Consider the following 57,671-nt stretch of genomic DNA (forward strand, 5'->3'; position numbering starts at 1 on the left):
TTTATCACTGTCTTTAGGAGAAAAAGAAACCATGGCTGCAGCATGGTAAACATAGGTAATATCTTTAAAAGCAATTTCTAAAGCAGGAATATCAATAATATCAGCTTTTCTCCAAATGATTTTATCAAAGTTGTTAGAATCACCATATAAATTAAAAATTTCTTTGGTGGTCTCTTGTGTTTTTGCATTTCTGTACAATGCAACTACTTGCGTGTTTACCTTACACAATTTATATAGTAAGTGAGCCCCTACTAAGCCTGTTCCTCCTGTTACTAAAATCATAGTTCGAAATTAATCAATTTTAGGAAATATTAATTGTTAATTTTACTTTTCAAAGTTTAGGATATGAATAAAATGGAATTAAGGAAAAAGTATAAATCCTTAAGGAATGAATTGAGTAAAGAAGAGGTTGAATTAAAAAGTATTGGAATAGCCAATCAATTATTAAAAACAGAGGTTTGGGAAAAAACTTATTATCATCTTTTTTTATCAATTGAGGAACATAAAGAAATTGATACCGAACATATTTTACATATTTTATTTGCAAGAAATAAGGAAGTTGTAGTGTCAAAATCAAATTTTGAAAACAACACGTTATCACATTTTTTATTAACAGAAAACACAAAACTACAAGTCAATAAATATGGAATTCCTGAACCGATGAATGGATTGCCAGTTCCAGAAAATATGATTGATGTAGTATTTATTCCTTTATTGGCTTTTGATAAAAAAGGAAATAGAGTAGGTTATGGAAAAGGATTTTATGATGATTTTTTAGCAAAGTGTAATTCCGAAACAATCAAAATAGGATTGTCTTTTTTTGAGGCTGAAGCAATAATAGAAGATGTTTATGAACGCGATTTTCCTTTGGACTATTGCGTAACGCCAAATAAAATATATTGTTTTAATGAATAGTTTAATAGAGAATACCATTGTGTTTGTAAAAGAACAGTTACAAAATGCTGAAGGAGGTCATGATTGGTTTCATATAGAAAGAGTATATAAAAATTCATTATTAATTGCCAAAACTGAAGATTGTGATCTCCAAGTTGTTTCTTTAGGAGCTTTGTTACATGATATTTCGGATGCTAAATTTCACCAAGGAGATGAAACTATTGGACCTAAAAAAGCAAGTGACTTTTTAAGATCACAAAAAGTAGAGGAGTCGGTAATTAAACATGTAATTAAAATTATAGAGAATATTTCTTTCAAAGGAGGGAAAGAAAAACAAAAGTTCAGGTCTAAAGAGTTAGAGGTGGTTCAAGATGCCGATAGGTTAGATGCTATTGGAGCTATAGGAATTGCAAGAGCTTTTAATTACGGAGGTTTTAAGAAAAGAGGTATGTATGACCCAGAAATAAAACCGAATTTAAACATGACCAAAGAAGAGTACAGGAATAGCACTGCTCCAACCATCAATCATTTTTATGAAAAATTATTATTGTTAAAAGATAGAATGAATACTACTACGGGAAAAGCTATTGCTATAGAAAGACATCGTTTTATGGAAATGTTTTTAGAACAATTTTATAATGAATTTAATGGTCTTTTGTAAAGTCTTTATTATTGGTGCGACAAATAGAAAGGATTAAGCTCGCTTAATTCTTTTTCATAGCAATTTTCCCCGTTATATATTTTATATGGCGGGGTTTTATTTTTCGGATAATAATAACTGAATATCCTTAGTTAATTGTTCTATTTCTTTAAGGTTGGTCCCATCATAAAAGCCTCTGATTCTTTTTTTTGTATCAACCAAAACAAATTGTTCGGTGTGTATAAAATCTTGATCTCCTCCATCTCCTTCATCTAATACAGCAAAGTAACTTTTTCTAGCCAAGTTGTATATCATCTTTTTGCTTCCTGTAGTAATATGCCATTTCCCCGAGATTGCTCCGTGAGCATCAGCATAGGTTTTTAAGACAGGAACACTATCCATAACAGGAGTTACAGAATGCGATAAAAATTTAATTTTAGAATTGTTTTTAAAAGTTTCTTGTAATGTTGACATGTTGTCAGTCATAATTGGACAAATAGTTCCACAACGAGTAAAGAAAAAATCAGCTACATAAATTTTATCTTTAAAATTAGCTTCTGTTACTGTTTTCCCGTCTTGGTCCACCAATGTGAACGAAGCAATAGTGTGATTTTTGGAAATGTTTAACATACTATCGTCAACCAATTTGGGATTTACATCTGTAGGGTTGTATATTGGCAAAGATTTTGACTTGTTGTTGAGGTGATAAAGTGATGCAATAATAATAATCGACAATACACTCATAGCAATAATGGTGTATTTAGATTTAGCAAAAAAATGTTGGTTCATGATGAAATTTTTATCAAAGTTACAAAGCATTTAAGAAACTTTACACAAAAAATATGAACACATAATTAAAGTTGTACATTTGTTCGACTTAAAAAAGAATTACAATTAATACATGGAGAATTTAATTATTGCAGGACAGTTTATTTTAAGCCTATCACTTTTAATAGTGTTACACGAATTGGGGCATTTTATTCCTGCAAAACTGTTTAAAACCAAAGTAGAAAAGTTTTATTTATTTTTTGATTACAAGTTTTCTCTGTTTAAGAAAAAGATAGGAGATACAGTTTATGGAATTGGTTGGATTCCTTTAGGAGGTTACGTAAAAATCTCAGGTATGATTGACGAAAGTATGGATACCGAACAAATGCAACAACCAGCACAACCATGGGAGTTTCGTTCTAAACCAGCATGGCAACGTTTAATTATTATGTTAGGTGGAGTTATTGTAAACTTTATATTAGGTTTACTTATATATATTATGATTTTTTCTGTTTGGGGACAAGAAATAATTGGGCCAAAAGATGTTAAGAATGGTTTTTCGGTAAGTCAAACCATGAAAAAATATGGATTTAAAGATGGAGATACTTTTTTAAAAGTTGACGGTAAACCTGTAGAAAATGTATTAGATGTAAACAAACAATTGTTTTTAAGAGATGTTAAAGATATTGAAGTTTTGCATATTGATGGAACTGTAGAAAACTTAAGTATACCAGAAAATATAGGGAAAGAAATGTGGCAGTTAAATGATTTAAAGCCTTTTACTCCACGCTTTGCTGCTGTAATAGATTCAGTTATTGAAGGAGAACCTGCCTCACAATCTGGATTTATGAAACACGATAGAATTGTATCTGTAAATGGTGAGAAATCTGTTTATTGGGGAGATTTTACATCTAAAATTCAAGAATCAAATGGAGAAGCGATAGTGGTTGAAGTAGATAGAGATGGAGCTTTAGTTACATTAACAGTAACCCCTGATGAAAATAAAAAAATTGGAGTTACTCCAGCATTTAATCCCGATGAAAACTTTACTGTAAAACATCAAACCTATGGTTTAAGTGAAAGTATCAATAAAGGAGCTGCAGCTGCATATTGGACTTTAAAAGATTATATGGCTCAGTTTAAATATGTATTTACCAAAAAAGGAGCAAGTAGCATGGGAGGATTTATTTCTATTGCTAAAATCTTTAAACCTGTTTGGGACTGGCAAGTGTTTTGGGCAAATACTGCATTTTTATCTATCATGTTAGGGTTTATGAACTTGTTACCAATTCCTGCGTTGGATGGTGGACATGTAGTATTTACTTTATATGAAATGATTACAGGTAGAAAACCAGGTGATAAATTTTTAGAATATGCTCAAATTACTGGTTTTGTGTTGTTACTTTCTTTATTGGCTTTTGCCAATGGAAATGACATCTATAAATTAGTGGTTGGGTTTCTATCATAACAACATAAAAATTTTATAAATAAAGGTGTTCTTATTCAGTGAGAACACCTTTATTTATTATACAAAAAAGCGTATTTTACCACAGATTAAAATAAATTGGATATGATTGAATTAGCAGGAATTATTATTTTAGGAATTTTAGCACAATGGTTGGCTTGGAAGCTTAAATTACCCGCTATTTTACCTTTAATATTAGTTGGTTTGGTTGTAGGGCCAATTTCTACATTAATAACACCAGATGGTTCTAAATGGATAGAGCCTGTTTGGAATGGTACTAAAGGACTATTTGCAGGAGAAAGTTTATTTTATTTTGTATCCTTAGCCATCAGTATTATTCTTTTTGAAGGTGGTTTAACACTAAAAAAGAAAGAGGTTTTTAATGTTGGACCTGCTATTGTTAAGTTAATTACCATTGGTACAACCATTACTTTTTTTGGAGCAGGGGTAGCGGTGCATTATTTGTTTGATTTAAGTTGGGCGATTTCCTTCTTATTTTCATCATTAATTATTGTAACAGGACCTACCGTAATTACACCTATTTTAAGAAACATCAGGTTAAAAAGAGATGTAGCAGCTATTTTAAAATGGGAAGGAATATTAATTGATCCCGTAGGGGCTTTGGTAGCCGTTTTGGTGTTTGAGTTTATTAGCATTGAACAAACGCATGAGTTTACCAAAACTGCCATTATGGAGTTTGGAAAAATCATATTATTTGGGACTACTTTTGGATTCACCTTTGCTCACGGATTTAATTTTACTTTAAAAAGAAATTGGGTGCCTAAATACTTATTAAATGTATTTACACTGGCTTATGTTTTAGGCGTTTTTGTCTTGTCAGATTCTTTTGCACATGAATCAGGATTGTTGTCAGTGGTGGTCATGGGAATGGTTTTAGGAAATATTGATTTGCCAAACTTGAAAGAGATTCTTCACTTTAAAGAATCATTAAGTGTTTTACTGATTTCTATTCTTTTTATTCTGTTGTCAGCCAATATGAATATTAGCGATATTTATTTGGTGAATAACTGGAAAACATTGGCTCTTTTTGGAGTTATTATTTTAGTAGTTCGTCCTTTAGGCGTGTTTTTAAGTACTCGTAATTCGGGATTAAAATTTAGAGAAAAAGTATTTGTTAGTTGGGTAGGGCCAAGGGGAATTGTAGCAGCAGGTATTGCTTCTTTATTTGGATTGAAGTTAGTTGCGCAAGGAGAACCAGGAGCAGAATATATTACACCATTGGTTTTTGTAATTGTATTAGGAACAGTTTTGTTAAATGCCACTACAGCTAGAATGGTAGCAAGAATTTTGGGTGTATTTTTACGCTCATCAAAAGGAATTTTAATTGTGGGAGCCTCAGAAGTTTCTAGGGTGATAGCTAAATACTTAGAAGAAAAAAACAGATATGTTGTGTTGATTGATAACAATGCTGAAAACATAGGTATTGCCCAAAAAATGGGATTAAATGCAGAGGTATTTGATGTTTTTAATGATGAGGTGACTGATAATATTGAGTTTTCGGATATAGGTTATTTATTGGCTTTAACGGCTAGTAAAAAAGTAAATAAACATGCAATTAGCAGTTTTAAGAAAACTATAGATAAGGCATCATCATTTAGGTTTGTGTCTGAAATGGAATTAAATTCTGATAAAATAGATAGTGGAAGCAACTTTTTATCCACCAAGGATGACTTTTTAAAGTTTAGTGAATTGATAAGAGAATATCCTCAAATAAATGAAATTGAGATTAAATCTCAAGATGATTTTATACAGAAAAATAAAGAGTTAACGGAAAAGAATAATACGATTCCATTGTTTGTAGCAGATGAAAAAGGAGAGTTATATGTGATTGCATCAGCTAATAAATCATTTAAAATAGGTAAGGATTTTAAATTGGTATATGTTGGAGAGCCATTGTCTGAAGCACAGGAAGTTATAAAAGAATAGATTTTTTTAATAAGTTTATTTTTGAGAAAATAATAATTGTATATTTGCACTCTCAAAAATTAATAACGTGGGTCGTGAACCTGCACAATTTTAAATTATGTCAGTAAAAATTAGATTACAAAGACACGGTAAAAAAGGAAAACCTTTTTACTACGTAGTAGCAGCAGATGCTCGTGCAAAAAGAGATGGTAAATTCTTAGAAAAATTAGGAACTTACAATCCAAATGCTAATCCAGCAATCATTGAATTAGATGTTGATGCATCTGTAAAATGGTTAAACAATGGAGCGCAACCAACTGATACTGCAAAAACAATTTTATCTACTAAAGGAGTTTTGTTAAAGAAACACTTACAAGGTGGAGTAATTAAAGGAGCTTTAACAGAAGAGCAAGCTGAAGCTAAATTTCAAGCGTGGGTAGAGGCTAAAGAAGCTGCTATTCAAGCTAAAAAAGATGGTTTAACTCAAGCGCAAGCTGAAGAAAGAGCTAAAGCGTTAGAAGCTGAGAAAGCTGTAAACGCTGCTCGTATTGCTGCTGCTCAAGAAGCTGAAGCTGCATTATTAGCAGAGGCACAAGCTGCTGAAGCTACTGCAACTGAGGGTGAGGCTGCAACTGAAGAAGCTACAGAAGAAACTGCTGAGTAATTTCTATTAAACGATTGATATGCGTAAAGAAGATTGTTTTTATTTAGGCAAGATCGTTAGAAAACATAGCTTTAAAGGGGAGGTGGTTATTAAGTTAGACACCGATGAACCCGAACTGTATGAAAACATGGAATCTGTCTTTGTCGAACACGGCAAAGACTTGATTCCATTTTTTATTGAAGAAAGATTACTGCAAAAAGGAAATCAATTACGTGTGCGTTTTGAAACGGTAGATACGGAGCAAGATGCTGATGCTATTATGAATGCTGGAATTTATTTGCCTCTTTCTTTCTTACCTAAATTAACAGGAAACAAATTTTATTTTCACGAAATAATTGACTTCACAGCTGTGGATGTTGAGTATGGTGAATTTGGAATTATTAAAGGTGTAAACGATACTACTGCACAACCATTATTTGAAATTATGAATGATGGCGTAGAAATATTAATTCCCATGATTGATGAATTTATCAAAGAAATTGATCGTAAAGGAAAGCGTGTGGTATTACAAACTCCTCCTGGATTGATAGATATGTATTTGTCTTAATACTACTTATTTTATTAGAAACATTTGTATTTTTAAACTTTCTAAAGTTTTCAATGTTTCGATTCAAACAATTTTCTGTTTCTCAAGAAAAATCAGCCATGAAGGTGGGGACTGATGGTGTTTTGTTGGGAGCTTGGTCTCCAGTCAAAAAAGCAAATAATGTTTTAGATATTGGAACAGGAACAGGGTTAATTGCTTTGATGTTGGCTCAAAGAAACTTAGAAGTAAAGATTGATGCTATTGAGATTGAAGAAAATGCTTTTAAAGAGGCTCAATTAAATTTTATCAATACTCTTTGGTCAAGCAGATTAAATGTGTTTAATACTAGTTTACAGAGTTTTAAAAACGATGTTCAATACGATTTAATTGTTTCTAATCCTCCTTATTATACGGATACTTATCAAAATGAAGCTGCTGAAAGAACTTTAGCAAGACATGTTGATAATTTGTCTTTTCAGGATTTATTATATTACACTTCTTTTATGCTAAAGGATAATGGTATTTGTACTTTTATAATACCCTATGTTGAAGAGCAAAACTTTATCAATTTGGCAAAAGACCAAGGATTATTTATTTCTAAAATCACAAGAGTAAAAGGGAGAGTGGAATTGCCATTTAAAAGGAGTTTATTGTGTTTTACCAAAGAACTTACAGGGTGTTTAGAGGATGAACTTGTAATAGAAATAGATAGACATGTGTATACTCAAGAATATATACAGTTAACAGAATCTTTTTATTTAAAAATGTAACCATATGAAAAAATATATAGCCATAGCTAGTTTTAGTGGAGCTTTATCAGTAATGCTTGGTGCTTTTGGAGCACATGCATTAAAAAATGTGCTAACAGAAAGTCAATTGAATAGTTTTGAAACAGGTGTAAAGTATCAAATAACTCATAGTTTGTTATTGTTAATTTTGATGCTTATTCCAATAATAACGGAGCCTCAGAAGAAAAAAATTGGAAATGTTTTAATTGCAGGAATTATCTGTTTTTCGGGATCTATTTATTTGCTGACTTTAGGAGTGGTTCCTTCTAAATTTATATGGTTTGTTACGCCTTTAGGAGGTTTACTGTTATTAGCCTCTTGGTTAATGATTGGAGTATATGCCTTAAAACAAAAAACTACTTTATAGTTAAATAAAGTAGTTTTTTGTTTTTATAGATATTTCTTTAAATCTAATTCTCTTGTTTTTTGATCAATAAACTCTTTTTGTTTCTTTTTGATGTCTTCTATTTTTTTCTTGAGGATTTCCTCTTGTAAGCTTTTTATTTTTTCTATTCCTTTTGTAATAGAATCATTTTTAATTTTATTGGTGGCATCAATTTTTTGATTAATTGAGTCTAAAAACTTCTTTTTATCAATGGTTGATTTTATAGTAATACTATCTTTTAAACTTTTTTCAAGTTTTTTGATTTTAGAACTAAATACATCATTCTGAACTTTTTTAATGGAATCAATTTTTGTATTTAATTGTTTTTCCTGAGTTTCTTTAAAAAGCGCAATGTTTTTCTCAACAACCTTTTCTTGAGCTTTTTCTAAAGAGTCTACCTTTTGTTTAAAAATTTCATCTCTTACTTTTTTTAAAGCATCAAGTTTTTCATCAATAGTTTTTTTAACTAATCTTAAAATTTCTTCATTCTGACTAATATCGGCAGTGTAATATCTTAAACTTTCGTTAAAAGTAATAGAATCTGTTTCTTGGTCTTTGTAAACAAAACTAAGATAGTTAACATTTCTTTCGTTGTTAATGTTTTTTACGTTTTGGGCACTTCTTGCAATGTAACTTTCTACCAAAATATCAACCATTTTATCTTTGGGAATCAGATTGTCTGGTTTTTTAGGAATAGTATTACTTTCGCAGGCAATGAGCCCAATTACTAAAAATATGTATAGAATATGTTTAATCATTATCTATTAAATGTAATTCTTTTTCCTTTAATGTCGTCGTTAAACACTCCGTTGTCATAAATAAGGTTACCATTTACAAAAGTATGGGTAATGGTGTTGTTAAATGTTGTTCCTTCAAAAGGACTCCATCCACATTTGTAAAGAATATTGTCTTTGTTTACTGTCCATCTTTTTTCTGGATCAACCAAAACCAAATCAGCAAAATATCCTTCTTTTACAAAACCTCTTTTTTCAATTTCAAAAAGAATAGCAGGGTTGTGACACATTTTTTCTACCACTTTTTCTATGGTAATTTTTCCTTCATCAACATAATTTAACATAGCTGGCAATGCATGTTGTACCAATGGACCACCACTAGGTGCTTTGGTGTAAACTTGTTGTTTTTCTTCTAATGTATGTGGTGCGTGGTCTGTTGCAATTACATCAATTCTATCATCTAATAAAGCTTTCCATAAGGCTCCCTGATCATTTTTAGTTTTTACAGCAGGATTCCATTTGATAAAAGTTCCTTTTTTAGCATAATCATCGCTGTTAAAGTTTAAGTGATGTACACAAACTTCTGCCGTAATTTTTTTCTCTTTTAAAGGAATGTCATTTCTGAACAATTCTGTTTCAATTGCAGTTGATAAGTGAAAGATATGTAATCTAGCTCCTGTTTTTTCCGCTAATTTTATGGCTTTTGAAGAAGATAAATAACAAGCTTCTGCACTTCTAATAATAGGATGTTGAGCCATAGGAATGTCTTCTCCAAACTCTTCTAAAGCTTTTTGAAAATTATCTTTAATAGTTTGTTCATCTTCGCAGTGAACAGAAATTAACATATTGGTAGATGAAAATATTTTTTCTAAAACTTCAGGGTTATCTACCAACATATTTCCTGTAGAAGAACCTAGGAATAATTTAATTCCCGCTACTTTTTTAGGATCTGTTTTTAGCAATTCCTCTAAATTATCATTAGTTCCACCAAACATAAAAGAATAGTTGGCATATGATGTTTTCGAAGCTGTTTCGAATTTATCTTCCAATAATTCTTGAGTGGTTGCTTGAGGAACCGTGTTTGGCATTTCTATAAAAGTGGTGATTCCACCTGCTACAGCGGCTCTACTTTCGGTAGCGATATTTGCTTTATGAGTAAGTCCTGGCTCTCTAAAGTGAACTTGATCATCTATAGCACCTGGTAGTAAATATTTTCCTTTGGCTTTAATTACCAAGGCACTTTTAGGTACTTTAATATCTTTAGCGATGGTTTTAATGATGTCGTTTTCAATCAATACATCACGTTTAAATATTTTTCCTTCGTTAATAATTTTTGCACCCTTAATTACTGTACAACCCATAATTTATTTTTTTGTCAATCCTTTAAATTTCATTCTTATCACTCCAAAAATAGCTTCACTAATAATTGAGCTATCTAATTTTGAGGTTCCTTTAGTTCTATCGGTAAAAATAATAGAAACTTCCTTTATTTTAAATTTGTGTAACCATGCTTTAAATTTCATTTCTATTTGAAAAGCATATCCTGTAAATCTTATTTTACTAAAATCTATGGTTTCTAATACTTTTCTTCTGTAACAAATAAAACCAGCAGTGGTATCAAAAACAGGAATTCCTGTAACAAACTTTACATATTTAGAAGCAAAGTAAGACAACATCAATCTTTTAAAGTCCCAATTGATTACATTAATTTTGTTATTGATGTATCTTGAGCCAATAGCAACATCATTGTTTCCTTCTTTACAAGCATTAATCAATCTTGGCAAATCTTCTGGATTATGAGAAAAATCGGCATCCATTTCTAGCACATATTCATAGTCTCTTTGAATAGCCCATTTAAAACCGTGAATATATGCTTTACCCAAACCACGACTACTAATTCTGATTTCTAAATGTAGATTGGGATGTGATTTTTGCAAGTTTTTGATGATATTAATAGTTCCATCAGTAGAATTGTCATCTACCACCAAAATATCATAATTAGAATCAATATCAAATACTGCTTTAATAATATTGTTGATGTTTTCAACTTCATTAAGAGTAGGGATGATAATTAATACCTGATTCATGCTTAAAATTTGTTTTGCCAAATTTACGTTTTTTTATTCCTAATTTTGTAGCAACATTCATTCCATATTTTAAGTAAAATACATGCTACTAGAACTCGTAGATAATTCATATTATAACAAACTAAGTTTGGTATTGTTAAGTCCTTTATTTATTGTCTTTTTTATGTGCATGGTAGATTTAACTAGAACCAAACTCCTTTTCAGAAGTTTGTTCTCTAATCAATACTTTTATAAATATCCTCACGATGCTGTTAGTACGCTTTCGCTATATCAGATATTGGTTTTTTTATATGTTTCAGTAGTATTTGCGCTCTTTTTGATGTTTTTACTATATGATAGTGAATTTATTTATCAACATTTTTTTGAGGCATTTAGAGGTTGTGTATATATAAGTGCAGGATATTTTTTTATAAAGTATTTAGTGTCAGAGTTTTTGTATAATTTTTCAAGAAGAAAATCACATTTTAAACAGATGTTGGTTCTGGAAACCAGTTATTTAGCTGTGGTTTTGTTGATGGTTTTTTTGCTTTTATGTTATGTTTTTTTGCATTTAGATATTTATAATTCTTCTAGAATTTTTGTGTTAATAACTGCTTTAATTCTATACTTTATTAGATTTATAATCATTGTTTTGAACAATAAAAACCTGCTGTCAGGCAAGATTTTATATATTATTTTGTATCTTTGCACGCTAGAAATAGTGCCGTTTATTTATTTATTCAAAAGCTATACAGAGTAAGAAAAAGATGAAAGTAAAAACAATATTAGTATCTCAGCCAGAGCCTAAAACAGACCAACAATCACCCTTTTCAATTTTATCAGAAAAGCAAAAAGTGAAAATAGATTTTAGATCTTTTATTCACGTTGAAGGATTAACTGTAAGAGAGGTTCGTAATCAAAAAATTGACTTAGGAAAATATTCTGCTATTATACTAACTAGTAGAAATGCAGTAGATCATTTTTTCAGAATTGCTGAAGAAATGAGATTTAAAGTGCCTAACGAATTAAAATATTTCTGTCAATCAGAAGCAGTTGCTTACTACTTACAGAAATATGTTGTTTACAGAAAACGTAAAATTTATGTGGGAAAAAGAACTTTTCCTGAATTGTGTGAATTGATTAAAAAACACAAAACAGAAAAATTCTTACTACCATCATCAGATAAATTAAAAGATTTAATTCCTGAGTCTTTAAATGCAATGGGAGTAGATTGGACAAGAGCTGATTTGTATAGAACGGTTACTAGTGATTTGTCAGATTTAGAAAAAGTAACGTATGATGTTTTGGTGTTTTTTAGCCCATCTGGAATTCAATCTTTATTTAAGAATTTCCCAGAGTTTAAACAAAACGACACAAGAATTGCCGTTTATGGAAATTCAACGGTAAAAGCAGCAACTGAAGCTGGTTTAAAAGTTGATATTGCAGCACCATCACCAGAAACACCTTCTATGACGATGGCTTTAGAAAAGTATATTAAAGAAGTAAATAAAAAATAATTTTTTATTTTTGAAGAGAATATAAAGAGCCTATTTAATGGGCTCTTTTTTTATACCAAATAACGTATGTTTCAAATAGGAAAAACACTAGTATCTGAAGAAGTCATAGAAAATGATTTTGTATGTAATATTGCTGCTTGTAAAGGAGAGTGTTGTGTGGCTGGAGAAGCAGGAGCCCCTGTGTTAGATGAGGAAATTAAAAAATTAAATGAGGTATATCCAAAAATTAAGCATTTATTACGTCCAGAAGGAATAAAGGCTATTGAAGAACAAGGAGTTTATACAACCTCTAAGTTTGGAGAGCATGAGACTACTTTGGTAAATAACAAAGAATGTGCTTTTGTTACTTTTGATGAAAAAGGGGTTACTTCTTGTGGAATTGAACAAGCTTATAATCTAGGACTAGTAGATTGGAAAAAACCAATTTCATGTCATTTATATCCAGTTCGTGTTCAAGAGTACGAAGAATTTTCTGCTGTAAATTATCACCATTGGGAAATTTGCGATGATGCCTGTTCTTTAGGAAAAGAATTACAAGTTCCTGTATATAAATTTTTAAAAAATGCGCTGATTTTAAAGTTTGGAGAAAATTGGTATATGGAATTAGAAAAAGTTGCAGAAGAATGGAAAAAACAGAAGAATAGTTAACAAGTTTATTCTTAAAAAAGTTAAAAAAAGCCTTTACAAATTCTTTGTTTGTTGGGCTTTTTTTTATTATCTGATTTTGTTTATTTAAAACAGTTTTAAATATAAATACTTGTTTTGTAGTGTTTTGTAAAAAGTCAGTGTTTATACTGTATTTTGACCGATTGTTAAGAACTTTCAAGTTTTGTGGATAAGTAGTTCTTTCATTCAAGACTATTTTTTGCAATCTTTGTTAGCACGATAAAATAATAATCACACTAGAAATTAAATAAAAGATATGTCTCAAGTTGAACCAATTTTACAAGAAGACCCAAATAGATTCGTAATTTTTCCTATCCAACACCAAGATATTTGGGAATGGTACAAAAAACAAGAAGCAAGTATTTGGACAGCTGAAGAAATTGACTTGCACCAAGATGTTGTTGATTGGGAAAATAAATTAAATGATGATGAACGTTATTTCATCAAACACATTTTAGCTTTCTTTGCGGCATCTGATGGTATTGTAAACGAAAATTTAGCAGAAAACTTTGTAAGTGAAGTTCAATATGCCGAGGCAAAATTCTTCTATGGTTTCCAAATTATGATGGAAAACATTCACTCAGAAGTTTATTCTTTATTGATTGACACTTATGTGAAAAATGAAGATGAAAAAAATAAACTTTTTAAAGCTATTGAATATTTTCCTGCAATTAAATTAAAAGCAGATTGGGCTTTAAAATGGATAGAATCAGAATCTTTTGCAGAGCGTTTAATTGCTTTTGCAGCTGTTGAAGGAATTTTCTTTTCAGGTAGTTTCTGTGCTATTTTCTGGATGAAAAAACGTGGATTGTTACCTGGATTAACTTTCTCTAATGAGTTAATTTCTCGTGATGAAGGATTACACTGTGATTTTGCAGTACACTTGCACAACAATCATATCGTAAATAAAGTACCTAAAGACCGTATCAAAGAAATTATTATTGATGCCTTAGATATTGAGAAAGTATTTATTACAGAATCTTTACCAGTAAGTTTAATTGGAATGAATGCTAAATTGATGAGTCAATACTTAGAATTTGTAACAGATAGACTTTTAGTTGAATTTGGATGCGAAAGAGTGTACAATTCTAGCAATCCTTTCGACTTTATGGATATGATATCATTAGAAGGAAAGACAAACTTCTTTGAGAAAAGAGTTTCTGAATACCAAAAAGCAGGAGTAAAATCTGGTGGAACAGGAGAAATTAGCTTTGATGCTGATTTTTAAAAATAGATAAATTAATCACTTTTTTTAATATGCTACAATGCTATGTAAATAGTGTTGATAGGATGTTATTCTCTAAAAACTAACAAATTTAAAAGATAAAGCAACTATGTACGTAATTAAAAGAGATGGACACAAAGAGTCTGTGATGTTTGATAAAATCACGGCTAGAATTAGAAAAATTTGTTACGGATTAAACCCATTGGTAGATCCTGTAAAAGTAGCAATGCGCGTGATTGAAGGGTTGTATGATGGAGTAACAACTTCAGAACTAGACAACTTAGCAGCAGAAATTGCAGCAACTTTAACTACAGCACATCCTGACTATGCAAAATTAGCAGCAAGAATTTCGGTATCTAACTTACATAAGAATACAGAAAAATCTTTTTCAGCAACAATGAAAGAATTATATGAATATGTAAACCCACGTACAGGTTTGGCATCTCCATTGCTTTCTGATGAAGTATACAGAGTAATTGATGAAAATTCTGCTTTGTTAGATTCTTCAATTGTATATGATAGAGATTTTAATTATGATTACTTTGGTTTTAAAACTTTAGAGCGCTCTTATCTTTTAAAAATTAACGGACAAATTACAGAACGTCCACAACATATGTTGATGCGTGTAGCGATCGGTATTCATTTAGATGATATTGAAGAAGCTATTGAAACCTATAACTTAATGAGTAAAAAATTCTTTACTCATGCAACCCCAACCTTATTTAATTCAGGTACCCCAAAACCACAAATGTCTTCTTGTTTCTTATTACAAATGCAAGATGATAGTATTGATGGTATTTACGATACATTAAAACAAACAGCAAAAATATCTCAATCAGCAGGAGGTATCGGTTTATCTATTCATAATATTAGAGCTACAGGTTCTTACATTCGTGGAACAAACGGAACTTCTAACGGAATTATTCCAATGTTAAAAGTTTATAACGATACTGCTCGTTATGTAGATCAAGGAGGAGGTAAGCGTAAAGGTTCTTTTGCTATTTACATTGAACCTTGGCATGCTGATATTTTTGAATTCTTAGATTTAAGAAAAAATACAGGGGCAGAAGAAAAACGTGCAAGAGATTTATTCTTGGCTTTATGGATTTCTGATTTATTTATGAAGCGTGTTGAAGAAAACGCTGAATGGACATTAATGTGTCCTAATGAATGTCCAGGATTATATGATACATACGGAGAAGAATTTGAAGCATTGTATATCAAATACGAAGCAGAAGGGAAGGGTCGTAAAACCATTAAAGCTCGTGAATTATGGGAAAAGGTTTTAGAATCTCAAATTGAGACAGGAAACCCATATATGTTGTACAAAGATGCTGCTAACCGAAAATCTAACCAAAAGAACTTAGGAGTGATTCGTTCTTCTAACTTGTGTACCGAAATAATGGAGTACACAGCAAAAGATGAAGTAGCGGTGTGTAACTTGGCATCTATTGCGATTCCAATGTTTGTGGAAACAAATGATAAAGGAGAAAAATTCTTTAATCATCAAAATTTATATAAAGTAGTTAAAAAAGTAACTAGAAACTTAGATACTGTTATTGATAGAAATTACTATCCTGTAAAAGAAGCGGAAAATTCTAACATGAGACACCGTCCTGTAGGATTAGGAATTCAAGGATTGGCCGATGCTTTTATCATGTTAAGAATGCCTTTTACTTCAGATGAAGCTAAGCAATTAAATAAAGATATTTTTGAGACTTTATATTTTGCAGCCGTAGAATCATCTATGGAAATTGCAACTAAAAAAGGAGCATATTCTACATTTGAAGGTTCTCCAATGTCACAAGGAGAATTCCAATTTAACATGTGGGGTGTAAACGATGAAGATTTAAGTGGTCGTTGGGACTGGGGTACATTAAGAAAAGAAGTGATGAAAAATGGAGTACGTAACTCTTTATTGGTAGCACCAATGCCAACCGCTTCTACTTCTCAAATTTTAGGAAACAACGAAGCTTTTGAACCGTATACTTCTAATATTTATACTCGTAGAGTATTGTCAGGAGAGTTTATTGTTGTAAATAAACATTTATTAGAAGATTTAGTAGAATTAGGTTTATGGAATAATGCCTTAAAAGAAGAGTTGATGAGGGCTAATGGTTCTATTCAACATATTGTAGAAATTCCACAAGATTTAAAAGATCTATATAAAACAGTCTGGGAGCTAAGTATGAAAGATATTATTGATATGTCTCGTCAAAGAGGGTATTTTATCGATCAATCTCAATCTTTAAATTTGTTTATGGAAGATGCTAATTACTCTAAATTAACATCAATGCATTTCTACGCTTGGAAATCAGGATTAAAAACAGGAATGTATTATTTAAGAACTAAATCTGCAGTAAATGCAATTAAGTTTACTTTAAATAACGATAAAAAAACAGAAGATAAACCTTTAACTCCAGAAGAGTTTAAAGCCATGGTTTTACAATCTAGAGAAAATCCAGATGATTGTGAAATGTGTGGATCTTAAAAAACACATAAACTTATTATTTAAAAAAAGCAGCTTTGAAATTTTAAAGCTGCTTTTTTGTTTTATGAAATAGCTTCTGATTTCATGATAGATTAGCTTTTAGTTTATTTATATTTGTGCTTTCAAAAAAACAAGGCATTTGTATGGCACAAAAACCAAGTATTCCTAAAGGAACTAGAGATTTTTCTCCTGTTGAAGTTGCAAAAAGAGATTATATTTTTGCTACTATTAAGTCTGTTTTCCAAACTTTTGGGTTTCAGTCTATAGAAACACCTTCTTTTGAGAACCTACAAACCTTAATGGGTAAGTATGGTGAGGAAGGAGATAGATTGATTTTTAAAATTTTAAACTCTGGAGATTACTTAAGTAAAGCTGATGAAAGTTTATTGGCAAAAAAAGACAGTCAAAAATTAACAACTGCCATTAGTGAAAAAGCCTTGCGTTACGATTTAACAGTGCCTTTTGCACGTTACGTGGTGCAACATCAAAATGAAATTGAGTTTCCGTTTAAGAGATATCAAATTCAGCCAGTTTGGAGAGCCGATCGTCCTCAAAAAGGTCGTTTTAGAGAATTTTATCAATGTGATGCAGATGTAGTAGGGAGTGATTCTCTGTGGCAAGAAGTAGATTTTGTTCAATTATATGATACTGTTTTTACCAAGTTGGGATTAAATGGGGTTACCATTAAAATGAACAACAGAAAAATTTTATCTGGAATTGCAGAAATTATTGATGCAAGTGATAAGTTAATCGATTTTACAGTTGCTTTAGATAAGTTAGATAAAATAGGTAAAGAAGGGGTAACTAAAGAAATGCTAGAAAAAGGGATTTCTGAAAAAGCCATAGAAAAAGTAGCTCCACTTTTTGATTTTACAGGAACCAATCAAGAAAAGTTAAATCAGTTAGCTACTATGTTGGCTAGTTCAGCAGAAGGAACCAAAGGAGTAGAGGAATTAAGATTCATTATAGATACCATAGAAACGATTGGATTACAATCGGCAAACTTAACGTTAGATGTAACTTTGGCTCGTGGATTAAATTATTACACAGGAGCTATTTTTGAAGTAGCAGCTCCAGAAGGTGTAAAAATGGGATCTATTGGAGGTGGAGGTCGTTACGACGATTTAACAGGGATCTTTGGTTTAAAGGATATGAGTGGTGTTGGAATTTCGTTTGGATTGGATAGGATTTATTTGGTTTTAGAAGAGTTAGGATTGTTTGAGGAAGTAGCACAACCAAGACCAGATATTTTATTTATCAACTTTGGTAATGAAGAAGCGCTTTATGCGACCAAAGCAATTGCCAAGCTAAGGGCAGAAGGAATTAAATCAGAATTGTATCCTAGTGATGCAAAAATGAAAAAACAAATGATGTATGCCAATAAAAGAAACATTCCGTTTGTAGTGTTGGTAGGATCAAAAGAAATAGAAGAGGGTACTTATACGTTAAAAAATATGAGTACAGGTGAACAATTGGTGTATAAGTTAAATGAATTGCTACAAGTCGTAATTAATTCGTAAATTTGCACCCTATAATTTTATAAATATGTCCCAAGAAATTGACATAATGAACTACGAAGAGATTGATGATATAGGAGATAACCACATTGGTGATGTGACTAAAACTCCAATGCGAGCAGACGCTTTTGAATTATCTGATGCTGAAAAGATTGAGAAAATTCAGGAAAACGTTAAAGAAATCATGGAAACGTTAGGGTTAGACTTAACGGATGATAGTTTGCAAGGAACTCCAAGACGTGTGGCAAAAGCATACGTTAAGGAATTGTTTGGAGGTTTAAATCCAGAAAATAAACCTAAGTTGTCTACATTTAACAACAGTTACCAGTACGGTGAAATGTTGGTGGAAAAAAACATAGTAGTTTATTCTACTTGTGAACATCACTTATTGCCTATTATTGGTAGAGCACATGTGGCTTATATTTCTAAAGGTACTGTAGTAGGTTTGTCTAAAATGAATCGTATTGTAGATCATTTTGCAAAAAGACCTCAAGTGCAAGAACGTTTAACTCGTCAGGTTGTAAAAGCTTTACAAGAGGCTTTAGGAACAGAAGATGTGGCTTGTATTATAGATGCAAAACATTTGTGTGTAAACTCTAGAGGAGTAAAGGATATTGAAAGTTCAACGGTAACGGCTGAATTTGGAGGTGCTTTTAAAAATGTAGAGAAACAAAAAGAGTTTAGAGATTACATTAAATTAGAAACTAAGTTTTAATTTTTTTGATGTAACATAAAATAAAAAAGCCGAGCAATTTTAAATTGCTCGGCTTTTTTATTTTTTTTATGATTAATCTTCATCGTCGTCTGAATCTTCACCTTTCAGTAAATCTTCATCTACCTCTAAATCATCAGCAGGTTCGTTGTCCTCGTCTTCATTCTCCTCAACAAAGTTGTCAATGGCTTTATCTAGCTTGGTACCAACTTTTACCAAATAAATATCTTCACCTAGTTTAATTTCAAGAGCTTCAATAAGTTCTCCTTTGTGGTTCTTAAATTTTAAGACATCTCTATCAGTATATCCATCAGGATAATCTTCCATAATGATGTTTAAAATTTCATCTGTTACTTTTGAGTGGTCAATTATGATTCTTTTCATAAGAACTAATATTTGTCGTTATTTTGTCTATTTTAAAGACTATATATAGTTGTTTGTTTTGTTGTTTTAATCGTTTTTATTCTTCGTCATCAGAGAACTTTCCGATTTTATTTTTCTTAGCACTAAAATCATCTTCATCAATACCTAAGCTATCATCTTTTTCTAATTCAAATTTATAGCTTAACATTTTGTAGTATAATTTTGCTGCCAAAGCATCAGAAGTTTTATCATGCTCATTAGGACATAACTCAACCAAGTCAAATCCAACTACATTTTTCTCTTCAAAAACTTTTCTTAAGAAGTCTAAGGTTTCGTACCAAAATAAACCTCCTGGTTCTGGGTTTCCTACAGATGGCATAATAGAAGGATCAAACCCATCTAAGTCAAAAGAAATATACACATTATCGGTCATTGCTTCAATGGCGTTTTCCATCCAATAGTCATCAGTAGCTAAATCATGAGCAAAGAAAACTTTGTCATAATCAATGACTGTTTTTTCAATATGTCCCATACTACGAACTCCAACTTGTACTAAATTGGTTACTTGACTAGCGTGATACATAGAACAGCTATGATTAATTTTAGATCCTTTATATTCTTTTCTAATTCCTGCGTGTGCATCAATTTGCAATACAGTTAAGTTATCAAAATGCTCGTTAAAAGCTTTAATGGTTCCTATTGAAACAGAATGTTCTCCACCAACGATGGTTACAAATTTCTTAGTGTTTAAATATGTTTTTACATTTTCATAAACAGCAGCAGACATGGTTTCTGGAGTTTTGTTTTCAGAGATAGCATCTGCTAAAAATATTCCTTGTTTGTAAACTTCAGAATCTGTTTCAATGTCATAAAGTTCTATACTTTCTGAAGCTTTTAAAATAGCCTCAGGACCTTTATCACTACCTTTTTGCCAAGAATCGGTTCCGTTATAAGGAACTGGGATTAATACGACTTTAGCAGTTTCTTTTTTAGCGTATTCGCTAGCAATGTTTGCGTAGTTATTTTTCATAACCCAAAATGTTTAAAAATTCTTGATAAGATTGTTTTTCTCTAAAAACGGTGGTTGTTAATTTACCGTCTTTGTCTTTGTTTATTATTAATTGTTTTGGTTGTGGAATTAAACAGTGTTGTAAACCTCCAAATCCACCTATAGATTCTTGATATGCACCTGTGTTAAAAAAGCCTATATATAAAGGTTTTTCGGGGTGATATGTAGGTAAATAAATAGCGTTACTATGTTGTTCTGAGTTGTAATAATCATCACTATCACAAGTTAATCCTCCTAATAATACTCTTTCATAACTTTCATTCCATCGGTTAATTGGTAACATGATAAAACGTTTGTTAATAGCCCAAGAATCTGGTAAAGTAGTAATAAAAGAAGAGTCAATCATATTCCATAACTCTCTATCGTTTTGTTGTTTTTGATATAAAACTTTGTAAAAATTCGCTCCACTTTCACCTACAGTAAAACTACCAAATTCTGTGAAAATATTAGGAACCTCTACTTTAGCATCTTCACAAACAGCATTGATTTGATACACAATTTCATCAACCATGTATTCATAATCATATTCAAACCCTAAAGAAGATTTGATAGGGAAACCACCACCAATATTTAAAGAATCTAAGGTTGGACAAATCTTTTTTAAGGCAACATATACCTTTAAACATTTATGTAATTCGTTCCAATAATATGCATTGTCTTTAATACCTGTATTGATAAAAAAGTGCAACATTTTAAGGTTTACCTTAGGGTTTTCTTCTATTTGTTTTTTGTAAAAAGGAACAATGTTTTTGTACCCAATACCCAATCTAGAAGTGTAGAACTCAAACTTTGGTTCTTCTTCAGAGGCAATACGAATTCCTACATTAAAACTATTGTTAATTTCTTCTTCTAATAAAGATAATTCTTCATAATTATCTATAATAGGAATACAGTTTTTGTGTTTGTTATTAATTAAATCAGCAATGTTACTAATGTATTGTTCTCTTTTAAAACCGTTACAAATTACAAAGGTGTCTTTGTTAATTTTACCAGTTTCTAATAGAGCATTAACTATATTAATATCAAAAGCAGATGAGGTTTCTATGTGAATGTTATTCTCTAAAGCCTCGTCTAAAACATGTTTAAAATGAGAACTTTTGGTACAGTAAGAATAAAAATATTTACCTTGATAGTTGTGTTTTTCAAAAGCATCGGCAAACCATTTTTTTGCTTTCTGAATGTTTTCTGAAATTTTTGGTAAATAAGTTATTTTTAAAGGTGTTCCATGTTCCTCTATTAGCTCTGCAACGTTTATGTCGTGAAACATTAATTCGTCGTCATCTGTAAGTTTAAATTCTTCTTGTGGAAAATAAAAAGTTTGGTTGACTAAATCTTTGTATTTGTTACGCATTTTTTGTTTTTGAATTTTGATAAATAACTCCTTAGTATCAATTTTCCATAGACACTAATTTGGACATTTTTTTAATAAAATACAAATACTATACTCTAATTACTAAATACACGTGTCTTAACCTTAAAACTTTAAAAGGATTGTTTACAAAAAGAAAAAATTTTGAAGAATACTTTTTTATTTCGTTATGACTGCTTGTCATATTATGTTTACTTAAAATCTTCATGCACACATAACCGAAAAATAAAAACAATAACATTTTACGTTTGTATATAGGAGCAAAAGTAATTTTTTTTTTAAACTGAAAAAGTAAAAAATAAAAAAAGTTTAAAAAATGTTATTTTTCTGTATATCAGTGGTTTGTGATCGGTTTGTAAAATAAAAAACATCAATAAATTTATTGATGTTAAAGAACCGTTAAGAAATTTTGGAATGAGTTAAAATCCTAAACCCATTCCGTTTTTTGCTGCTTGAGCCATTTCTTGTTCATTAATTTTTTCAGCTTTTGCCAAAGCATCGTTCAGTGCTAAAATAAGATAATCTTCTACCGCTTCTTTATCTTCTAAAACATGTTCATTAATGTCAATTTTTTTAACTTCTTTGTTAGCGGTAACAGTAACATTTACAAGTCCTCCTCCAGAACTCCCCTCTACTAAAATATTGTTTAAGCGTTTTTTGGCTTCTTCTACATTTTTTTGAGCATCTTGTAATTGGCTCATCATTTTAGACATGTCTCCAAACATAGTTTATGGTGTTTTATTTGGGAGCAATATAAAAAGATAATTAATATCTTCAGAAAAATAATTATAAAGACTATGAAAAACATTCTGCAAAGAAATGTCTTTATCCTATTGGGAATTGCTATTTTTGCTCTCTTAATAAAATGCCACAAAATGAAGGTAATAGCAGCTCCAGTAGCCGATAAAATCCCAACAGAGTTAGTAAAACATAAAGATGTACGTATTGATAATTATTATTGGATGCGTTTGTCAGACACTGAAAAGAATGCTGAGTTTCCATCAGAAAAAACACAAAAGGTCTTGTCTTACCTAAGTGAAGAGAATTCTTTTTATGAAGAAGAAACTAAGCATACACTAAAGTTTCAGGAAGATTTGTTTCAAGAAATGAAAAGCAGAATTAAAGAAGACGATAGTTCTGTACCTTATTTTAAAAATGGATATTTTTACATAACTCGTTATGATATTGGTAGTCAGTACCCAATTTACACTCGTAAAAAAGATTCTTTAGAAGCTGAAGAAGAAATTTTATTAGATGTAAATGTTTTGGCAGAAGGATATGAATATTTTGATGTTGGTGGATTGTCTGTAAGTACCAATAATAATATTTTGGTTTATAGTGTAGACAATACAGGTAGAAGACAATATACCTTGTTTTTTAAAGATTTGACAACAGGAGAAATGCTAAGAGATAGTATTGAATTTACTACAGGTTCTGCAACTTGGGCAAATGACAATCAAACTTTATTTTACACTAAAAAAGATCATGTTACTTTAAGAAGTGATAAAATTTACCGACATACTTTAGGAACCACTACAGGAGAAGATGTGTTGGTATTTCATGAAAAAGATGATACTTATGGTGTTTATGTGGGTAAAACCAAATCTAAAAAATATCTTTTAATTGGTTCTTATAGCACTTTGCAAACGGAATATCAATATTTAGAAACCGATAATCCTACGGGAGATTTTAAGGTTTTTCAAGCCAGAGAAGATGGTTTAGAATATAGTATTACACATTTTAATGATTCATTTTATATTCAGACCAACAAAGATGGAGCGACCAACTTTAAGTTGATGAAAACTTCTGAAACAGCTACAAGTAAAGAAAACTGGGTAGATGTAATTCCGCACCGCGAAGATGTGTTGTTAGAAGACATGACCATTTTTAAAGATTTTTTAGTATTAGAAGAGCGTGAAAATGGTTTGGGAAAAATAAGAATTATCAAGTGGGATGGAAGCCATGATTATTACTTGCCATTTGCTGAAGAAACTTATTCAGCTTATGTATATGGAAATCCTGAGTTTGATACGCCTTGGTTGCGTTTTGGTTATAATTCTATGACAACTCCAAGTTCTGTGATAGATTTCAATATGAATACGCAGGAAGAAATCATTAAAAAAGAACAAGAAGTACTAGGAGGAAAGTTTGATAAAAAGAACTACACAAGTAAGCGTATTTGGGTAACTGCCAGAGATGGAAAAAAAGTAGCTCTTTCTATTGTTCACAGAAAAGATACTAAGATTAACGAAAATACTTCTGTATTTATGTACGCATATGGATCATATGGGCATACTGTAGATGATAGTTTTAGTACTACCCGTTTAACTTTGTTAGATAGAGGTTTTGTTTTTGCCTTGGCTCATATTCGTGGATCGGAATATTTAGGAAGACCTTGGTATGAAGATGGAAAACTATTAAACAAGAAAAATACTTTTAACGATTTTGTAGATTGTGCGAAGTATTTAATTGATAACAAAATGACTTCTCCAGCACATTTATATGCTATGGGTGGATCTGCAGGAGGTTTGTTGATGGGAGCTGTATGTAATATGAATCCTGAATTATTCAATGGAATTATTTCAGCGGTTCCTTTTGTGGATGTTGTAACAACTATGTTAGATGAAAGTATTCCTTTAACCACAGGAGAATATGATGAATGGGGAAATCCAAATGATAAAGTTTACTATGATTATATCAAATCTTATTCTCCATATGATAATATAGAAGCAAAAGCATATCCAAATATTTTTGTAACTACCGGTTTACACGATTCACAGGTGCAATATTGGGAGCCTGCAAAATATGTAGCCAAATTAAGAGAGTTAAAAACAGATGATAACAAACTGTATTTATACACCAATATGGAAGCGGGGCACGGAGGAGCTTCCGGTCGTTTTGATTCTTTAAAAGAAACCGCTATGGAGTATGCTTTTATCTTAGACTTAGAAGGTTTGGTAGAATAATTTATAAAAAGAGATACAAAAACAAAAAACCGAGCTAATTAGCTCGGTTTTTTGTTTTTGTATCTTAAATATCTTTAATTAAGAAAGTTTTTTAAATCTTAAGCAACTATTTCTAAACATTTGTAGTCTATATATTTGTAGGGAATCAAAAACTATAAAAACGATTGAAAACAATACCATTGCATGATTCAACAAATCAGTTAATAGCTGATGCAGTTCTTCAAAAAAGAGAGGCACAGCAACATTTGTTTGAAAAATACGCTCCTAAAATGTTAGGGGTTTGTAGGCAATATGTAAAAGATTTGCATCATGCGGAGGATTTAATGCTTCAAGGATTTTTAAAAGTTTTCACTAGTATTTCTCAGTTCAAGAACGAAGGAAGTTTTGAAGGTTGGATACGAAGAATTATGGTAAATACTTGTATTACGTATTTACGTAAAAAACATCCAATACAGTTCTCAGATGAAGAATTTCTCTTTGATGGACAGGCTGTAGCGAATGTAGAAGGCACAGAATTAGAAGATATTCAGAAATTAATTGATGAATTACCTACAGGTTATAAAATGGTTTTTAATCTATATGCTATTGAAGGCTATAAGCACTCAGAAATAGCAAAAGAATTAAATATAACAGAAAGCACCTCTAAATCGCAACTATTTAAAGCTAGAAAATGGTTGCAAGAGAATTATATAATTATGAATAGAACAGTAAATGGAGACAAATAATATTGATGAGCTTGTTAGAGATTTACTAAAATCTAGAACAATACAACCTTCAAATTCAGCATGGGAACGTTTAAGTAATCAGTTAGATGTAGTTCCTCAAAAGAAGAAACATAATTGGTTTTTATATATAGGTTCTGCTGCTAGCATATTACTATTGATTTCAGTATCATTTGTGTTGAGTTTTAGTGAAGGTCACTTGAGTTCATCAAATAAACAAGCAAATAATGTGTTGGTTGATAGTACAAAGTTGATAAAACCAATATTAGAAAAATCAACGATAAAACTGAGTGAATCAGAGGGGGTTTCTATTGTCTCAAATCCAGATTCTTTCAAGATTCCTGCTGTAAAAAAGGCTCATATAAAAAATGAAATTAAAGCCGAAGTACCGTTGGATGTTGCCGGTTTAGATGTTAAGATTGAAAATATAGAAGATATCATTATCAAGAAAGAATCAAATTCTAGAATAAAAATTAGTAGTGAAGATTTGTTGTTGTCTGTAGCAGATGATCAAGAGATTCCTCAAAACTACTATACCGAACATCATATTGATAGAGATGAGCTTTTAAGAGTAGTTCAAAAAGAGTTAGACGAACAAAGTCTTAACATAGATGCTAATACTTTATTGGCAGAAGTAGAAAAAAGTGTTGACGAGGAAACTTTTAAAAAGAGTTTTATGAAATTAATTAAAGGAGAGTTTAAAACTTTAACGACAAGTTTAGCAAATAGAAATGATTAAAAAGAAAATAAAAATGAAAAGAAATTTATTGATGTTACTGTTGTGTTTTACAACATTTGTTTTTTCTCAAGAAAAATATTTTGAGAAAGAAGTAAAAAAAATATCTAAGAATATTGAGTTAATTACAAAAACACAAAAAGATTCTCTAAGAGTTAAAGTAGGAGAAATTAATAAAAAATTAGCCTCTAGAACAATTACGCTTGAGGAGTCAAACGAATTAAAAAAGTCTGCAGCAGCTTATCATGCTAAAAGGATAGAAGACTTGGTAGGAGAACAAGAGAATAAACTACAACAATTGGTTCAAGATAAAACCAATGATAGAATTAAAAGTATTGATGAAATTAAAATAGAAGAAGATGTTGATATTTCTTTTAGTATTGATAACAAGAAGGTTAAAATTGCTGTAGAAGATGATAAAGATAAGCCACAAAAAAAGGAGTTAAAAAAAGAACCAAAAAATAGAAAGACGACTTCTCAGTTTGTTTTGGCAATGGGTGTAAATAATGTGTTGGTTGATCATCAGTTATCTTCTTTGGATAATTCGAATTATAAATTTTGGCAATCACATTTTTATGAAGTAGGATGGACGTGGAAAACACTTATGGCTAAAGAATCAGGAATGATGTATTTTAAATATGGTGTTTCATTTTTATGGAATAATTTACGTGCAACAAACAATCAATATCATGAAGTTAATGGAGAAAGTACTGATTTAGTTGTTCATACAGTAACCTTGTCAGAAAGTAGATTTAGAAATGTACAAATGATTTTTCCTTTACATGTAGAATTAGATTTATCTAAAAATGGAAAATATTCTAATGGAAGAAAAAGAGATAAAACCAATCAATCTGTAAGGTTGGGAATTGGAGGTTTTGCAGGTTTTAAATTAGGAACAAGGCAGTATTTAGAATACAAAAATGACAATGGATTAAAAATAAAAGAATTACAAAAAGGAGGTTTTAACACTGGTATTTTAAATTATGGTGTTAGTGGATATTTGGCTTATAAAGGTTTTGGAATTTATGCGAAGTATGATTTAAACCCTTTATTTAAAAATACACAAATTAGAAATGTTTCTTTAGGTATTAGATGTGATATTCTTTAGTTAAAATATAAAAAAAAACCGAGCTAATTAGCTCGGTTTTTTTGTCTTATAATAAAAATTATTCGTTATCGTTCAAGTTGATGTCTTCATAAGCATTCATTCCATGTTCATGAATATCTAATCCTTGTTTTTCTTCTTTTTCAGAAACTCTTAATCCTATTGTCTTTTTAAGGGTAAATAAAATAATAAAAGAAGTTATCAAACAAGTGATTCCTACTACCATTACTCCATAAGCCTGTACACCTAGTTGAGAAAAAGATCCAGTATTAAAAAGTCCTTTATCTCCCCAGATTCCTACAGCCAAAGTACCAAAGGTTCCACAAATTAAATGTACACCAATAGCTCCCACAGGATCATCCATTTTTAATCTATCAATAATACCAACAGCAAAAACAATAATGACTCCTGAAATAAATCCGATAATAACAGCATCCAAAGGAGACATTAAATCTGCTCCTGCAGTAATACCAACCAAACCTGCCAAAGCACCGTTAAATGCCATGGTGATATCATAAGTTTTAAATTTTAAGTATGAAGTTACAAAAGCAGCTATAATACCGGCACTTGCAGCCAATGATGTGGTTACTAAAACTAAAGAAACTGTCCCCGGGTCTGCAGATAAAACAGAACCTCCGTTAAATCCAAACCATCCAAACCATAATAAGAAAACCCCTAAAGCAGCTAAAGGAATGTTGTGACCAACAATAGGTTTTATAGAACCATCAGCTAAATATTTTCCTAAACGAGGTCCTAATAAAATAACGGCAACTACAGCTGCCCAACCTCCAACAGAGTGAACAAAAGTAGATCCTGCAAAATCATAGAATCCCATTTGACTTAGGAATCCACCTCCCCAACCCCAAGAACCTATAATAGGATAAACAACTCCTACATAGAATAAAGAGAAAATTAAGAAAGACCCTAGTTTTATTCTTTCAGCTACAGCACCAGATACAATAGTTGCAGCAGTAGCGGCAAACATTCCTTGAAATAAAAAGTCTGTCCAATAAGTAAAACTTCCGTTGTAGTCAACAGTTAACCCATTTTCAGGAAGTGAAATCCCAAATCCAGAAAAGTTAAAAATTGAAAAATCCCCTCCAGGATACATTAGGTTAAAACCGCAGATAGCAAAGGTTAGTAAACCTATAGCAACAATCATAAAGTTTTTAAATAATATATTGATGGCATTTTTAGATCTAGCCAAACCAACTTCTAAAGTTGAAAATCCTAAGTGCATAATAAATACCAATGCTATTGATACCATCATCCACAAGTTATTAATAGTAAAGTTTAATGTAGTTTCCATAGTATTGTTTATCTTAAAGTTTCTCCTCCTTTTTCTCCAGTTCGTATTCTATAAGTTTCTTTTACATCGTACACAAATATTTTACCATCTCCAACTTCACCTGTTCCAGCAGTTTTGATAATGGTGTCAATAGTTACTTTTTCAAAATCGTCATTGACAACTATAGATAAATATCTTCTTTGGATATCAGCAGTACTAAAAGAGATTCCACGGTATACTTTACCAATTCTTTCATTTCCCAATGCAGTAACATCCCAGTAAGAAAAGAAGTTAACACCTACCTCATGTAGTGCTGTTTTTACTTCAGAAAATTTAGATTTTCTGATGATTGCTTCAATTTTTTTCATTCAGTTTCGTTTTATATTCAGCGGCAAATATAAGAGATATGAAATTAATAGCCATTTCAGAATAAAAAAAATACGTAGAATTTAAAAATCCTACGTATTTTTTATGTTATTAGCACTTTAGAAAAAATTCTAAGTAATCTAAGTATTATTACCTTAAAGTTCCGCCACCTTTTTCTCCGGTACGAATTCTGTAAGTTTCCTGTACGTCGTATACAAATATTTTACCATCTCCAACTTCTCCTGTAGCTCCTGATTTTAATATAGCATCAATGGTTATTTGTTCAAAATCATCATTAACAATGATAGATAAGAATCTTCTTTGAATATCTCCTGTGCTAAAAGAAATACCACGATAGACCTTACCAATTCTTTCGTTTCCTAAAGCTGTAACGTCCCAGTAAGAAAAAAAGTTAACACCTACTTCGTGTAATGCACTTTTTACATCTGAGAATTTAGATCTTCTTATAATTGCTTCAATTTTTTTCATTTTAATTAATATTTTCTAATTTAATAAATATACAACTTTACTTCTAGAAAAAACAGCCTAATTCTGTAAAAAGACTTAGGCTGTTTTCCATATAAACTTAAAACAAAAGATTATTCGTTATAAACTCCAATTCCGTGCTCAGCTTTGTCTAATCCTTCAATTTCTTCTTTTTCAGAAACTCTCAATCCGATTGTAACTTTTAAGATTTTGAAAACAATGTAAGAACAAACTATAGCCCATGTACCGTAAGCTAATACACCAGTAGCTTGAACTCCTAATAAAGCAAATCCACCACCGTTGATTAATCCACCGTCAATAGCAAATACACCAATTAATAAAGTACCTAAAGCACCACACACACCGTGTACAGAAACAGCTCCAACTGGATCGTCAACTTTTAATTTTTCATCAATAAATGTAATAGACATTACTACAACAACTCCAGCAATTAATCCCATAATAGTTGCAGAACCAGGAGTTACAGCAGCACAACCAGCAGTAATACATACCAATCCAGCTAAAGCACCGTTTAATGTCATAGAAATATCTGGTTGTCCGTAACGTAACCAAGTGTACATTAAGGCAGCAAATGCACCAGCAGCAGCAGCTAAGTTTGTAGTAATTAAAACAGAACCAACAGCAATTACATCTTCTTCAGATCCGAAAGCTAATTGAGAACCTCCGTTAAATCCAAACCATCCTAACCATAAGATCATTACACCTAATGCTCCTAATAATAAGTTATGTCCTGGAATTGCTTGAGAAACTCCATCTTTATATTTTCCAATTCTAGGTCCAACCATAATTGCACCGATTAAGGCAGCCCATCCACCAACAGAGTGTACAATAGAAGATCCTGCAAAATCAACAAATCCTAAGTCAGTTAACCATCCTTCTCCTTGCCAAGTCCAGTGACCAGCAATTGGGTAAATAATAACAGTCATAATGAAAGAGAAGATTACATAAGTAGAAAACTTAGTTCTTTCTGCTACTGCTCCAGAAACAATAGTTGCAGCTGTTGCAGCAAATACGGTTTGGAAGAATAAGTTATACATGTCAGCTCCTTCGTTGTAAAATAAGCTAGGAGTTCCAATAAATCCTCCGATAGTTTCACCATACATAACGGTATATCCAATTGCCCAGAATCCTAAAGAACCTACAATTAAGTCCATTAAGTTTTTCATAATAATGTTTCCTGCGTTCTTAGAACGAGCAAATCCAGTTTCTACTAGGGTAAATCCAGCTTGCATAAAGAATACTAAGATTCCTGATATAATTATCCACAAAGCTCCCATAATTGCACTTGTATCCATAATATAAATTTTTTAAAAGTTTTTGTTTAGTTTTATTTTAAAGTTTCTCCACCTTTTTCACCAGTACGGATACGGTAAGTTTCTAATACGTCTGTTACGAATACTTTTCCATCTCCAACTTCACCAGTTGAAGCTGTTTTTAATAAGGTTTCGATAGTGATCTGTTCAAAATCATCATTTACAATGATTGACAACTGACGTCTTTGGATGTCGTTAGTGCTAAAAGATACTCCACGGTATACTTTACCCACTTTTTCATTTCCCAATCCAGTCACATCCCAGTAAGAAAAGAAGTTAACACCTACGTCGTGTAAAGCTTCTTTCACTTCAGAAAACTTAGATTTTCTGATGATTGCTTCGATTTTTTTCATAATTGAAAGTTTAATTTAGGTTGAATATATTTTTGTTATCTGGCAAGACTCACATCTTGCCAGATGATTTTTTTAACTCATCTAAAGAAATTAGAAAGAGTATACAGCAGCAACTGTAAGTTGAGTTAAGCTATCTTCACCAGATTCTTCTATCATCATATCATCAGAAGAATCAAATCTTAAGTCAGCTATTAAGCTTAAATTATCTGTTAATGCAGCATTTGCAGTTAAAGTAATTGCAGTAACAGATTCATCAGCATTAGCATCTCCATTTAAAGCAAAGTATTCAGGGCGTAATCCTAGAGATAAACTTTCTGTAGCAGCATATTGTAAGTACAATGCAGCTCCTTGGTATCCTGATTTAGCATCAGCAGAAGATGAATGAGCAGCATTAATACCTAAGTAAAAAGACTCAGTTAAATCAAACCCTCCAGTATAATCTATGTATAATTGATCTGTTGCACCAAATCCATCAGCACCATAAGCACCATAAGCAATATTTAAGTATTGACCTTTGTAACCAGCTTGAAAACCTAATTGAGCAAATTCATTACCGTATCCTGTTCCAAAATTACCGTGTGGGTTTGTTACCGCTAACATGAAAGATAAATCCTCAGACGCAGCATAGTCTAATTTTGCCCCAATATGTGTAAATGGTCCTGCGTTAAATAAGTAAGACACTGTGTAGTTAAAGTTAGCTGCAGGAGAGATAACTTCGTATCCTAAGAAAGTGTTAAACTGTCCAGCTGTAACAGTTAATGCATCGTTAATCATATAGTAAGCATACATTTGATTAACAATACCTCCGTATCCTGAAGCATCAGCAGATCTTGGTCCGTAAGCTAAATCAACAACAGCTCCAGCTTTACCAGATTCGTATGCAAAAATTGTATTAGCCATACCTAGTCCAAACATAGTAGCTGTTCCAGGAGCATCAACTAATAAACCAGGAGCACCAGGTCCATCAACAGTGTTTACTGTTCCGTAAACATCAACAGTTCCAGATACAGATAATTTTCCTTCTTGTGCAAAAGTTAACATTCCAGTTAACATCATTGCTGATAAAATAATTTTTTTCATGATAAAGTTTTTTATGTTTTTAAGTTTTATCTGAGACAAAGCTACGTATTAATACGTATGTTGCAAGAAAAAAGCACCTGTTTTTTCGCAGTTTTATACGTAGGTACTGTGTTTGTTGAGTAAGTAGCTAAAAAAATAAATGAAAAAAAGCTTGTTTTGCATAATAGTTGTCTATACATTTGTTGTATGAACAATTGATAAAACTGTCAAAAAAATGGAAAACATACATAATAAAGCTGTCATAAACTTAATGTTAACAGGGAATTATGTTGTAGAACATCTTAACAGTTTTTTAAAAGTGTATGATTTAACAGTTCAGCAGTATAATATATTACGAATTTTAAGAGGTCAAGATGGTTTGCCTATTAATTTATATGAATTGCAAGACCATATGATACATAAAATGAGTAATACAACTAGATTGGTTGAAAAGCTTAGAAAAAAAGAGTTATTAGAACGTAAGGTTTGTGAAGCTAACAGACGAAAGATTGAAATATTAATTACTGATAAAGGACTAGACTTGTTAGCAGGTATTGATCAATCTTTGATTAATTATGAAAAGAATTTGGTTCACAAACTTACTCAAGAAGAGCTTGTGAAATTATTAGAGTTATTAAAAAAAGTAGAAATTAAATAAATAAAACAATTAAAAAAGATGAAAACAACAAGTATTAAATCAACAGTATTAGCAGGATTTGCATTTTTAGCGTTAACAGTTTCTGCATTTGCAGGAGGAAAAGACCCAATTAAAGTAGAAAAAAGTACCATTACTTGGGTAGGTAAAAAAGTAACAGGAGAACATTCTGGAACTATTTCTTTTAAAGAAGGGGAAGTGAAATTAAAAAAAGGAGCATTAGTAGGAGGAACTTTTGTAGTAGACATGAACTCTATTAATGTAACAGATTTAGAAGGTGAGTATAAAGGAAAATTAGAAGGACACTTAAAATCTGATGATTTCTTTGGTGTAGAAAAATTTCCAGAAGCAACTTTTGTAATTACTAGTGTAAAAGGAAATGTAGTAAAAGGAGATTTAACTATTAAAGGTCATACAGAAAAAGAATCTTTTACTTTAACGACTAAAGATAACACAATTAGTGGTAATGTTGTTATTGATAGAACTAAGTTTGGAATTCGTTACGGATCTAACTCTTTCTTTGATAACTTAAAAGACAAAGCTATTAATGATGAGTTTGAGTTAACTTTAAACATCGTGTTCTAAATAAAGAATCACTTTAATAAAAATTTTAAAACCCGGTAGTGAAAGCTATCGGGTTTTATTTTTAAATCGTATTTTAATATTCTTACCATATAAGACCGCTATATTTCTTAAATTCGCAGAACAAAAAAAAGTACACATGTCTAAATTTGAATTGAAATTACCTAAAATGGGTGAAAGTGTAGCAGAAGCTACCATTACTTCTTGGTTAAAAGAAGTGGGAGATTTTATTGAGTTAGATGATTCTATTGTAGAAATAGCTACAGATAAAGTAGATTCTGATGTACCGTGTGATGTGTCAGGAGTTTTGATAGAGAAAAAGTTTGAGGTTGGGGATGTTGTTCAAATAGGACAAGTATTGGCTGTAATAGAAACAAATGCAGATGCTGCTGATGTTAGCTTATCAACAAATAATACTACCAGTAAAGAAGAAGTGAATCTTGATGAGGCTGTAGCAGCTGTAGAGGCAGAGGTAAATGATGTCATTACTCAAGTATCTACTACTACAAAAACAAGTATTGCAAATACAGAAGGAAATTTTTATTCTCCACTCGTAAAAAAAATAGCTAGTACGGAAGGAATCTCTCAGGCGGAATTAGATGCTTTAAAAGGTACAGGACTTGATGGAAGAGTAACCAAAGATGATATTTTGGCTTATGTTGATAAAAGAACTAAAACTGGAAATATTGTGGTTAGTTCGCCAAAATCATCAAACGTAAAAGAAAATAAAGTTACTACAGAAAAAGTAGAGAATACTCCAGTGAGTTTAGAAGTGAACTCAGGAGATGAGTTGATTACTTTGTCTAGAATGGGAAAAATGATTTCAGATCATATGGTGCATTCTAAAAGAAAAGCATCACATGTGCAATCATTTATTGAGGTAGATGTTACCAATATTGTAAAATGGAGAGATAAAGTTAAAGATGTTTTCTTTAAAAGAGAAGGAGAAAAATTAACTTATACGCCTATTTTTATGATGGCGGTTGCACAAGCTATTAAAAAGTATCCATTGGTAAATATTACTTTTGATGGAGTTGATAAAGTAGTAGTTAAAAAAGCCATTAATTTAGGAATGGCATCAGCATTACCTGATGGAAACTTAATTGTTCCTGTGATTAAAAATGCTCAGAATTTAAATTTGGTGGGAATGACCAAAGCAGTAAATGATTTGGCTACTCGTTCTAAAAACAATGCTTTAAAACCTGAAGATGTTAAAGGAGGAACTTACACGGTAACCAATATTGGTGGATTTGGATCTATTTTTGGAACACCAATCATTAATCAGCCTGAAAGTGCTATTTTGGCTTTGGGAGCTATTAGAAAAGTCCCTGCTGTAATAGAAACCTTGGAAGGAGATTACATTGGAATTCGTCAAAAAATGTACATTTCACATTCTTATGATCATAGAGTGATTAACGGAGCTTTGGGTGGAATGTTTATCAAAGAAATAAAAGATATTTTAGAGGCTTGGAATGTAAACCAAGAGCTTTAATTATATCTATTTAATCATACAATAAAAAGCCTGCCATCATTTTGATAGCAGGCTTTTTTATTTTGTAAATGAGCTTTTGCTACTCTGTTTCTTTCTCAAAAACTTCAGTTAAAATATCATGAGAACTCATATTGGGTTCTTGAATTTGTAAAATGTTAGAAAGCGTTGGTGCTATTTGAGTAATATTTACAGGCTTTTTAACTATTTTTCCTTTACTAATATTAGCACCATAAAATAAGATAGGAATGTGGGTGTCATAATTGTATCCACTTCCGTGAGTGGTTCCCGTTTTAATATAATGATCACTAATAACAGCAGGTTCAAATGCAATTAAAATATCTCCAGATCTTTTTTGGTTATATCCTTCTTGTAACAAGCTAATTGGAGCTTGCGTAAACTCACTTTTTTGCATAGTATGAGCAGACACTGCTCTGTATACATAGTTATAAGTTACAATTTCATTAATAATTGTATTTTCAACCACCTCTAAGTTTAAGCCTAATTTTGCTATTTCGTTATGATTTAAGAAAATTTGTTCATTTGAATAGTTTTCAATCAAATTTGTAGATTGATATTTTTCTTTAGTAAACTCATTTAACTTAACTATAAAGTCATTAGCGGAGAAATATCCTCCAGGAATTTTGTTGTCCATTAAATAGTTTGGAATTTGTACCACAGCATGATCTGCAGTAACAAATAATACATAATTGTTTTTACCAACCTTTCTATTTAGGTAGCTGATAAAATCATCTATATCATTGTTTAAACGGATATAAGCATCTTCTGTTTCTTTAGAAGCAGCTCCGTATTTATGACCAATGTAATCTGTACAAGAAATACTAATTGCTAAGAAATCTGAGTAATCTTTGTTTTTACCTAAGTTTTCATTTTTTACAATTTCTTTAGCAAAATCTAAAGTCATCGTGTTTCCAAAAGGAGTGGTTTTTAATAAACTATATCCTCCGTTTTTTTCTTTAAGTGTTGCTAGGTCATGAGGGAAAATAGGTTTTTCCTCCCCATGAAATACACCTTCGTAATGGTTGTGGTCTCTAATACTTTCAGAATAATCTTCAATATTTTTTTTAGTTGTCCATGGAGCCGCTAAGTATTCATCAAGTTTAACTTTGTTTGTAGTATTGTATAAATTAACCCAATTAGGTAATTCTTTAGTGTAATAAGTACTGGTTACCCAATTCCCTACTTTGCCACCATCAAACCAATAAGCAATGTCAGCAGCATGCCCTACAGGTAAAATAGAAGATCGGTCTTTAACAGCAACTCCAATGACCTTTCCTTTAAAGTTTTGAGCTAATTTTAATTGATCAGCCACAGTAGAAGCAATCAATCTTTTAGGAGATTTTTTACCTTCGTTAGTGGTGCTACCAACTGTTTCATAATTTTCATCATCTACTACGTAAATAGATTTTTTTTCATATTTATCATACCAGTTATTTCCGATAATACCATGATTTTTAGGAGTTGTTCCTGTGTAAATGGAAGTATGTCCAACAGCAGTATAGGTAGGGATGTAGTTAAAGTGTGCATTTTCAAAAGTAGTTCCGTTCTTAATAATTTTATTAAATCCTTTAGAACCAAATTTGTCTTTAAACCTTTGTAAATAATCGTATCTCATTTGGTCTACAACAATTCCAATCACAAGTTTAGGCTTTTGGGTTGTTTGTGCGTTTCCGATAAAAATACTACTCAATATCAGTAAGGTGGTCAGTTTTTTCATTTAAGAATGTCTTTAATATTATATACAACATTAAAAGTAGTTATATTAGAGTAGTTGTTTGTTAAGGATTTGATATTTTAGCTTAAAATTTATTCGATGAATTATATAAAGAGCATAGGAGCCTATGTAATTATGTTAAAAAGCGTTTTTAAAAAACCTCAAAAGAGGAAAATTTTTTGGGAAGCTGTTTTTAGAGAGATTGATGACCTAGGAGTTAAGTCTATAGGAATTGTGGCTTTTATCTCTTTTTTTATAGGAGGGGTAGTTGCTATACAAACCGCGTTAAACTTAGAAGATCCAATTATACCAAAAGATTTGATTGGTTTTGCAACCAAACGATCTATGATTTTAGAATTCTCATCGACCTTTGTAATGGTAATTTTGGCAGGTAAAGTAGGTTCGTACATAACATCTAGTATAGGAACCATGCGTGTAACCGAACAAATTGATGCTTTAGAAGTGATGGGGATTAATTCCTTAAATTATTTGGTGTTGCCTAAAATTTTAGCAACCGTATTTTTTTATCCTTTTTTGGTGTTATTGGCCATGTTTTTAGGGATTTTGGGTGGATGGATTGCAGGTATTGCCACGGATTTATTTAAGCCAGGAGATTATATTGCTGGAATTCAATTAGATTTTGAACCATACTTAGTGGCTTATAGTTTGATAAAATCGGTTGTATTTGCTTTTCTAATTGCTACAATTCCTTCCTATTTTGGATATTATGTTAAAGGAGGTTCTTTGGAAGTTGGTAGGGCGAGTACCAAGGCAGTAGTTTGGACGATTGTAGTAATTATTTTCTCCAATTATTTTTTAACTCAAATGTTGTTAAGCTAAAGTTATGTTAGAAGTAAAAGGTATATATAAAAGTTTTGGAGAAGCATCTGTTTTAAAAGGAATTGATGCAACGTTTGAACCTGGTAAAACAAGTTTAATTATTGGACAAAGTGGATCGGGAAAAACAGTGTTTTTAAAAACATTGTTAGGTTTACATATTCCAGACAAGGGAACTATTTCTTATAACGGTCAAACAACCGAGTCTATGACTATTGAAGAAAAAAGGCAATTGAAGCAAGATTTGGGAATGGTGTTTCAAGGATCTGCTTTATTTGATTCTTTAACAGTGGAAGAAAACGTAATGTTTCCTTTAAAAATGTTTACCAATCAATCTAAATCAGAAATGTTAGATCGAGTGGATTTTGTATTAAAGAGAGTGAATTTAAAAGATTCTAATCATAAATTTCCTGCAGAGCTTTCTGGAGGGATGCAGAAACGTGTTGCTATTGCTCGAGCCATTGTAACGAATCCTAGATATTTATTTTGTGATGAACCAAACTCAGGTTTAGATCCAAGAACCTCTATCGTAATAGATAATTTAATTCAAGAAATTACAGATGAATATCAAATAACAACGGTTATAAATACCCATGATATGAACTCTGTGATGGAAATTGGAGAAAAAATTATTTTTTTAAAAGATGGATTAAAAGAGTGGGAAGGGACTAGCAATGATATATTCAAAACTGATAATGAAGCAGTTGTGAGTTTTGTGTATAGTTCTAATTTATTCAAGAAAGTACGTAAGGTATATTTAGAAGAATAAAATTTTATTTTTCTTTTGTGTAACTGTATAAAAGTCCTATATTTGCACCCGCAATAACGAGTGGTATTCATGACCTGGTAGCTCAGTTGGTAGAGCATCTCCCTTTTAAGGAGAGGGTCCTGGGTTCGAGCCCCAGCCCGGTCACAAATTTTAAAACATAACACAAGTTATTGCATGGTGAGATACTCAAGCGGCCAACGAGGGCGGACTGTAAATCCGCTGACTACGTCTTCGCAGGTTCGAATCCTGCTCTCACCACGGACGACCTGGTAGCTCAGTTGGTAGAGCATCTCCCTTTTAAGGAGAGGGTCCTGGGTTCGAGCCCCAGCCCGGTCACAAAAGCTTCCCTTTTTAGGGAAGCTTTTTTTATTTTAAGATAATTTTGTTTTTACTATGACTATGAACAAACAAAAAGTCCTAACATAAATTTATGTTAGGACTTTTTGTTATATAAATGAGTATTTTTTAATAATTAATCAACTCAATTCTTGTTTTATTAAGTCTTGCTTGCAGCCATTGTTTTAATTGTTCTTCCTTTTGAATGTTTTTAAGCTTCCAGGTAGCTTCGAAAACCACAATAGTATCTACGGTTTTAAAATTTGTTTCTAACTTGTTAGCAAAGCTTATTTTTTCTAAATCGCTATATATAATTTTAGCTTCTTGACTAATTTGTATAAAAGGAATTTGCTGTTTTAAGATGTGCTGTAGCTGTGTTTCTTTTTCAATAATCAATGCTTCTTTTTGTTGAATGATTTCATCTTTGTTAGCAATAAGGTTTTGATTCTTAAGATAAGAGTTTTTAATCATGTTGATTTCATCTTCTAATAAAGAACTTTTATCATCTTGTTGAATTTGTAAAGTAGAATTAGGTAGACCGTATTCTTCCATTTTATTAGACCACATTGTTTTTTGAGTCTTGTCTATATTGGTTCCTAATACAACTATTTTTATATTTTTTTTATCATAATCAATAAAAGTATTGATGATTCCTGCATTTGTTTTTTCTTGAAGTTCACTTATAAAGTGTTCTGCATTTAATTTATATTGATTTTCTTTAAATAATAAATAGAATTGATAAATACTAAAACTAATAATGATAGTTGCTATAAAACCTGCCAATTGAGCTATTCTTTTACGCTTGGTTTGATTGATGTATCTAACCATTGGAAAACGTAAGAATTTTACGACTGCAAAAGTTGCCAAGGCAATAAATATCGCATTGATGATAAACAAAAACATCGCCCCAAAAAAGAATTCTAAATTCCAGGTAGCCAAACCAAATCCAGCAGTACAAAGCGGAGGCATTAAAGCAGTTGCAATGGCAATACCTGCAATGGTATTGGTCATTTCTGTTCTTCTACTTAAGGCAATGATTAAAGCCAATCCCCCTGCCAATGCAATTAATACATCTCTAACATCTGGAGCCGTACGGGCAATAATTTCTGGAGTTGCTTCTTGAAAAAGTGGAATACTAAAAAATAGAAAAGAAGTGGTAATACTTAGTCCTACCATTACTCCTAAATTAACAAGAGATCTTCTTAAAGTATCAATATCATTAATACCAATAGATAGTCCTAAACCTAAAATAGGCCCCATTAAGGGGGATACTAGCATGGCTCCAATAACAACTGCAGTAGAGCTAACATTTAATCCAATAGAGGCGATAAATATGGAGAAAATTAACACCCAAGCATTATGGCTTTTTACAGGGATTCCTGCCTTTATTTTTTCAATGGTTACTTCTTTGTTTGTCTCTTCTCTTATGTCTAAAAGATTGATGATAAAATCAATAAAAGCTGTAAAAAAACCTTTAAATTCTTTTTGAACTTCTTTCTTTTTATTCTCAATATTTTCATCGCTATTTTCAGGCGTTGTGTTTTTTTCCATGATACTTAAAATTAGTGAATCATAATTTTTACTAGAGCGTTACCTTTAACTAAGAATTTTTTATTGGTACTAATTTCTAAACATTCATACCTAGTTCTTCTTTTGTTAAGTATTTTAAAAGTTCTGTTGTTTAGTGTAAACAAAACCCCTGGCTCTAAATCAAATATAAACTTTTTATTAGTATCTAATACTTTGTTTTTTAATTGTAATTGAGTTGATAAAATAGGGTCGCTGTCAGTTGTTGCTTTTGGGTTGATGAGGTGTTTGGCTAATGGATTTAGAATTTCATCACTAAAAATATGGTTGTTTAAAAAAGGCAACATCAAGCGTTGAAAACTTTGTTTCCATTCTGTACCATGTGCTTTTGCTTTTGGATATTTTAGATAAGCATCTAAATGAGCAATTTCATGTACCAACGTAATTAAAAATTGTTCTTTTGATAAGTTGTTGTTTATGGAAATACTCGCTATGGGTTTTGTAGCTCTAAAATCACCTCTTTTGGTTTTTCTGCCATTGACAATTTTTAAATGAAAAGTATAATTGCTCAACAGTTTTGTTAAGGGATCTTTGGCTGATGTAGGAATGTAGGGTAGTAGTTTGTCTATCATAAAACTATGGCGTTGTACTAGATACTTCTAAAACTTTTCCATTGTAAAATTTGTGTCCTGTATTGGTAAAATCAAAAATATAATTAGCCATTTCATTTGGAGTAATAGGGGCTTGGTAACCCGGAAAAGCTTCTTGTAGCATTTCTGTTTGTACAGCTCCTAGTGCCAATACGTTAAAGGCAATTTTTTGTTCTTTGTATTCTTCTGCTAACAACTCAGATAAAGTAATGACAGCTCCTTTTGAGGAACTATAAGCTGCCAAACCTGGGAATTTTAAACTTCCTTGAATTCCTCCCATACTACTAATGGTTACTACATGACTATTCTCTTGTAAAAAGGGAATGGTTTTTTGAGTTAGTAAAGCAACTGAAAATACATTTACTTGATAAACCTCTTGAAAATTTTGTTGAGATATTTCTGTAAAGGGTTTATTTACCAATTTTCCTGCATTGTGAATTAATGCTGTTAGTTTGATATTGTTTTTAGTTAAATAATCAACAACAGTATCAATTTCATTTTCTTTACTTAGATCTACTCCAAAGGTTTTGATGTTTGGATGATTTACTGCTTCTAAAGTACTAGTGTTTCTTGATAAAGCTAAGACGTTAAAATTGTTGTTGGCAAATAATTGTGCCAATTCAAATCCAATTCCTCTACTTGTTCCTGTTATGATTACCGTTTTATTCATTTTCTTGTGGTTCTAAGGTCTCAAAATCTATGTGTTGATAGGCTCCAATATCTGGGGCGGTAGTCCTATCTGTTCCAATAATATCTAAAGGAACTTCGGTTGCTGTAGTGATATCCGCTTGATTAATTCCTTCGTTATCTAATCCAATCCTTAAATCGTTGATAGAAGTATTTCTAAAATCAAGATTTTTGTTTAACAACACATTTGTGTAATAGGTATTATTGTCGGTATTATATAAATCATCTCCTTTTTCTAAATCCAACAAACAATTTTTTATGTTGAAATTAAAAATAGGTTCATTGTCATTTTTATCTAAAAACAATTCAGAATTTCTGGTTCCTGAAATAATGCAATTAATAAAATTAGCACTGTTTAAGGGGGTGTTTATTTTGGTCTCCTCGTCATCAAGATAATAGTTTGTTAAAGAAACAGTACTTTCAGATTTAATCCCTTTACTCCAATAATTAGCAAAAGTACTGTGCTTAAAAATATAATCACCTCCTTGTAAAAATAAACCAGATTTTCCTGCTTGTCCAACTACAAGGTTTTCTCCAATCATGTTGGCATTTGTAGTATAAATACCATTTTCTGCAGCATTATATATTTCAGTATTTTTAATGGTGATAAGATTATTGTTATTAATGATTTTTAATCCAGTTGTTGGATTTAAAATTTTTAAATAATTGATGTCTACAATATCTGCATTGTTGATATTTATTCCTTGCCATTGCCCAGGAACTTGATCGTATTCATAATTTAAATTATCACTTTTAAAAACAATAGAATCATTTAGAGTTCCGTTGATGTTTAAAGTAGCTCCTTGAGAAATACTTAAACTTGAATTTTTGCTAAAGTGGACAACAACTCCGGCATCAATAGTTAAAGTTCCATTTTCGGGAACAATAGCGTTACCATAAATAACATAAGGTTTTGTGTTGGTAAAGGTGGTTTCTGATATTTCAAAGTCAGTATTATTGCTGTCGTATAAAAAAGTAGCATCTTTTACCAAAGTTACAAGGTTTACATGTTGTTGTGTTCCATTAGGATCAAATAAAATTTTATCTTCATAAACCATTTCAGCATTGGTTTCATTCGCAGGTATCGTTCCTTCTACAAAAACATAAATACTATCTTTTTGTAGAATTAAAACATCATTAAATTCTGTTCCAGAAACACCATCTACGTTAATTCTATATTTAGAATTTGATTTTTCTAGTTGAATTTTAGGAATTAAAATATCATTTTTGGTATTGTTGTAAACTTTTAAAATTTTGGTGGTGGTACTAAGATTGTTAAAAACGGTATCTAAAAAAAGAGTGTCTTTGGAAAAGCTTAAATTCCCATTACTTTTTACGGTATTAAAATCCTTACGACAAGAAATTTGACATGCTACAAGAATGATAAAACCTATTTTAAAAAGAGAGCTAAACTTCATTTATTTTACAATTTCAATTTCAAATAATTTGTCCCAATTTTTACCAGTAACATATAATTTATTTGTGTTAGGGTTGTAGGCAATTCCGTTTAACACTTTGTCTTGAGATTGAGCAATGGTTTTGTTGTCTAAATGATCAGTTAAACCGTTTAAATTGATAACCGCTTTAACAGTTCCGTTTTTAGGATCGATGATAGTAATGGCGTTTTTCATCCAAATATTGGCATAAATTTCACCATTCACATATTCTAATTCATTTAATTCTTCAACACGTCTTTTATTCGTATAAACTTCAATATAACTTTCTTCCTGTCCATTTTCAGGGTTTAAGAACCAAATTTTTTCAGTACCATCAGATTTCATCAAATGAGTATTGTTATGAGTTAATCCCCAACCTTCTTTACTTTTGTTGTAATTAAAAGTTTTAAGTGTTTTAAAAGTATCAACATCATGAATAAAACCAATACCAGCTTGCCAAGTAAGTTGGTAAACTTTGTTGTTAAAAATAGTAATTCCTTCTCCAAAGTATTTGTTGGCTAAGGCTTGTTCTTTTAAAACCTTTCCTGTTTCTAAATCTACTTTTCTCAATACAGATTTACCTCTTTGCCCTGTACTTTCGTATAATTCGTTATTATGGAATTCTAATCCTTGTGTAAAAGCTTCTCTATCGTGAGGATAGGTGTTGATGATTTTGTATCCATAGACTTTAGGCTTTGTATCTGCTAAAAAGATAACTTCTTTTTCTTTGTTGATGACATCATCATTTTCTCCGATACTTGCTTTCAGAAGGTGTTTTCCTAAGCGATAATTTTTAATATCAATAGCAGCTTTTGGACCCGAACCAATTTTTTTTCCATCTAAAAAATAAGTAATTTCATTTTCTTTATCAGTAGAAGTTGATATAGAAACGTTTAATGGTTGATTAATTTGTATTTTTGTAGGCGTTTCTAGGTTAAAATCTGCTTTGGTTTTGCAGGCAGAAAAGCACAGAATTATTGAAAGTGATAAGATAATTTGGTTAAAAGACATCTGATTTATAAAAATAAGGTTGATAATGTAAAAATATTTCTTTTTATTTTTTTATTAATCAAAAATATAGTTAAATTTGCAGTCTCAAAAATAAAACAACAGTTAAAACATATATATAATTATGAGAAAAGGAATACATCCAGAAAATTATAGAATGGTAGCTTTTAAGGATATGTCTAATGATGATGTATTTTTAACTCGTTCAACAGCAAATACAAAAGAAACTATTGAAGTTGATGGTGTAGAATATCCAGTTGTTAAAATGGAAATTTCTAGAACTTCTCATCCTTTCTATACAGGTAAGTCTAAATTAGTTGATACTGCAGGACGTATTGACAAATTCAAAACTAAATACGCTAAGTTTAAAAAGTAATTTTTTAAACTTTTCAGAAATATAAAAAAGCTGTTGAAATTCTCAACAGCTTTTTTGTGTTTCCTATAAACAAAGAATTATAATAAATCGTTTGCAAGATTTGCCAATTCTGAACGTTCACCTTTTTCTAGTTTAATATGAGCAAATAGTTTATGCCCTTTTAACTTATCAATTAAATAAGTTAACCCATTACTATGCTCATCCATGTAAGGAGTGTCAATTTGGTTGATATCTCCAGTGAAAATAATTTTAGTTCCTTCCCCAGCTCTGGTAATAATGGTTTTTACTTCGTGTGGTGTTAAGTTTTGAGATTCATCAATAATCATAATAACACCTGCTAAACTTCTACCTCTAATAAAGGCCAAAGCTGTTAATACCAAATCTTCATTTTCTTCCATTTCATCTAAAGCCTTTCTTTTTCTAGAATCTGCTTTGTACTGAGATTTGATGAATTTTAAATTGTCAAACAAAGGTTGCATGTAAGGAGATATTTTTTCTTCAGCACCTCCGGGTAAAAAACCAATGTCTCTATTGCTTAAAGGAATAATAGGTCTGGCTAAAATAATTTGGTTATATAGAGATTTTTGTTCTAAAGCGGTGGCTAAAGCTAAAAGTGTTTTTCCAGTACCAGCAACTCCTTGTAAAGCCACTAATTTAATATCAGGATTTAGTAAAGCATCAATCGCAAATGTTTGTTCTGCATTTTTAGGTTTAATTCCATATGCATAACTTTTTTCTACACGTTCTATTTGATCTGTTTCTGGATTGTATCTCGCCAATACAGAATCTTGGTTGTTATTAATGATATAATAACCATTAGCCATTTTTTGCTCTCCTAAAATTCCGTTTTCGGGAATGTGATTGTTTTGATATAATTCTCTAATCACATCTGACTCTAAATCATTAAGATTGATAGATCCTTTAGAAACTTTTTTAATGTCTTCTACCTTTCCTGTTTTGTAATCTTCCGCTTTTAACTCTAATGCCTTAGCTTTAATTCTTAAGTTGATGTCTTTAGTTACTAAGGTAACTTTAAAGTCTGGATAAGATTCTTTAATTAATAAAGCAGTATCTATAATTCTATGATCATTTTTTTTAGAACCATAAGCATCTTTTGCATTGGTACCCGATGCATTGTCGTGCATAGAAATGAATAAATCACCTTTGTTTTCACCTAAACTAATCCATTCATTTAAATTTTGATGTTCTGATATTTTATCTAAAAAACGAATGACTGATCTAGCTTCAAAGTTTTTAGTATCGTTACCAATTTTAAAATTATCTAGTTCTTCTAGAACGGTGATGGGAATTACAACATTGTTGTCTTGGAAGTTTCTAATAGAGTTATGATCAAAAAGAAGTACAGAAGTATCTAGTACAAATATTTTTTTTGCCTGTTTTTTTGTCATGTTGTAATGTTTAGTGTTTTCTAAAAGTAGGAATCTTTTTTTTGGAAAACAACGTTAAAACCCCATAAAATAAAAGAAAAAAGCTTAGATGATTTTAAAAATCACCTAAGCCATTTTGATTTAAATACTTACCCCTAAGCATTAGTACTTAAATTTAATAAAAACATTTGTTGTAAGCAAATGTTAATCAGTGTTTTAGTTTTTTTATAAAACTTCTTTTCGTCTTACATTAATTTTCATTGCTCCTTCAATAGGGGTTTCTGATACTAAAATTAAATAACCACCACCACCAGCTCCGGCTAATTTCCACGCCAAGGCTTTGTCTTTGTATTTTTCAATTTCAGTATTGATTTTATCATTGATCATGGCAGGAAACATTTTTGTTTGTGCATTGAATGATTTTTTAAAACCTTCTGAAAATTTTTGTAAATCTTTATTTTTAATAGCTTCCCAAACTTCATCGGCAGCATTAGTGAGTGATTTTACGTTTTCTTCGTTAATGTAAGTTTCTTTTAATAAGTCTAAACCTGGTTCTCTAGGCCACAACAAAGTCATGTAAATATGATCTTCTAACCATGAGATTGTTTCTTCATCGTGAATAGATTCAAATTTTAAAGGCCAATATTGATTGTCATAATAGTGGCGAACCAATCCTGGCATGCAAATCCCAATTGCATCTTGTGCTCCAGAAATTAATGTTGAACCAGGAGTGTTTTCAAATTTAAAAAGTATTTCAGCTAATTTTTCTGGCTTTTCTAAAGGTAAATAATAAGGCCATATTTTTTTAGCAGCATTTCTTGTTGAGGTAGACATTCCACAACGCTCATTGTATTCAATAATAGGTTCAAGAGACAATGTAATTGCCCATCCTGGATGGTATTTAGAAACATAAGGTTGATCTATCCAAGTTCCGGCAAGATCTATTCTGTATGGCAAAACACAATTTCCACCAGTTCTTATTGCTGTTGTTGACCTTTCAGGAAGACCTTCTTCTGGAATTCTTTTTAAATTGATTAGTTCTATATTTAATTGATCACATAACTCTTGTTTTGATGGAGAAAAACCATCTTCATTTACAACAAAACAATCAGGTTTTAAATTTTCTAAATCTTCTTTAAAATCTAGAATTCCTGAACCAGAATTTACAAAAGCTTTTGTCACATGCTTTATAGCATTAATCATGTAAAGTCTTTCTTGTTCTGAATTTATGGTTTTACGCCCTTTTAATTCTTCTATAGTAGCATCTGAGCCAATACCTACATATAAATCTCCATAAGAAGAAGCTTCTTTAAAGAATGCAATATGTCCGCTATGTAACATATCAAAACAACCGGATACAAATATTTTTTTTTTCATTAGAATATCTTCAAAGTTTTAGTCGACAATATATTTTATAACATAAAATAAAGCAAACATTTGTTATTGTAAATATTTGCTTTATTTGATACTTTTTTGAAAAAATAAAAAGAATTAATTATTGTTTTTAACATCCCAATAATCTCTTAATTGATTTCCAATAATCATAAAAGACAAGACCAAAAGAACAATTAAACTACCAGGAATAATAGCTAGATAGGCTTTACCTGTAACAATATAATTGTAGTGATTTTTTATAATAATTCCCCAAGACGGAGTGGGAGGTTGTGCTCCTAAACCTAGAAAGCTCAATCCACTTTCTACCAAGATTGAAGCTGCAAAATTAGAGGCAGAGATTACAATAACAGGTCCAATAATATTTGGCAAAATATGTTTGATGATGATTGTAAAGTTAGAAAGTCCTAAAACTTTTGCGGCTTCAATATATTGTAAATTTTTAACACTTTTTGTTTGTCCTCTTACCACTCTGGCAACTTCTACCCACATGGTTAATCCAACGGCTAGATATATTTGCCACAAACCTTTACCTAAACTTACGGTAATAGCAATAACCAATAAAATGGTAGGAATTGACCATGTAACATTAATTAGCCACATGATGATACTATCTATAATCCCTCCAAAATAACCAGCCAAGGCTCCTAGGGCCAATCCTATAATTAAAGAGATACTAACGGCAATTATTCCGATGGAAAATGAAATACGAGCTCCAACAATTAATCTACTTAATAAATCTCTCCCATATTTATCTGTCCCTAGCCAAAATGTTTTTTTTATAACTTTAATTTGGTCATTTTTAGCAATACTTAAAGTTTCATCTTGATTTAGTAATTGATATTTAATCTCTTTTTCTCCAATTTTAAAATTATTATTAATGGGAGTTTCCTTATGATATGCTTTGCTTCCAGACACCAGCTTGTTCCATAAACTTTGCTCAATGCTTTTATTGTTCTCTTGTAACATATAAGTTGAAAAACCTGGAGGCTTTGTTTGTATAGTTACATGCATGGTGTTTGCATTAGCAGTGCTATCAGGAGCAATAACGTAAGCAAATAAAGCTACGAAGGCTCCAAAACAAATAAAGCCAACACAAAGGTTGGCTAATAAGTTCTTAGAAAATATATTTTTTAAAAGCTGCATGTAGTTATTTGTTGGCAACTTTTAATTTACTTAAAGTTTCAATAGCCTCGTTTACATATATATCATCATGTAAACTTTTGTGCCAAAATTTTCTTTTATCTCCCAAGATGGTGTCTACTTTAATTAAGTTTTTTTCATAAGTAGGAGAGTAGAATGTATAGGGAGAATTATATTTTAAAATATCTTTATATTCTTTGGCTTCTTTATTTAATGCTTCTTGTTCTTCCTGATATCCTTTTAAAGTTAAAGGATAAGTTAAATTGTTTTGGTTTTTCTTAAGCCATTTAGCGTAAGAGTCAATTTTGTTAAACTGAGTGTTTTTATTGATGCTATTTTGCATGTCAGTGACTACCTCATTAAAGTTAGTGTAGTAATCACTGTTATTATATTTAGCTTTTTCTATTTGATCCCAATTTAAAGGAGCTTCTAATTCACGTTCAGCAATGTCTAAATAGCTATATCTGTCTGGCATTACAATATCAGAACTCACCCCTTTTAATTGTGTAGAACCTCCGTTAATTCTGTAGAATTTTTGAATGGTTAATTTTAATGCTCCTAAATCTTCACTATAGTTTAAATATTGGTTGATAGGAATCACATTTTGAACAGTTCCTTTACCATAAGTTTGTTTACTACCAATAATTATAGCTCTTTTATAATCTTGCATAGCTGCCGCTAAAATTTCTGATGCAGAAGCAGAAAGTTCATTTACCATAATTACCAAAGGACCATCCCAAAGCAAACCACTATCTGTATCATTTTTAATATCAGGTTTGTTGTCTTTGTATTTTACTTGTACCACTGGTCCTTTGTCTATAAACAAACCAGCAATATCAATAGCAGTACTTAAAGATCCACCACCATTGTTTCGTAAATCAATCACCAACCCTTCAATTCCCTCTTTTTTAAGTTCCTCTATTTCTTTGCGCATATCTTTGGCAGAGTTGCGTTGTCCTTGTTTTGTGAAATCAATATAAAATTTTGGTAAATCTATAATACCATATTTTTTTCCATCTTTTATGGTAGTGGTAGATTTTACAAAAGTGTCTTCAAATTCAACAATGTCTCTAACAATGGCAATTTTTTTATAGGTATTGTCAACTTTTTTTACAGTTAAAACTACAGTAGTTCCTTTTTTACCTTTAATTAATTCAATAGCATCTGTTAAACGCATTCCAACAATATTGGTAGGTTCTCCATCAACTCCTTGAGCTACTTTAGTAATAATATCTCCAACTTCTAAATCTCCTTGTTTGTATGCAGGTCCACCTGCAACCAATTCAACAATTTTTGTATATCCTCTTTCGTCAGAAAGTCTAGCTCCTATTCCTTCAATAGATCCTGCCATGCTAGAATCAAATTTTTTCTTCATGTCTGGAGCTAAATAATTGGTATGAGGATCAAATTGTGCCGTAATACAGTTTAAGAAAATAGAAAATCTATCATTTTCAGGAGTTTTATCTTCGTAGTAGTATAAATCTTCAATATTATCTAAAGTTTTTTCTCTGGCTTTTTTCTCTAATTCATCAAAGCTTAGTTTTGTGTAATTTTCATCTTCTTTGGACTTAGCTTCTTCATCTTTTAAATCATCAGTTAATTTACTAACCGTAGAAAATTTTAAATGTTTACGCCAAACATCTTTTTTTGCTTCAAGATCTTTAGGATATTCAGTAGTTTTAGGATCTAAATTGATGGATTCCTTTTTATCGTAATCAAATTTGTTTTTTAAAATTTCCTGATAAATAGGTTTTGATTCTTTTAATCTTAGTACAAAAGTATCGGTTACTTCTTTAAAAAAGTCAAACTTTCTACGAATGATTTGATTGTCAATATCATGATAGTATTTTTTAAATTCAGCTATATCACTAGCTAAAAAGTAACGCTTATAAGGGTCTACATCTTCTATGTAATTTTTAAAAACAGCTTCAGAAAATTTGTCATCAATCATTTTAGGCTCGTAATGTCCTTTTTCAAGAATAAAACGTAGGGCTTCTATTAAGATTTGATCTCTTTCTGGATCTTTGTTTGTTTGATGTGTATTAAAGCTGTAAAATACTGATAGTCCAATAATTAAGGTTAGGACGTATATGTGTTTGATATATTTTTTCATGTAAATTGATGGAATCTATATTGAGAGCTACTAATTTAGTTTTTTTTCAAAGGGAATTAAAATAAAATTTAGGAGATGTACAAATAATCGATAAACTGTTGATTTGAGCAATCTATTCCTAAATATTAATGGTAAATTTGAATCATAATATACTACGTATGTCAAAAAACAAGCCAAAAATTTTAGTCACTAATGATGATGGTATTACTGCTAAAGGAATCAGAAACCTAATAAAAGAAATGTGTAAACTAGGAGATGTTTATGTGGTAGCTCCAGACAAACCTCAGAGTGGAAAAGGACATGCCATTACCATTGATGCAATTCTAGAATTAAAGCCTGTAAAAGTTGCTGATGGTGCTTTGGTAGAAGTTGCTTGTTCTGGAACTCCGGCAGACTGTGTAAAGTTAGCTATTAATGAGGTGTTAGAGGAAAAACCAGATTTATGTGTATCGGGAATTAATCACGGGAGTAATTCCTCTATCAGTGTTATTTATTCAGGAACAATGAGTGCTGCTATTGAGGCAGGAATTGAAGGAATTCCATCTATTGGTTTTTCTCTGTGTGATTATTCTAAAGATGCAGATTTCGAAGAAGCTAGACCTTTTGTTTATAAAATTGCGAAACAAGTTTTGGAAAATGGATTGCCTGATGGAGTGGTGTTAAATGTTAATTTTCCAAAAATGTCTGAAGAAGCTTATAAAGGAATTAAAGTTTGTAGACAAGCAAGAGCCAATTGGAGAGAAAAGTTTGACAAAAGAACAAACCCTATTGGAAAAGAATATTATTGGTTAACAGGAGAATTTGAAAATTTAGATGCAGGTGAGGATACAGATGAATATTGGTTGGCTAAAAACTATATTTCTTTAGTACCTATTCAGTTTGATTTAACGGCTCATCACATGATTCAGAAATTAAATACTTGGAAATTAAATGAATAATATTGTAAAACAAGTGCTGGCAGGAATTGTTTTAGGACTTTTAGTAAGTGCTTTAGGTTCGTTTATATTTATGTTGATATTGTTGCCAACCAATGATTTACAAGATACTTTCAATAAATTATTAACTAGCGGTTTGCTTACCAAAGTAATTACTTTAGGAACTTTGCCTAATGCTGTTGTTTTTCATTTGTTGATTAAAAATAAAAGAGATTATATTGCAAGAGGAGTTTTAATGGCGGTGATTTTATTGGCTGTTCTTTTTGCTGTTTTAAAAATGTTATAAATGAAATATTACTTAATAGCTGGGGAAGCTTCTGGAGATTTACATGCATCTAATTTGATGAAAGCTTTGTTAAAAAAAGATCCTGAAGCAGAATTTAGATTCTGGGGAGGAGATTTAATGCAAAGCGTTGGAGGTACTTTGGTAAAGCATTACAAAGATCTTGCTTTTATGGGCTTACTAGAAGTTTTAAAAAATATCAGAAGCATTTTTAAAAATATAGATACTTGTAAAAAAGACATTTTAGCATTTAAACCAGATATGGTAATTTTGGTAGATTATCCTGGATTTAATTTAAGGATTGCTGAGTTTGCTAAAAAGAATGGCATTAAAGTTCATTATTATATTTCTCCTAAAATTTGGGCATGGAAAGAAAACCGAATTCATAAAATAAAAAGAGATGTAGATGTAATGCATGTTATTTTTCCATTTGAGATTGATTTCTATGAAAAAAAACACAATTTTCCTGTAAACTATGTTGGAAATCCTTTATTAGATGCTATTGCCGATAGAGAAACTGTAAACGAGGAAGCATTTAGAAAAGAACATAATTTAGGAGACAAACCTATTATTGCTTTGTTGCCAGGAAGTAGAACGCAAGAAATCACAAAAATTTTAACAACTATGCTTACTGTAGTTGAGGTTTATAAAGATTATCAATTTGTGATTGCAGGGGCTCCAAGTAAATCTGATGAATTTTATGAACCTTTTATAGGTGGTTCTAATGTTAAACTCATCAATAATAAAACCTACGATTTATTATCTATTGCTCATGCCGCTTTGGTTACTTCTGGAACAGCTACTTTAGAAACAGCTTTGTTTAAAGTGCCAGAAGTGGTTTGCTATAAAACCAGTTGGTTAACTTACAAAGTAGGAATGATGTTGGTAAAAATGGAATTCTTTTCTTTGGTCAATTTGGTAATGGATAGAGAAGTGGTAAAAGAACTTCTTCAAGATGAATTAAATAAAGAAACTTTAATTACGGAGTTGAATAAAATTTTATCAGGAGCAGGACGAGCTAAAATGTTAGCTGATTACGAAGAACTTCATGAAAAACTTGGTGGAATAGGGGCTTCGGAGAAATTAGCTACAGCTATTTTAAAATAAAATAATAAATAGTAACTTCATTTTGCTATGAAGTTACTAATCAACTATATACCGTTTCAGGTATTGTTGGGTGTTTTGTTAGGAATTCTATATTCTGTACAGAACATCTACGTTATTTGTGTTTTACCACTTGTTGCATTAATAATGATGTTTTTGTTACATCGTTATGTAATGAGTAAAAACTTTTCGCATCAACTTTTCTTTTCATTAATAGTATTCTTTGGAATGTCAGTTAGTTGGTTTTCTCAAACCATAAAAAATGATTTACAAAGTAAAAATCACTATGTAAACTTTTTAGGTAAAGAAGTTTATAGTAAAATAACCCTTGTAAAACAATTAACTACTACCAATGCTTATCATCGCTTTTATGCAAGCGTAAATGCTGTAAATGATATTTTAACAACAGGAAAAATATTAATAGAAATTCCTGTAAAAACGTCAAAAAAATCAGAATTAGAAGTTGGAGATATTCTGTTTTGCAAGAGTGGTTTTAAAAAAATAAATCCACCACCATCCCCTTATGATTTTGATTATAAAGCCTATTTAGCTAGACAACATATTTACGCTAAGATTAAATTAGAAGAAAATTATGTGAAGATAGGAGAAGATACTTCTTGGTTGATCAGTCTTCAAAAATTAAGGAATTCGGTAAATACATCTTTGGAAAAATCAGGTTTATCACCAAATACAATTGGTTTGATGAAAGCCATGTTGTTAGGTGATAAAAACGGAGTAACAGATGAAATGTTAGCATCTTTTACCAATGCAGGTGTGGTTCATATTATAGCCATTTCAGGAATGCATGTAGGGGTTTTGTATTTGATGTTGTTGTATACTTTTGGCTTTCTTAAAAGATTTAAATACGGGAATTATGTATATGTAATGGTTGTTATTCTTTGCTTATGGTCTTTTGCCATTTTTTCTGGTTTGTCTAGTTCCGTAATTAGATCTGTAACTATGTTTAGTTTTTTTACTTTAACCAAATTAAAAAGAGGTAAAAGATTGGTGTTAGAAGCCATTATCACTTCCATGTTGATTTTATTGTTATATGATGCAAGTTATCTATTCAACGTAGGATTTCAATTAAGTTATTCAGCTGTCATATCTATTGTAGTTTTTTATCCTTTACTTTCTAAGTGGATAAAAGTAAACAATAAAATTGGTCAATATTTTATAGATGTACTGGTGGTTTCTGTTATTGCACAACTGGGAGTTTTACCTTTTGCTTTGTATTATTTTCATCAAGTACCAATGCAATTTTTATTTGCTAATTTTTTTGCAGTTTCGTTGTTGCCAATTGTTTTGTATGGAGGGATTGTAGTTTTATTTAAACTATTGTTGTTTCCAAAGTATCATTTTTTGGAAAAAGTATATGATGTTTTTATCACTTATTATTTAGAAGTTGTTCAGTATTTTTCATCATTTTCTAATTGGATTCTTAAAGATGTTTCTTTTTCTGAAATGGAAATTTTATACTATTATGTTTTTCTTTTTTGTGTTTGGTATGTAGCTGATGATTTTAAATTAAAGAGAATAAGAAATTCATTCTTTTTGATTATTACATGTCAGTTAATTCTTTTGTTTAATACATATAAAGAAAAGGAAGTTTCAGAATTGTTGATTTATAATAGCATAGATCCTAACATGATTACAGTTAGGCATCATAATACCATTAAAATTTTTGCTAGAGATTCTTTAACCGCTAAAGATTCTGTTGTATTAAAAGCCAATCAATTAAAAAATAAAATACAAGAATTTAAGTATGCAGATGATGAGGTGTTTACTTTTAAAAATAACACTTATATAATCATCAATAAAAACAAACCTTATCATTTATTAAAACAAAAAGATTTGATTTTAATCATAGCAGAGAATCCTAAAATAAATTTTGAAAGATTAATCACATCATTAAAACCAAAACAGGTAATTATTACAAGTTCTAATTATAAAAACAATCAATTAAAATGGAAAAGCACCTGTAAAAAATTACAAGTGCCTTTTTATTGTGTATCAGAACTAGGATCTTTTACAAAGAATTAAATTTTACTTTTAAATTCTTTGTCAAAAGTATCCCATTCTTTATCTAAGTAAATTTCTTCCCCCATGTAGTTAATTAATTTTTCCATAATAGGTGCTTGCAAATAACCTGGAACGGCTTGTACTAATTCTAAGTCTTTGTTTAGAAAAACAGTAGAAGGGTAGCTCATTTTACCATTTAGTAGGCTGCTTGCTAGTTCATGTGTCCCTCTTCTTTCATTACCCACATATTTAAAAGTATGATCATTAAATTTAATATCTTCTTTTTGTTCTGCGTTTAGTTTTACTGCGTAAAAGTTATTATTTATATAATTTACAATAACCTCTTCTTTATAGGTACTTGCATCCATTTTATGGCACCATGTACACCAATCGGTATACACATCAATTAAAATAGGTTTAGGATTGGTTTTGTTTAGTTCAATCGCTTTCTCAAAACTAATCCAGTTGATTGTTTTAGCCTTAGGTTCAGGATTGGCAAATAGTAAAGTTGGAATGATTAAAAGAGATAATAAAAATGCTTTCATATTAAGGTTTAATTTCGTTTTAGGTCGATATTTAAGATGTAACTTAACAAGATTTATTTAATTCCATGCATTTTTTTAACTAACACATTGTTTAATCCTGCCATAATTAATCCAGCAATAATAGGAATAATAGTAAAGATTAAAAAGAAAGTAGATAAACTATATTTCTGAGTGATTTCTTCAATCATACCTCCCGTCATTCCTGCTATTTTATTTCCTGTGGCAATAAACAAATAGTATACTCCAAACATAATTCCAATCCATGAGGCAGGTACTAGTTTTGATACGTATGATAAACCTACAGGTGAAATACATAATTCACCTAAAGTGTGAAATAAATAAGCTAAAACTAACCATACCATACTAACTTTTACAACAGTTTCAGTTGATAAACCTAAACTTCCATAAGCTAAAAATCCAAAACCTAATCCTAACAAGATCAATCCTACTGCAAATTTAAATGGTCCTGATAAGTTGTACTTGCTTTCCCACCATTTTGAAAATACTGGAGCAAGTAAAATAATAAATAAAGAGTTTAAAATACCAAACCACGTTGCAGGAACTTCTGTACCTGTGGTAAAAAATTCATTATAAACCTTCCAGCCTACAATTCCCCAAATAATGATAAAACTTAATGACAAGATGATATTTCCAATAGGATATTTTTTAATAGTTTCTTTAAAAAGTTTTACTAGTACATAGGTTATAATGGCTAATGGTACTATTGTTAAAATAGCATCTACTATTTTAAAAATAAGTCCTGCATTTCCAAACAGTTCTCTTTGTGTATATTTATCAGCAAATATGGTCATAGATCCACCCGCTTGTTCAAAAGCTGCCCAAAAGAAAATAGTAAAAATTGAAAAAACCATGATAACCATTATCCTATCAATAATTACTTTTCTAGGGGTGTGTTCAACTGTTGCGGCAACTTCATTATCTGTTGCTGCGTATTCTTTTGATTTTTTTGGAGTTAAACCAATATGTCCAAAAATGTCTTGGGTAAAGTAGAATTGTAACATTCCAAAAAACATAAATATTCCAGCCAATCCAAATCCCCAACTCCATGAAACTTTCTCACCAATATATCCACATAGCATAATCCCCAAAAAGGCACCGGCATTAACTCCCATATAAAATAAGGAATAAGCTCCATCTTTTTTTTCTGGATGACTAGCGTAGGCATTAGAAATAATAGAGGTCATGTTAGGTTTAAAAAAACCATTTCCAATAATCAAACAACCAATACCAATATATAAAAATAAAGGAGTTTCTACAGCCATGGCAGCGTGCCCAAGAGTCATAATAAAAGCTCCTAAAATTACAGCCCATCGATATCCCAAAAGTTTATCTGCTAAAAGACCTCCAATAACGGGAGTAAAATAAACAGACATAGTATATGTACCATACAAGGCCATTGCATCTTGAGTAGACCAAGCCCATCCGCCTTTTGCTAATTCTGATGTTAAAAATAATACCAGTAATGCACGCATTCCGTAATAAGAAAAACGTTCCCACATTTCTGTAAAAAATAAAATAAATAAACCTGCCGGATGTCCTAGCACATTACTACTGAAAAAATGATCGGATGATTTTTGACTCATAATTTTTTATAAATAATTTTAATTTTCGTTTTCTTCTGCTCCGTGTGTTAAGGCTTTTAATTTTTTAAGGAATAATAAAATTAATCCTCCAAAAAGCATACAAAATAAAGCAATTCCGGTAAAAACAGCATATTCCCCTAAAGCGGATGCTGACTCTCCTAATAATCCAGCTAATTTATTACCAATACCGGTCATAGCAAAATAAACTCCCATCATTATAGAGCCATATTTTACAGGGGATAATTTGGTAATGAATGAGAGTGCTACTGGAGATGATGATAATTCTCCAATAGTATGAAATAAATATGCTAAAACAAGCCAATACATTGCAGATTCTCCATTATTGTTATATTGAGCAACAGCTGCTGTCATAAATAAGAAGCCAAATCCCATAATCATTGTTCCTAAAGCCATTTTAAATAATGAAGATGCTTCTTTATTTTTTAATTTTCTTTTTGCCCAAAAACCAGCTACAGATGATCCAAGTAAAATAATAAATAATGCATTTAGAGACTGAAACCATGAAGCAGGAACTGAATTACCTATTAAAGGTAAAGAAAATGGGAGTGAACGATCTGTTTTTTCAGAGGTAAAAATATTCATCAAACCTCCTGCTTGTTCAAAAGCTCCCCAAAAGACAATAACGATCAAAAAAGACAATAGAAGTACTATAATTCTATCTTTTTCTATGGATGTTAAAGGTTTGTTGAATTCAATATTAGATTCCTGTTTATTTGATTTTCCTAAAAAATTACCAACCTGGGATAAATGTTTTTGTCCAAATATGTATATAAGTTGTCCAAACAACATACCTATACCCGCTAGACCAAATCCATAGTGCCAGCCAATGTTTTC

Annotated in this window: 57 protein-coding genes and 3 tRNA genes (2 of these 60 only partly in view); 32 read left to right on the forward strand and 28 right to left on the reverse strand. The window is 30.9% G+C overall.

Going from position 1 to position 57,671, the window contains the following annotated elements:
- On the reverse strand, positions 1-282 hold the 5' end (the start) of the coding sequence (locus BUB70_RS10670; RefSeq protein ID WP_073121379.1) for an NAD-dependent epimerase/dehydratase family protein. 717 nt of this gene lie to the left of the window's left edge; only the first 282 of its 999 coding nucleotides appear in the window; the start codon lies at positions 280-282; its stop codon lies off the left edge, out of view.
- A 63-nt stretch (positions 283-345) separates the two neighbouring features.
- Between BUB70_RS10670 and BUB70_RS10675 the strand changes: the two genes are divergently transcribed.
- Both BUB70_RS10675 and BUB70_RS10680 read left to right on the forward strand, forming a co-directional pair.
- Positions 346-915 (forward strand): 5-formyltetrahydrofolate cyclo-ligase, encoded by a 570-nt coding sequence (locus tag BUB70_RS10675; RefSeq protein WP_073121381.1) that lies wholly within the window; start codon positions 346-348, stop codon positions 913-915.
- Entirely contained in the window at positions 908-1,555 is a 648-nt protein-coding gene (locus tag BUB70_RS10680) for an HD domain-containing protein (RefSeq protein ID WP_073121383.1), read from the forward strand. The genes BUB70_RS10675 and BUB70_RS10680 overlap by 8 nt, the downstream gene beginning before the upstream one ends.
- A 96-nt stretch (positions 1,556-1,651) precedes the next feature.
- On the opposite strand, the gene BUB70_RS10685 is transcribed toward BUB70_RS10680, so the two are convergent.
- The gene (locus BUB70_RS10685) at positions 1,652-2,323 is read right to left on the reverse strand and encodes an SCO family protein (RefSeq protein WP_073121385.1); all 672 of its coding nucleotides are present in this window, start codon (positions 2,321-2,323) and stop codon (positions 1,652-1,654) included.
- A gap of 112 nt (positions 2,324-2,435) precedes the next feature.
- Here BUB70_RS10685 and rseP point away from each other — a divergent pair, with 112 nt between their 5' ends.
- The 6 genes from rseP to BUB70_RS10715 all read left to right on the forward strand — a co-directional run bounded on the left by rseP (position 2,436) and on the right by BUB70_RS10715 (position 8,038).
- Positions 2,436-3,770: an RIP metalloprotease RseP gene (gene rseP / locus BUB70_RS10690; protein WP_073121387.1), complete on the forward strand. Its 1,335-nt coding sequence runs from the start codon at positions 2,436-2,438 to the stop codon at positions 3,768-3,770.
- Between the two features lie 102 nt (positions 3,771-3,872).
- Complete coding sequence (locus tag BUB70_RS10695; RefSeq protein ID WP_073121389.1) at positions 3,873-5,714, forward strand: cation:proton antiporter; 1,842 nt, start codon at positions 3,873-3,875, stop codon at positions 5,712-5,714.
- Positions 5,715-5,811: 97 nt separating this feature from the next.
- A complete protein-coding gene (locus BUB70_RS10700; RefSeq protein ID WP_073121391.1) occupies positions 5,812-6,357 on the forward strand; it encodes a 30S ribosomal protein S16 in 546 nt (181 codons plus the stop codon).
- A 19-nt stretch (positions 6,358-6,376) separates the two neighbouring features.
- Entirely contained in the window at positions 6,377-6,904 is a 528-nt protein-coding gene (gene rimM / locus BUB70_RS10705) for a ribosome maturation factor RimM (RefSeq protein WP_073121393.1), read from the forward strand.
- A 53-nt stretch (positions 6,905-6,957) separates the two neighbouring features.
- Positions 6,958-7,653, forward strand: a complete 696-nt coding sequence (locus tag BUB70_RS10710) for a tRNA1(Val) (adenine(37)-N6)-methyltransferase (protein ID WP_073121395.1) — start codon at positions 6,958-6,960, stop codon at positions 7,651-7,653.
- A 4-nt stretch (positions 7,654-7,657) separates the two neighbouring features.
- Positions 7,658-8,038, forward strand: a complete 381-nt coding sequence (locus tag BUB70_RS10715; RefSeq protein ID WP_073121397.1) for a DUF423 domain-containing protein — start codon at positions 7,658-7,660, stop codon at positions 8,036-8,038.
- Positions 8,039-8,061: 23 nt separating this feature from the next.
- Here BUB70_RS10715 and BUB70_RS10720 read toward each other — a convergent pair whose 3' ends face one another.
- The 3 genes from BUB70_RS10720 to BUB70_RS10730 are packed head-to-tail and all read right to left on the reverse strand — an operon-like array spanning position 8,062 to position 10,877.
- Positions 8,062-8,814 carry a DUF4296 domain-containing protein gene (locus tag BUB70_RS10720; protein WP_073121399.1) on the reverse strand — a complete coding sequence of 251 codons (753 nt, stop codon included), beginning with the start codon at positions 8,812-8,814 and terminating at the stop codon, positions 8,062-8,064.
- Positions 8,814-10,151 (reverse strand): dihydroorotase, encoded by a 1,338-nt coding sequence (locus BUB70_RS10725; RefSeq protein ID WP_073121401.1) that lies wholly within the window; start codon positions 10,149-10,151, stop codon positions 8,814-8,816. Before BUB70_RS10725 ends, BUB70_RS10720 begins: the two co-directional genes overlap by 1 nt.
- A 3-nt stretch (positions 10,152-10,154) precedes the next feature.
- Entirely contained in the window at positions 10,155-10,877 is a 723-nt protein-coding gene (locus BUB70_RS10730; RefSeq protein WP_073121682.1) for a polyprenol monophosphomannose synthase, read from the reverse strand.
- A gap of 82 nt (positions 10,878-10,959) precedes the next feature.
- Here BUB70_RS10730 and BUB70_RS14350 point away from each other — a divergent pair, with 82 nt between their 5' ends.
- The 7 genes from BUB70_RS14350 (at position 10,960) to folE (ending at position 18,987) form a co-directional block, all read left to right on the forward strand.
- Positions 10,960-11,616 (forward strand): DUF4271 domain-containing protein, encoded by a 657-nt coding sequence (locus tag BUB70_RS14350; RefSeq protein WP_073121403.1) that lies wholly within the window; start codon positions 10,960-10,962, stop codon positions 11,614-11,616.
- Between the two features lie 7 nt (positions 11,617-11,623).
- Entirely contained in the window at positions 11,624-12,373 is a 750-nt protein-coding gene (locus BUB70_RS10740; RefSeq protein ID WP_073121405.1) for a uroporphyrinogen-III synthase, read from the forward strand.
- 66 nt (positions 12,374-12,439) lie between these two features.
- Positions 12,440-13,021 (forward strand): DUF3109 family protein, encoded by a 582-nt coding sequence (locus BUB70_RS10745; RefSeq protein WP_073121407.1) that lies wholly within the window; start codon positions 12,440-12,442, stop codon positions 13,019-13,021.
- Between the two features lie 274 nt (positions 13,022-13,295).
- Positions 13,296-14,267, forward strand: a complete 972-nt coding sequence (locus tag BUB70_RS10750; protein WP_073121409.1) for a ribonucleotide-diphosphate reductase subunit beta — start codon at positions 13,296-13,298, stop codon at positions 14,265-14,267.
- 106 nt (positions 14,268-14,373) lie between these two features.
- Positions 14,374-16,755 (forward strand): ribonucleoside-diphosphate reductase subunit alpha, encoded by a 2,382-nt coding sequence (locus tag BUB70_RS10755; protein WP_073121411.1) that lies wholly within the window; start codon positions 14,374-14,376, stop codon positions 16,753-16,755.
- 143 nt (positions 16,756-16,898) lie between these two features.
- Positions 16,899-18,275, forward strand: a complete 1,377-nt coding sequence (gene hisS, locus BUB70_RS10760) for a histidine--tRNA ligase (RefSeq protein ID WP_073121413.1) — start codon at positions 16,899-16,901, stop codon at positions 18,273-18,275.
- A 25-nt stretch (positions 18,276-18,300) separates the two neighbouring features.
- Positions 18,301-18,987: a GTP cyclohydrolase I FolE gene (gene folE, locus BUB70_RS10765; RefSeq protein ID WP_229742988.1), complete on the forward strand. Its 687-nt coding sequence runs from the start codon at positions 18,301-18,303 to the stop codon at positions 18,985-18,987.
- A 72-nt stretch (positions 18,988-19,059) separates the two neighbouring features.
- Here the strand turns inward: folE and BUB70_RS10770 are convergent, their stop codons facing one another.
- From BUB70_RS10770 to BUB70_RS10785, 4 genes are all read right to left on the reverse strand, one after another.
- On the reverse strand, positions 19,060-19,368 hold the full coding sequence (locus BUB70_RS10770; RefSeq protein WP_073121415.1) for a hypothetical protein: 309 nt from the start codon (positions 19,366-19,368) through the stop codon (positions 19,060-19,062).
- Between the two features lie 76 nt (positions 19,369-19,444).
- Positions 19,445-20,377, reverse strand: a complete 933-nt coding sequence (gene speB / locus BUB70_RS10775) for an agmatinase (RefSeq protein ID WP_073121417.1) — start codon at positions 20,375-20,377, stop codon at positions 19,445-19,447.
- Complete coding sequence (locus BUB70_RS10780) at positions 20,367-21,767, reverse strand: type III PLP-dependent enzyme domain-containing protein (protein WP_073121419.1); 1,401 nt, start codon at positions 21,765-21,767, stop codon at positions 20,367-20,369. The genes speB and BUB70_RS10780 overlap by 11 nt, the downstream gene beginning before the upstream one ends.
- 437 nt (positions 21,768-22,204) lie before the next feature.
- The gene (locus BUB70_RS10785) at positions 22,205-22,510 is read right to left on the reverse strand and encodes a YbaB/EbfC family nucleoid-associated protein (protein WP_073121421.1); all 306 of its coding nucleotides are present in this window, start codon (positions 22,508-22,510) and stop codon (positions 22,205-22,207) included.
- Positions 22,511-22,660: 150 nt separating this feature from the next.
- Here BUB70_RS10785 and BUB70_RS10790 point away from each other — a divergent pair, with 150 nt between their 5' ends.
- The 4 genes from BUB70_RS10790 (at position 22,661) to BUB70_RS10805 (ending at position 27,317) form a co-directional block, all read left to right on the forward strand.
- Positions 22,661-24,751 (forward strand): S9 family peptidase, encoded by a 2,091-nt coding sequence (locus BUB70_RS10790; RefSeq protein ID WP_073121424.1) that lies wholly within the window; start codon positions 22,661-22,663, stop codon positions 24,749-24,751.
- Positions 24,752-24,915: 164 nt separating this feature from the next.
- Positions 24,916-25,476 carry an RNA polymerase sigma factor gene (locus tag BUB70_RS10795; protein ID WP_073121426.1) on the forward strand — a complete coding sequence of 187 codons (561 nt, stop codon included), beginning with the start codon at positions 24,916-24,918 and terminating at the stop codon, positions 25,474-25,476.
- Complete coding sequence (locus tag BUB70_RS10800; protein ID WP_073121428.1) at positions 25,463-26,212, forward strand: hypothetical protein; 750 nt, start codon at positions 25,463-25,465, stop codon at positions 26,210-26,212. Before BUB70_RS10795 ends, BUB70_RS10800 begins: the two co-directional genes overlap by 14 nt.
- Before the next feature lie 13 nt (positions 26,213-26,225).
- The gene (locus BUB70_RS10805; RefSeq protein WP_143155290.1) at positions 26,226-27,317 is read left to right on the forward strand and encodes a hypothetical protein; all 1,092 of its coding nucleotides are present in this window, start codon (positions 26,226-26,228) and stop codon (positions 27,315-27,317) included.
- A 58-nt stretch (positions 27,318-27,375) separates the two neighbouring features.
- On the opposite strand, the gene BUB70_RS10810 is transcribed toward BUB70_RS10805, so the two are convergent.
- From BUB70_RS10810 to BUB70_RS10835, 6 genes are all read right to left on the reverse strand, one after another.
- A complete protein-coding gene (locus tag BUB70_RS10810; protein ID WP_073121432.1) occupies positions 27,376-28,623 on the reverse strand; it encodes an ammonium transporter in 1,248 nt (415 codons plus the stop codon).
- A gap of 8 nt (positions 28,624-28,631) precedes the next feature.
- A complete protein-coding gene (locus tag BUB70_RS10815) occupies positions 28,632-28,970 on the reverse strand; it encodes a P-II family nitrogen regulator (protein ID WP_073121434.1) in 339 nt (112 codons plus the stop codon).
- Between the two features lie 148 nt (positions 28,971-29,118).
- The gene (locus BUB70_RS10820; RefSeq protein WP_073121436.1) at positions 29,119-29,457 is read right to left on the reverse strand and encodes a P-II family nitrogen regulator; all 339 of its coding nucleotides are present in this window, start codon (positions 29,455-29,457) and stop codon (positions 29,119-29,121) included.
- 110 nt (positions 29,458-29,567) lie between these two features.
- Entirely contained in the window at positions 29,568-30,770 is a 1,203-nt protein-coding gene (locus BUB70_RS10825) for an ammonium transporter (protein ID WP_073121438.1), read from the reverse strand.
- A 32-nt stretch (positions 30,771-30,802) separates the two neighbouring features.
- A complete protein-coding gene (locus BUB70_RS10830) occupies positions 30,803-31,141 on the reverse strand; it encodes a P-II family nitrogen regulator (RefSeq protein ID WP_073121440.1) in 339 nt (112 codons plus the stop codon).
- Between the two features lie 90 nt (positions 31,142-31,231).
- Positions 31,232-32,221 (reverse strand): outer membrane beta-barrel protein, encoded by a 990-nt coding sequence (locus tag BUB70_RS10835; protein WP_073121442.1) that lies wholly within the window; start codon positions 32,219-32,221, stop codon positions 31,232-31,234.
- A 214-nt stretch (positions 32,222-32,435) separates the two neighbouring features.
- Here BUB70_RS10835 and BUB70_RS10840 point away from each other — a divergent pair, with 214 nt between their 5' ends.
- The 3 genes from BUB70_RS10840 (at position 32,436) to BUB70_RS10850 (ending at position 34,929) form a co-directional block, all read left to right on the forward strand.
- Entirely contained in the window at positions 32,436-32,858 is a 423-nt protein-coding gene (locus BUB70_RS10840; protein ID WP_073121445.1) for a MarR family winged helix-turn-helix transcriptional regulator, read from the forward strand.
- Positions 32,859-32,876: 18 nt separating this feature from the next.
- Positions 32,877-33,440 (forward strand): YceI family protein, encoded by a 564-nt coding sequence (locus BUB70_RS10845; protein WP_073121447.1) that lies wholly within the window; start codon positions 32,877-32,879, stop codon positions 33,438-33,440.
- 136 nt (positions 33,441-33,576) lie between these two features.
- On the forward strand, positions 33,577-34,929 hold the full coding sequence (locus tag BUB70_RS10850; RefSeq protein ID WP_073121449.1) for a dihydrolipoamide acetyltransferase family protein: 1,353 nt from the start codon (positions 33,577-33,579) through the stop codon (positions 34,927-34,929).
- A gap of 79 nt (positions 34,930-35,008) precedes the next feature.
- Here the strand turns inward: BUB70_RS10850 and pafA are convergent, their stop codons facing one another.
- Positions 35,009-36,664 carry an alkaline phosphatase PafA gene (pafA, locus tag BUB70_RS10855; protein WP_073121452.1) on the reverse strand — a complete coding sequence of 552 codons (1,656 nt, stop codon included), beginning with the start codon at positions 36,662-36,664 and terminating at the stop codon, positions 35,009-35,011.
- A gap of 96 nt (positions 36,665-36,760) precedes the next feature.
- On the opposite strand from pafA, the gene BUB70_RS10860 reads away from it, so the two are divergent.
- From BUB70_RS10860 to BUB70_RS10880, 5 genes are all read left to right on the forward strand, one after another.
- The gene (locus tag BUB70_RS10860; protein WP_073121454.1) at positions 36,761-37,501 is read left to right on the forward strand and encodes an MlaE family ABC transporter permease; all 741 of its coding nucleotides are present in this window, start codon (positions 36,761-36,763) and stop codon (positions 37,499-37,501) included.
- Positions 37,502-37,505: 4 nt separating this feature from the next.
- Complete coding sequence (locus BUB70_RS10865) at positions 37,506-38,267, forward strand: ABC transporter ATP-binding protein (RefSeq protein ID WP_073121456.1); 762 nt, start codon at positions 37,506-37,508, stop codon at positions 38,265-38,267.
- 71 nt (positions 38,268-38,338) lie between these two features.
- Positions 38,339-38,411, forward strand: a tRNA-Lys gene (locus BUB70_RS10870).
- A gap of 32 nt (positions 38,412-38,443) precedes the next feature.
- Positions 38,444-38,525: transfer RNA gene (locus BUB70_RS10875), tRNA-Tyr, on the forward strand.
- 5 nt (positions 38,526-38,530) lie between these two features.
- Positions 38,531-38,603: transfer RNA gene (locus BUB70_RS10880), tRNA-Lys, on the forward strand.
- A gap of 129 nt (positions 38,604-38,732) precedes the next feature.
- Here the strand turns inward: BUB70_RS10880 and BUB70_RS10885 are convergent.
- Genes BUB70_RS10885 through BUB70_RS10905 form a run of 5 tightly spaced genes read right to left on the reverse strand, consistent with a single transcriptional unit; the run spans position 38,733 to position 43,914 of the window.
- Positions 38,733-40,154, reverse strand: coding sequence for a DUF389 domain-containing protein (locus BUB70_RS10885; protein WP_073121458.1), 1,422 nt, complete (start codon positions 40,152-40,154; stop codon positions 38,733-38,735).
- A gap of 11 nt (positions 40,155-40,165) precedes the next feature.
- Positions 40,166-40,762, reverse strand: a complete 597-nt coding sequence (locus BUB70_RS10890) for a SprT-like domain-containing protein (protein WP_073121460.1) — start codon at positions 40,760-40,762, stop codon at positions 40,166-40,168.
- Between the two features lie 4 nt (positions 40,763-40,766).
- On the reverse strand, positions 40,767-41,450 hold the full coding sequence (locus BUB70_RS10895; protein WP_073121463.1) for an SDR family NAD(P)-dependent oxidoreductase: 684 nt from the start codon (positions 41,448-41,450) through the stop codon (positions 40,767-40,769).
- Positions 41,443-42,885 (reverse strand): hypothetical protein, encoded by a 1,443-nt coding sequence (locus tag BUB70_RS10900; RefSeq protein ID WP_073121465.1) that lies wholly within the window; start codon positions 42,883-42,885, stop codon positions 41,443-41,445. Before BUB70_RS10900 ends, BUB70_RS10895 begins: the two co-directional genes overlap by 8 nt.
- Positions 42,886-43,914 (reverse strand): glutaminyl-peptide cyclotransferase, encoded by a 1,029-nt coding sequence (locus BUB70_RS10905; RefSeq protein WP_073121467.1) that lies wholly within the window; start codon positions 43,912-43,914, stop codon positions 42,886-42,888.
- A gap of 121 nt (positions 43,915-44,035) precedes the next feature.
- On the opposite strand from BUB70_RS10905, the gene BUB70_RS10910 reads away from it, so the two are divergent.
- Positions 44,036-44,287, forward strand: a complete 252-nt coding sequence (locus BUB70_RS10910; protein WP_073121469.1) for a type B 50S ribosomal protein L31 — start codon at positions 44,036-44,038, stop codon at positions 44,285-44,287.
- A gap of 77 nt (positions 44,288-44,364) precedes the next feature.
- Here the strand turns inward: BUB70_RS10910 and BUB70_RS10915 are convergent, their stop codons facing one another.
- The 4 genes from BUB70_RS10915 to BUB70_RS10930 form a co-directional block, all read right to left on the reverse strand.
- On the reverse strand, positions 44,365-45,696 hold the full coding sequence (locus BUB70_RS10915; RefSeq protein ID WP_073121471.1) for a PhoH family protein: 1,332 nt from the start codon (positions 45,694-45,696) through the stop codon (positions 44,365-44,367).
- 204 nt (positions 45,697-45,900) lie between these two features.
- On the reverse strand, positions 45,901-47,052 hold the full coding sequence (locus BUB70_RS10920) for an FAD synthase family protein (RefSeq protein ID WP_073121473.1): 1,152 nt from the start codon (positions 47,050-47,052) through the stop codon (positions 45,901-45,903).
- 114 nt (positions 47,053-47,166) lie between these two features.
- Positions 47,167-48,213, reverse strand: a complete 1,047-nt coding sequence (locus BUB70_RS10925; RefSeq protein WP_073121475.1) for an ABC transporter permease — start codon at positions 48,211-48,213, stop codon at positions 47,167-47,169.
- A gap of 4 nt (positions 48,214-48,217) precedes the next feature.
- Entirely contained in the window at positions 48,218-50,323 is a 2,106-nt protein-coding gene (locus BUB70_RS10930) for a carboxy terminal-processing peptidase (protein ID WP_073121477.1), read from the reverse strand.
- A 158-nt stretch (positions 50,324-50,481) separates the two neighbouring features.
- Here BUB70_RS10930 and surE point away from each other — a divergent pair, with 158 nt between their 5' ends.
- Genes surE through BUB70_RS10950 form a run of 4 tightly spaced genes read left to right on the forward strand, consistent with a single transcriptional unit; the run spans position 50,482 to position 54,688 of the window.
- Positions 50,482-51,261: a 5'/3'-nucleotidase SurE gene (gene surE, locus BUB70_RS10935; protein ID WP_073121479.1), complete on the forward strand. Its 780-nt coding sequence runs from the start codon at positions 50,482-50,484 to the stop codon at positions 51,259-51,261.
- A complete protein-coding gene (locus BUB70_RS10940; RefSeq protein ID WP_073121481.1) occupies positions 51,254-51,544 on the forward strand; it encodes a hypothetical protein in 291 nt (96 codons plus the stop codon). The genes surE and BUB70_RS10940 overlap by 8 nt, the downstream gene beginning before the upstream one ends.
- Positions 51,545-52,648, forward strand: coding sequence for a lipid-A-disaccharide synthase (gene lpxB, locus BUB70_RS10945; RefSeq protein ID WP_073121483.1), 1,104 nt, complete (start codon positions 51,545-51,547; stop codon positions 52,646-52,648).
- A 27-nt stretch (positions 52,649-52,675) separates the two neighbouring features.
- Entirely contained in the window at positions 52,676-54,688 is a 2,013-nt protein-coding gene (locus BUB70_RS10950; RefSeq protein ID WP_073121485.1) for a ComEC/Rec2 family competence protein, read from the forward strand.
- Here the strand turns inward: BUB70_RS10950 and BUB70_RS10955 are convergent.
- The 3 genes in view from BUB70_RS10955 to BUB70_RS10965 are tightly spaced (at most 53 nt apart) and all read right to left on the reverse strand, a layout consistent with a single transcriptional unit that may run on beyond the window.
- Positions 54,685-55,212, reverse strand: a complete 528-nt coding sequence (locus tag BUB70_RS10955) for a thioredoxin family protein (protein ID WP_084730265.1) — start codon at positions 55,210-55,212, stop codon at positions 54,685-54,687. The genes BUB70_RS10950 and BUB70_RS10955 overlap by 4 nt on opposite strands.
- A gap of 53 nt (positions 55,213-55,265) precedes the next feature.
- Positions 55,266-56,816 carry a peptide MFS transporter gene (locus tag BUB70_RS10960; protein WP_073121488.1) on the reverse strand — a complete coding sequence of 517 codons (1,551 nt, stop codon included), beginning with the start codon at positions 56,814-56,816 and terminating at the stop codon, positions 55,266-55,268.
- An 18-nt stretch (positions 56,817-56,834) separates the two neighbouring features.
- A protein-coding gene (locus tag BUB70_RS10965) for a peptide MFS transporter (RefSeq protein ID WP_073121490.1) crosses the window boundary here: on the reverse strand, positions 56,835-57,671 show its 3' portion. The gene runs 534 nt beyond the window's last position; the window shows 837 of its 1,371 coding nt (coding positions 535-1,371); its start codon lies off the right edge, out of view — the gene reads right to left on this strand; the stop codon is at positions 56,835-56,837.

This window comes from Wenyingzhuangia marina (genome assembly GCF_900130035.1).
Lineage (GTDB): Bacteria > Bacteroidota > Bacteroidia > Flavobacteriales > Flavobacteriaceae > Wenyingzhuangia > Wenyingzhuangia marina.

Coding starts and splice junctions, on each gene's coding strand:
- BUB70_RS10675 (WP_073121381.1), top strand. CDS start 346: ATGAATAAAATGGAATTAAGGAAAAAGTATAAATCCTTAAGGAATGAA.
- BUB70_RS10800 (WP_073121428.1), top strand. CDS start 25,463: ATGGAGACAAATAATATTGATGAGCTTGTTAGAGATTTACTAAAATCT.
- BUB70_RS10885 (WP_073121458.1), bottom strand. CDS start 40,154: ATGGAAAAAAACACAACGCCTGAAAATAGCGATGAAAATATTGAGAAT.
- BUB70_RS10815 (WP_073121434.1), bottom strand. CDS start 28,970: ATGAAAAAAATTGAAGCAATCATCAGAAAATCTAAATTTTCTGAAGTA.
- BUB70_RS10955 (WP_084730265.1), bottom strand. CDS start 55,212: ATGAAAGCATTTTTATTATCTCTTTTAATCATTCCAACTTTACTATTT.
- rimM (WP_073121393.1), top strand. CDS start 6,377: ATGCGTAAAGAAGATTGTTTTTATTTAGGCAAGATCGTTAGAAAACAT.
- BUB70_RS10710 (WP_073121395.1), top strand. CDS start 6,958: ATGTTTCGATTCAAACAATTTTCTGTTTCTCAAGAAAAATCAGCCATG.
- BUB70_RS10860 (WP_073121454.1), top strand. CDS start 36,761: ATGAATTATATAAAGAGCATAGGAGCCTATGTAATTATGTTAAAAAGC.
- BUB70_RS14350 (WP_073121403.1), top strand. CDS start 10,960: ATGCTACTAGAACTCGTAGATAATTCATATTATAACAAACTAAGTTTG.
- BUB70_RS10845 (WP_073121447.1), top strand. CDS start 32,877: ATGAAAACAACAAGTATTAAATCAACAGTATTAGCAGGATTTGCATTT.
- BUB70_RS10820 (WP_073121436.1), bottom strand. CDS start 29,457: ATGAAAAAAATTGAAGCAATTATAAGAAGATCTAAATTCTCAGATGTA.
- BUB70_RS10725 (WP_073121401.1), bottom strand. CDS start 10,151: ATGGGTTGTACAGTAATTAAGGGTGCAAAAATTATTAACGAAGGAAAA.
- BUB70_RS10930 (WP_073121477.1), bottom strand. CDS start 50,323: ATGAAAAAATATATCAAACACATATACGTCCTAACCTTAATTATTGGA.
- folE (WP_229742988.1), top strand. CDS start 18,301: ATGTCCCAAGAAATTGACATAATGAACTACGAAGAGATTGATGATATA.
- BUB70_RS10750 (WP_073121409.1), top strand. CDS start 13,296: ATGTCTCAAGTTGAACCAATTTTACAAGAAGACCCAAATAGATTCGTA.
- BUB70_RS10905 (WP_073121467.1), bottom strand. CDS start 43,914: ATGTCTTTTAACCAAATTATCTTATCACTTTCAATAATTCTGTGCTTT.
- BUB70_RS10865 (WP_073121456.1), top strand. CDS start 37,506: ATGTTAGAAGTAAAAGGTATATATAAAAGTTTTGGAGAAGCATCTGTT.
- speB (WP_073121417.1), bottom strand. CDS start 20,377: ATGAAAAATAACTACGCAAACATTGCTAGCGAATACGCTAAAAAAGAA.
- BUB70_RS10940 (WP_073121481.1), top strand. CDS start 51,254: ATGAATAATATTGTAAAACAAGTGCTGGCAGGAATTGTTTTAGGACTT.
- BUB70_RS10830 (WP_073121440.1), bottom strand. CDS start 31,141: ATGAAAAAAATCGAAGCAATCATCAGAAAATCTAAGTTTTCTGAAGTG.
- BUB70_RS10715 (WP_073121397.1), top strand. CDS start 7,658: ATGAAAAAATATATAGCCATAGCTAGTTTTAGTGGAGCTTTATCAGTA.
- surE (WP_073121479.1), top strand. CDS start 50,482: ATGTCAAAAAACAAGCCAAAAATTTTAGTCACTAATGATGATGGTATT.
- BUB70_RS10960 (WP_073121488.1), bottom strand. CDS start 56,816: ATGAGTCAAAAATCATCCGATCATTTTTTCAGTAGTAATGTGCTAGGA.
- rseP (WP_073121387.1), top strand. CDS start 2,436: ATGGAGAATTTAATTATTGCAGGACAGTTTATTTTAAGCCTATCACTT.
- hisS (WP_073121413.1), top strand. CDS start 16,899: ATGGCACAAAAACCAAGTATTCCTAAAGGAACTAGAGATTTTTCTCCT.
- BUB70_RS10805 (WP_143155290.1), top strand. CDS start 26,226: ATGAAAAGAAATTTATTGATGTTACTGTTGTGTTTTACAACATTTGTT.
- BUB70_RS10680 (WP_073121383.1), top strand. CDS start 908: ATGAATAGTTTAATAGAGAATACCATTGTGTTTGTAAAAGAACAGTTA.
- BUB70_RS10890 (WP_073121460.1), bottom strand. CDS start 40,762: ATGATAGACAAACTACTACCCTACATTCCTACATCAGCCAAAGATCCC.
- BUB70_RS10910 (WP_073121469.1), top strand. CDS start 44,036: ATGAGAAAAGGAATACATCCAGAAAATTATAGAATGGTAGCTTTTAAG.
- BUB70_RS10745 (WP_073121407.1), top strand. CDS start 12,440: ATGTTTCAAATAGGAAAAACACTAGTATCTGAAGAAGTCATAGAAAAT.
- BUB70_RS10915 (WP_073121471.1), bottom strand. CDS start 45,696: ATGACAAAAAAACAGGCAAAAAAAATATTTGTACTAGATACTTCTGTA.
- BUB70_RS10730 (WP_073121682.1), bottom strand. CDS start 10,877: ATGAATCAGGTATTAATTATCATCCCTACTCTTAATGAAGTTGAAAAC.
- BUB70_RS10825 (WP_073121438.1), bottom strand. CDS start 30,770: ATGGATACAAGTGCAATTATGGGAGCTTTGTGGATAATTATATCAGGA.
- BUB70_RS10810 (WP_073121432.1), bottom strand. CDS start 28,623: ATGGAAACTACATTAAACTTTACTATTAATAACTTGTGGATGATGGTA.
- BUB70_RS10720 (WP_073121399.1), bottom strand. CDS start 8,814: ATGATTAAACATATTCTATACATATTTTTAGTAATTGGGCTCATTGCC.
- BUB70_RS10850 (WP_073121449.1), top strand. CDS start 33,577: ATGTCTAAATTTGAATTGAAATTACCTAAAATGGGTGAAAGTGTAGCA.
- BUB70_RS10895 (WP_073121463.1), bottom strand. CDS start 41,450: ATGAATAAAACGGTAATCATAACAGGAACAAGTAGAGGAATTGGATTT.
- BUB70_RS10785 (WP_073121421.1), bottom strand. CDS start 22,510: ATGTTTGGAGACATGTCTAAAATGATGAGCCAATTACAAGATGCTCAA.
- BUB70_RS10755 (WP_073121411.1), top strand. CDS start 14,374: ATGTACGTAATTAAAAGAGATGGACACAAAGAGTCTGTGATGTTTGAT.
- BUB70_RS10770 (WP_073121415.1), bottom strand. CDS start 19,368: ATGAAAAGAATCATAATTGACCACTCAAAAGTAACAGATGAAATTTTA.
- BUB70_RS10685 (WP_073121385.1), bottom strand. CDS start 2,323: ATGAACCAACATTTTTTTGCTAAATCTAAATACACCATTATTGCTATG.
- BUB70_RS10695 (WP_073121389.1), top strand. CDS start 3,873: ATGATTGAATTAGCAGGAATTATTATTTTAGGAATTTTAGCACAATGG.
- BUB70_RS10780 (WP_073121419.1), bottom strand. CDS start 21,767: ATGCGTAACAAATACAAAGATTTAGTCAACCAAACTTTTTATTTTCCA.
- BUB70_RS10920 (WP_073121473.1), bottom strand. CDS start 47,052: ATGAAAAAAAAAATATTTGTATCCGGTTGTTTTGATATGTTACATAGC.
- BUB70_RS10740 (WP_073121405.1), top strand. CDS start 11,624: ATGAAAGTAAAAACAATATTAGTATCTCAGCCAGAGCCTAAAACAGAC.
- BUB70_RS10790 (WP_073121424.1), top strand. CDS start 22,661: ATGAAGGTAATAGCAGCTCCAGTAGCCGATAAAATCCCAACAGAGTTA.
- pafA (WP_073121452.1), bottom strand. CDS start 36,664: ATGAAAAAACTGACCACCTTACTGATATTGAGTAGTATTTTTATCGGA.
- lpxB (WP_073121483.1), top strand. CDS start 51,545: ATGAAATATTACTTAATAGCTGGGGAAGCTTCTGGAGATTTACATGCA.
- BUB70_RS10835 (WP_073121442.1), bottom strand. CDS start 32,221: ATGAAAAAAATTATTTTATCAGCAATGATGTTAACTGGAATGTTAACT.
- BUB70_RS10925 (WP_073121475.1), bottom strand. CDS start 48,213: ATGCAGCTTTTAAAAAATATATTTTCTAAGAACTTATTAGCCAACCTT.
- BUB70_RS10950 (WP_073121485.1), top strand. CDS start 52,676: ATGAAGTTACTAATCAACTATATACCGTTTCAGGTATTGTTGGGTGTT.
- BUB70_RS10700 (WP_073121391.1), top strand. CDS start 5,812: ATGTCAGTAAAAATTAGATTACAAAGACACGGTAAAAAAGGAAAACCT.
- BUB70_RS10840 (WP_073121445.1), top strand. CDS start 32,436: ATGGAAAACATACATAATAAAGCTGTCATAAACTTAATGTTAACAGGG.
- BUB70_RS10900 (WP_073121465.1), bottom strand. CDS start 42,885: ATGAAGTTTAGCTCTCTTTTTAAAATAGGTTTTATCATTCTTGTAGCA.